45 protein-coding genes and 2 pseudogenes are annotated in these 56,745 nt (G+C 49.8%); 17 read left to right on the plus strand and 30 right to left on the minus strand.

The features are described 5' to 3' along the window. Positions 1-253: 253 nt before the first annotated feature. The 4 genes from H3001_RS09190 to potA are packed head-to-tail and all read right to left on the minus strand — an operon-like array spanning position 254 to position 4,569. On the minus strand, positions 254-1,573 hold the full coding sequence (locus H3001_RS09190; protein WP_178243667.1) for an ABC transporter substrate-binding protein: 1,320 nt from the start codon (positions 1,571-1,573) through the stop codon (positions 254-256). An 8-nt stretch (positions 1,574-1,581) separates the two neighbouring features. After that, complete coding sequence (locus H3001_RS09195; RefSeq protein WP_178243627.1) at positions 1,582-2,373, minus strand: ABC transporter permease; 792 nt, start codon at positions 2,371-2,373, stop codon at positions 1,582-1,584. Further along, positions 2,367-3,167: an ABC transporter permease gene (locus H3001_RS09200; protein WP_178243628.1), complete on the minus strand. Its 801-nt coding sequence runs from the start codon at positions 3,165-3,167 to the stop codon at positions 2,367-2,369. Before H3001_RS09200 ends, H3001_RS09195 begins: the two co-directional genes overlap by 7 nt. Positions 3,168-3,180: 13 nt before the next feature. Next, complete coding sequence (gene potA, locus H3001_RS09205) at positions 3,181-4,569, minus strand: polyamine ABC transporter ATP-binding protein (protein WP_178243629.1); 1,389 nt, start codon at positions 4,567-4,569, stop codon at positions 3,181-3,183. Positions 4,570-4,805: 236 nt separating this feature from the next. On the opposite strand from potA, the gene H3001_RS09210 reads away from it, so the two are divergent. Further along, entirely contained in the window at positions 4,806-5,795 is a 990-nt protein-coding gene (locus H3001_RS09210) for a metallophosphoesterase family protein (protein WP_181214752.1), read from the plus strand. Positions 5,796-5,930: 135 nt separating this feature from the next. Here the strand turns inward: H3001_RS09210 and meaB are convergent, their stop codons facing one another. The 3 genes from meaB to H3001_RS09225 all read right to left on the minus strand — a co-directional run bounded on the left by meaB (position 5,931) and on the right by H3001_RS09225 (position 14,280). Next, positions 5,931-7,025 (minus strand): methylmalonyl Co-A mutase-associated GTPase MeaB, encoded by a 1,095-nt coding sequence (meaB, locus tag H3001_RS09215; RefSeq protein ID WP_181214753.1) that lies wholly within the window; start codon positions 7,023-7,025, stop codon positions 5,931-5,933. 87 nt (positions 7,026-7,112) lie between these two features. After that, a complete protein-coding gene (locus tag H3001_RS09220) occupies positions 7,113-8,204 on the minus strand; it encodes a DUF1573 domain-containing protein (protein ID WP_178243632.1) in 1,092 nt (363 codons plus the stop codon). A gap of 433 nt (positions 8,205-8,637) precedes the next feature. Then, positions 8,638-14,280 carry an alpha-2-macroglobulin family protein gene (locus H3001_RS09225; RefSeq protein ID WP_181214754.1) on the minus strand — a complete coding sequence of 1,881 codons (5,643 nt, stop codon included), beginning with the start codon at positions 14,278-14,280 and terminating at the stop codon, positions 8,638-8,640. 213 nt (positions 14,281-14,493) lie between these two features. Between H3001_RS09225 and H3001_RS09230 the strand changes: the two genes are divergently transcribed. The 3 genes from H3001_RS09230 (at position 14,494) to H3001_RS09240 (ending at position 18,083) form a co-directional block, all read left to right on the plus strand. Next, complete coding sequence (locus tag H3001_RS09230) at positions 14,494-14,937, plus strand: PH domain-containing protein (protein ID WP_181214755.1); 444 nt, start codon at positions 14,494-14,496, stop codon at positions 14,935-14,937. Positions 14,938-15,468: 531 nt separating this feature from the next. Next, entirely contained in the window at positions 15,469-17,637 is a 2,169-nt protein-coding gene (locus H3001_RS09235) for a TonB-dependent receptor (RefSeq protein ID WP_181214756.1), read from the plus strand. Further along, positions 17,634-18,083, plus strand: a complete 450-nt coding sequence (locus H3001_RS09240; RefSeq protein WP_178243636.1) for a DUF4625 domain-containing protein — start codon at positions 17,634-17,636, stop codon at positions 18,081-18,083. The genes H3001_RS09235 and H3001_RS09240 overlap by 4 nt, the downstream gene beginning before the upstream one ends. 230 nt (positions 18,084-18,313) lie before the next feature. Here the strand turns inward: H3001_RS09240 and H3001_RS09245 are convergent, their stop codons facing one another. Together H3001_RS09245 and H3001_RS09250 are read right to left on the minus strand one after the other, a co-directional pair. Further along, positions 18,314-18,688, minus strand: coding sequence for a PH domain-containing protein (locus H3001_RS09245; protein ID WP_181214757.1), 375 nt, complete (start codon positions 18,686-18,688; stop codon positions 18,314-18,316). Positions 18,689-18,707: 19 nt separating this feature from the next. Further along, complete coding sequence (locus H3001_RS09250; protein WP_178243638.1) at positions 18,708-19,751, minus strand: DUF2027 domain-containing protein; 1,044 nt, start codon at positions 19,749-19,751, stop codon at positions 18,708-18,710. A 221-nt stretch (positions 19,752-19,972) separates the two neighbouring features. On the opposite strand from H3001_RS09250, the gene H3001_RS09255 reads away from it, so the two are divergent. Then, on the plus strand, positions 19,973-21,190 hold the full coding sequence (locus H3001_RS09255; RefSeq protein ID WP_178243639.1) for an S-adenosylmethionine:tRNA ribosyltransferase-isomerase: 1,218 nt from the start codon (positions 19,973-19,975) through the stop codon (positions 21,188-21,190). Positions 21,191-21,707: 517 nt separating this feature from the next. On the opposite strand, the gene H3001_RS09260 is transcribed toward H3001_RS09255, so the two are convergent. Next, on the minus strand, positions 21,708-22,052 hold the full coding sequence (locus tag H3001_RS09260; protein WP_178243640.1) for a DUF6565 domain-containing protein: 345 nt from the start codon (positions 22,050-22,052) through the stop codon (positions 21,708-21,710). A gap of 99 nt (positions 22,053-22,151) precedes the next feature. Beyond that, positions 22,152-23,057, minus strand: coding sequence for a glycosyltransferase family protein (locus tag H3001_RS09265; RefSeq protein WP_181214758.1), 906 nt, complete (start codon positions 23,055-23,057; stop codon positions 22,152-22,154). 141 nt (positions 23,058-23,198) lie between these two features. Between H3001_RS09265 and H3001_RS09270 the strand changes: the two genes are divergently transcribed. The 4 genes from H3001_RS09270 (at position 23,199) to H3001_RS09285 (ending at position 33,715) form a co-directional block, all read left to right on the plus strand. Continuing rightward, positions 23,199-27,800 carry a translocation/assembly module TamB domain-containing protein gene (locus H3001_RS09270; RefSeq protein WP_181214759.1) on the plus strand — a complete coding sequence of 1,534 codons (4,602 nt, stop codon included), beginning with the start codon at positions 23,199-23,201 and terminating at the stop codon, positions 27,798-27,800. Next, positions 27,787-30,090 (plus strand): translocation and assembly module lipoprotein TamL, encoded by a 2,304-nt coding sequence (tamL, locus tag H3001_RS09275; RefSeq protein ID WP_181214760.1) that lies wholly within the window; start codon positions 27,787-27,789, stop codon positions 30,088-30,090. The genes H3001_RS09270 and tamL overlap by 14 nt, the downstream gene beginning before the upstream one ends. An 80-nt stretch (positions 30,091-30,170) precedes the next feature. Beyond that, complete coding sequence (gene uvrA / locus H3001_RS09280) at positions 30,171-32,942, plus strand: excinuclease ABC subunit UvrA (RefSeq protein WP_181214761.1); 2,772 nt, start codon at positions 30,171-30,173, stop codon at positions 32,940-32,942. Between the two features lie 287 nt (positions 32,943-33,229). Then, positions 33,230-33,715 carry a GNAT family N-acetyltransferase gene (locus H3001_RS09285; protein ID WP_181214762.1) on the plus strand — a complete coding sequence of 162 codons (486 nt, stop codon included), beginning with the start codon at positions 33,230-33,232 and terminating at the stop codon, positions 33,713-33,715. A 10-nt stretch (positions 33,716-33,725) separates the two neighbouring features. Here H3001_RS09285 and H3001_RS09290 read toward each other — a convergent pair whose 3' ends face one another. Together H3001_RS09290 and H3001_RS09295 are read right to left on the minus strand one after the other, a co-directional pair. Continuing rightward, positions 33,726-34,766: a hypothetical protein gene (locus tag H3001_RS09290; RefSeq protein ID WP_178243646.1), complete on the minus strand. Its 1,041-nt coding sequence runs from the start codon at positions 34,764-34,766 to the stop codon at positions 33,726-33,728. A 112-nt stretch (positions 34,767-34,878) separates the two neighbouring features. After that, positions 34,879-35,718, minus strand: a complete 840-nt coding sequence (locus H3001_RS09295) for a CvfB family protein (RefSeq protein ID WP_178243647.1) — start codon at positions 35,716-35,718, stop codon at positions 34,879-34,881. Positions 35,719-35,855: 137 nt separating this feature from the next. Here H3001_RS09295 and H3001_RS09300 point away from each other — a divergent pair, with 137 nt between their 5' ends. Next, a complete protein-coding gene (locus tag H3001_RS09300) occupies positions 35,856-36,716 on the plus strand; it encodes an endonuclease/exonuclease/phosphatase family protein (protein ID WP_178243648.1) in 861 nt (286 codons plus the stop codon). Between the two features lie 161 nt (positions 36,717-36,877). Here the strand turns inward: H3001_RS09300 and H3001_RS09305 are convergent, their stop codons facing one another. The 3 genes from H3001_RS09305 to H3001_RS09315 are packed head-to-tail and all read right to left on the minus strand — an operon-like array spanning position 36,878 to position 40,430. Beyond that, positions 36,878-37,543 carry an ABC transporter ATP-binding protein gene (locus H3001_RS09305; protein ID WP_178243649.1) on the minus strand — a complete coding sequence of 222 codons (666 nt, stop codon included), beginning with the start codon at positions 37,541-37,543 and terminating at the stop codon, positions 36,878-36,880. Between the two features lie 8 nt (positions 37,544-37,551). Further along, positions 37,552-38,268 carry a tRNA threonylcarbamoyladenosine dehydratase gene (locus tag H3001_RS09310; RefSeq protein ID WP_394367803.1) on the minus strand — a complete coding sequence of 239 codons (717 nt, stop codon included), beginning with the start codon at positions 38,266-38,268 and terminating at the stop codon, positions 37,552-37,554. A 17-nt stretch (positions 38,269-38,285) separates the two neighbouring features. Then, positions 38,286-40,430 carry a cation:proton antiporter gene (locus H3001_RS09315; RefSeq protein ID WP_178243651.1) on the minus strand — a complete coding sequence of 715 codons (2,145 nt, stop codon included), beginning with the start codon at positions 40,428-40,430 and terminating at the stop codon, positions 38,286-38,288. 204 nt (positions 40,431-40,634) lie between these two features. On the opposite strand from H3001_RS09315, the gene H3001_RS09320 reads away from it, so the two are divergent. Further along, entirely contained in the window at positions 40,635-41,645 is a 1,011-nt protein-coding gene (locus H3001_RS09320) for an aspartate-semialdehyde dehydrogenase (protein WP_178243652.1), read from the plus strand. A 178-nt stretch (positions 41,646-41,823) separates the two neighbouring features. On the opposite strand, the gene H3001_RS09325 is transcribed toward H3001_RS09320, so the two are convergent. The 8 genes from H3001_RS09325 to xseA form a co-directional block, all read right to left on the minus strand. Beyond that, entirely contained in the window at positions 41,824-42,045 is a 222-nt protein-coding gene (locus H3001_RS09325) for a winged helix-turn-helix domain-containing protein (protein WP_178243653.1), read from the minus strand. A 4-nt stretch (positions 42,046-42,049) separates the two neighbouring features. Then, entirely contained in the window at positions 42,050-42,277 is a 228-nt protein-coding gene (locus H3001_RS09330; protein WP_178243654.1) for a winged helix-turn-helix domain-containing protein, read from the minus strand. A gap of 426 nt (positions 42,278-42,703) precedes the next feature. After that, entirely contained in the window at positions 42,704-43,804 is a 1,101-nt protein-coding gene (locus H3001_RS09335; RefSeq protein WP_178243655.1) for an Mrp/NBP35 family ATP-binding protein, read from the minus strand. Between the two features lie 120 nt (positions 43,805-43,924). After that, a complete protein-coding gene (trmB, locus tag H3001_RS09340) occupies positions 43,925-44,683 on the minus strand; it encodes a tRNA (guanosine(46)-N7)-methyltransferase TrmB (RefSeq protein ID WP_178243656.1) in 759 nt (252 codons plus the stop codon). 134 nt (positions 44,684-44,817) lie between these two features. Continuing rightward, positions 44,818-45,447 (minus strand): DUF975 family protein, encoded by a 630-nt coding sequence (locus H3001_RS09345; RefSeq protein WP_178243657.1) that lies wholly within the window; start codon positions 45,445-45,447, stop codon positions 44,818-44,820. A gap of 84 nt (positions 45,448-45,531) precedes the next feature. After that, entirely contained in the window at positions 45,532-46,551 is a 1,020-nt protein-coding gene (locus tag H3001_RS09350; protein ID WP_178243658.1) for a branched-chain amino acid aminotransferase, read from the minus strand. 84 nt (positions 46,552-46,635) lie between these two features. Continuing rightward, the gene (gene xseB, locus H3001_RS09355; RefSeq protein WP_178243659.1) at positions 46,636-46,851 is read right to left on the minus strand and encodes an exodeoxyribonuclease VII small subunit; all 216 of its coding nucleotides are present in this window, start codon (positions 46,849-46,851) and stop codon (positions 46,636-46,638) included. A gap of 16 nt (positions 46,852-46,867) precedes the next feature. Then, positions 46,868-48,166, minus strand: a complete 1,299-nt coding sequence (gene xseA / locus H3001_RS09360) for an exodeoxyribonuclease VII large subunit (protein WP_181214763.1) — start codon at positions 48,164-48,166, stop codon at positions 46,868-46,870. 109 nt (positions 48,167-48,275) lie between these two features. Here xseA and H3001_RS09365 point away from each other — a divergent pair, with 109 nt between their 5' ends. The 5 genes from H3001_RS09365 to H3001_RS09385 all read left to right on the plus strand — a co-directional run bounded on the left by H3001_RS09365 (position 48,276) and on the right by H3001_RS09385 (position 52,655). Further along, complete coding sequence (locus H3001_RS09365; RefSeq protein WP_181214764.1) at positions 48,276-49,640, plus strand: MATE family efflux transporter; 1,365 nt, start codon at positions 48,276-48,278, stop codon at positions 49,638-49,640. A 337-nt stretch (positions 49,641-49,977) separates the two neighbouring features. Next, positions 49,978-50,553 carry a Crp/Fnr family transcriptional regulator gene (locus H3001_RS09370; protein WP_018712245.1) on the plus strand — a complete coding sequence of 192 codons (576 nt, stop codon included), beginning with the start codon at positions 49,978-49,980 and terminating at the stop codon, positions 50,551-50,553. Positions 50,554-50,613: 60 nt separating this feature from the next. Further along, positions 50,614-51,243 (plus strand): NUDIX hydrolase N-terminal domain-containing protein, encoded by a 630-nt coding sequence (locus tag H3001_RS09375; protein ID WP_018712246.1) that lies wholly within the window; start codon positions 50,614-50,616, stop codon positions 51,241-51,243. Positions 51,244-51,260: 17 nt separating this feature from the next. Beyond that, positions 51,261-51,857 carry a sugar O-acetyltransferase gene (locus H3001_RS09380; protein WP_018712247.1) on the plus strand — a complete coding sequence of 199 codons (597 nt, stop codon included), beginning with the start codon at positions 51,261-51,263 and terminating at the stop codon, positions 51,855-51,857. An 18-nt stretch (positions 51,858-51,875) separates the two neighbouring features. After that, a complete protein-coding gene (locus tag H3001_RS09385) occupies positions 51,876-52,655 on the plus strand; it encodes a Cof-type HAD-IIB family hydrolase (RefSeq protein WP_178243665.1) in 780 nt (259 codons plus the stop codon). 87 nt (positions 52,656-52,742) lie between these two features. Here the strand turns inward: H3001_RS09385 and mobV are convergent, their stop codons facing one another. Both mobV and H3001_RS19625 read right to left on the minus strand, forming a co-directional pair. Next, on the minus strand, positions 52,743-54,113 hold the full coding sequence (mobV, locus tag H3001_RS09390; protein WP_118431279.1) for a MobV family relaxase: 1,371 nt from the start codon (positions 54,111-54,113) through the stop codon (positions 52,743-52,745). Between the two features lie 154 nt (positions 54,114-54,267). Beyond that, positions 54,268-54,402: a hypothetical protein gene (locus H3001_RS19625; RefSeq protein ID WP_262890850.1), complete on the minus strand. Its 135-nt coding sequence runs from the start codon at positions 54,400-54,402 to the stop codon at positions 54,268-54,270. 317 nt (positions 54,403-54,719) lie between these two features. Between H3001_RS19625 and H3001_RS09395 the strand changes: the two are divergent. Beyond that, a pseudogene (locus H3001_RS09395) lies at positions 54,720-54,938 on the plus strand (conjugal transfer protein TraG); the annotation flags it as partial. 92 nt (positions 54,939-55,030) lie between these two features. Here the strand turns inward: H3001_RS09395 and H3001_RS09400 are convergent. From H3001_RS09400 to H3001_RS19440, 4 genes and pseudogenes are all read right to left on the minus strand, one after another. Further along, positions 55,031-55,672 carry an NYN domain-containing protein gene (locus H3001_RS09400; protein WP_181214765.1) on the minus strand — a complete coding sequence of 214 codons (642 nt, stop codon included), beginning with the start codon at positions 55,670-55,672 and terminating at the stop codon, positions 55,031-55,033. A 183-nt stretch (positions 55,673-55,855) separates the two neighbouring features. Further along, positions 55,856-55,981, minus strand: a pseudogene (locus H3001_RS09405) (RteC domain-containing protein); the annotation flags it as partial. Positions 55,982-56,005: 24 nt separating this feature from the next. Beyond that, positions 56,006-56,377 (minus strand): hypothetical protein, encoded by a 372-nt coding sequence (locus H3001_RS09410; protein ID WP_181214766.1) that lies wholly within the window; start codon positions 56,375-56,377, stop codon positions 56,006-56,008. A 201-nt stretch (positions 56,378-56,578) separates the two neighbouring features. Beyond that, positions 56,579-56,745 (minus strand): HNH endonuclease (locus tag H3001_RS19440; RefSeq protein ID WP_246368540.1); only part of this gene is annotated, 167 nt, incomplete at its 5' end.

Consider the following 56,745-nt stretch of genomic DNA (forward strand, 5'->3'; position numbering starts at 1 on the left):
ACAGTTTGAAAGGATAAAATCTTCAAAACTAAGCTTATAAACTTCTCTCTTTAGAAAAATTCGAATGAATCCAATCTGAGATGAAACAATAGAGGCCATCTCAAGTTTATTTTGAGACAGCCTCTTTATTTTATTCCTGATCTACTTCTGAGAATCCCTCTTTATTGTCTCTGCTGTTATCTCTATTATCAAGGCATTCCCATTCCTTTCTCAGGTTATCTTTCAAATTCTTCTTTTTTCTGAATGAGTCAGACTATTTTCTGCGACTGCGGCGACGGCGCTGCATCCTGCGGCTTCTGTGACGTGCCTTCAGGCGAACCCGGATCTGCCATACAGCCAGTGCCGCCACTACGACAAGAATGAGTACTACGATTCCCGTATTCAGATTGTCCCCCTTCACGCGCGACCAGATTTCCAGCACCTTCACTGTCTGGTCACCAAAGTCACGGATCATCTCACAACGCGAGATGACAGACCGGTCCGGGTATTGCGTATTCCGCAGTTTTACATGAGTCGCTTCCGGGCCGAAGAAGTAACTGGCATCAATGTATTCCTCCAGGGTAGAATCCTCACAGGCTTCCAGAATCTCCGGAGCCCCGATGGAGCTCACATAACCGTTCTCTTCCATGTTCCGCAACGCAATGTTCGGACGACAGAGGAAGTTGATGAAATAACTCGCTGCCTTCCGGTTCTTGGCATACTTCGGAATCACCCAGCCATCATACCACACGTTACTACCCTCGCGAGGTATCGTATAATCCAAATCGACACCTACCGCCTTGGCTTCCTCAATGGCCCACTGCGCATCCCCGCTCCAGGTCATGTTGATCCATGCCTTCTCCTTGGTCATCATCTCCTTTCCGAAGTCGGCTTCCCATCCGGCCACGTTCGGTTTCAGCAGTTTCAGATACTTCTCTACCGTATCCATGGCCTCCGGAGAATAGTCATTCATCAGGTCCGCTACCGTCACCTTTCCTTCTGCCAGACGATGACGGTTGGCATACAGCAGCGCCGTACCGTACGAATCGCGGTAAGCATCCTTCATCAGGATCTTTCCGGCAAACCGTTTGTCCCACAGCACTCCCCAGGTATCCATATCCTCACGGGAAACATACTTCGTATTATACAGCAATCCGGCCGTACCCCACATGTAACATACCGCATAACGGCTTGCCGGATTCTCCGGAGTGCCCAACTTATCAATCTGTTTCCTGATAAACGGAGCCACCAGTTTCATGTAATTCGGCGAATGTGCAAAGACCGTATCAATCGGCAGCAGCAGGTCCTTGCGCAACATACGCTCGATGATATATTCCGAAGGACAGACCACATCAAAATCCTCATGCCCCTTCTCGATTTTCGTCAGCATGATTTCGTTGATATCGAATGTCTGATACACAATACGGATATCCTCTCCCGTCTGCTCCTTATAATATTGCTGGAAGTCCTCCAGAACCCCCTCACCGATATAATCGGCCCAGTTATATACCTTCAATATCGCTTGTCTGTCCTCGCTGGTATTGTAACATCCGCTACATACCGCTACAGCCAGACAGACAAACACCCAGTTCATCCATCGTTTCATACCTGCTTCTCCTTTCCTGCCCTACGGTTGATAATAATCAGCATGACCAGAATCACTACAAAAATCAAGGCCGACAACGGACGCAGCTCCGGTGTCAGTCCCCCCTTCCGGGCATCTGCATAAATATAAGTAGAAAGCGTTTCCAGTCCCTGGTTGCCGATGGTAAACACCGTCACCGCAAAATCATCGATAGAGATAGTCAGTGCCAACAGGAACCCGCTGATCATACCCGGACGGATTTCCGGCATAATCACCTTCCACAATGCCTGCATCGGAGTCGCTCCCAGATCCAGTGCCGCCTCATACAGATTCGGATTCATCTGTTTCAGACGAGGCAGCACACTCAGTACCACATACGGCGTACAGAAGGTAATATGCGCCAGCACCACCGTAGTAAAGCCCTGCGTAATGCCCAGTGAGACAAACAGCAGGAACAGCGAGATACCCGTAATGATATCCCCGTTCAGAATAGGAATGGTATTGATGAAACCCATTGCCTTCCGGCTTCTGGCCCTCAGGTTGAAAATACCGATGGCTGCCACACTACCCAGCAAGGTAGACACCGTAGCCGCAATCAGCGCAATGGCAATCGTATTGACAAAGGCATTCATCAAGGAATGATGTGCCCCCGTATTCATCAGCGACTCATACAACTTCAGCGAGAAGCCGGTCCAGTTGCCCAGTACCTTCGCCTCCGTAAACGAATAAATCACAATGATCGCGATAGGTGCATACAGCAGAATCAGCAGCACCCACAGATACACCTGTTCCAGTACCTTCTTTACCATACGCCACCTCCTCTCTCAGTCTCACTGCTATCGTCGGTATTAAACAAGGAAGTCACCGCAATCAGGAAAAGCATGATCAGCGAAAGCGCCGCTCCATAGTTCCACAGACTGTTGTTGATGTTCTCCTGTATCGTCGTACCGAAAAGTTTGATATTGTTCATCGTCAGCAACTCAGCGATGGCAAAGGTAGAGATGGTCGGCATGAATACCATCATGACCCCGCTCACCACTCCCGGCATGGAAAGCGGGAACACCACCTTCCAGAATACCTGGAACGAGTTGGCCCCCAAATCCTGTGCCGCCTCCACATAACTGTGGTCCATCTTCTGCAGCGTATTGTAAATGGGGTAAATCATAAAAGGAATGAAGTTATAGATCATTCCGAAAATCAAGGCCCCCTCTCCCAGCGGAAGACGGAAAAAGTCGAACAGCGCCACAGTAGCCAGCGTGCGGACCAGGATATTCACCCACATCGGCAGGATAAACAGCATGACCAGCGTACGGGCATACCCCAGTTTTTTGCAGTTGCTCAGAATCCACGCCGCCGGATACCCCAGCAGGATACATCCCAACGTCGTCAGTATCGCGATACCGATGGAATAGACGAAGGTATTCATCGCTTCCGGATGAGCAAAGAACTTTCCGAAATTCGCCAAAGTCAGGTGTCCCGCATCATCCGTAAAGGCATATACCACAATCAGCAGCAGCGGAACAATCACAAAAATGACCGAAAAAATCAAATAAGGCAATGTCCAGCTCTTTCTGGATGCAAAAAAAGTCTTCAATTTTATCATGTCACAATCTCAGTTAACCGATAATCCGGATGGCATGAGGAGGAATCGAAATTCCCACATGGTCCCCATCGTCCCAGACATCATTGGTATCCACAAATACATTTTCATCCCAATCCGAGAACACCGTCAGGTGATAATGATCTCCCTTGTACAGGATAAACTTCACCTCACCGGTCAGCATGCCGTCTTCCGCATTGTCCAGCAAGACCACCTGATCGAAGTCCACTTCCGCCTTCACATGCTCCCAGTCCTTCGACGCATCGCTTCGGTCTACCGGAGCACATTCAAACTCACAGCCCAGGAATTCCACGTGCGTATCATCAATCATCCTTGCCTCAAACGTATTGCAGGTACGCTCTTTCTTCATGATGTGGATATCGAAAGGCTTGATCAGCAGTCCGACCTCCGAGCCCACCTCAAACGCATGATAGTCCTGCACGATAATCTCGTAATTGCCTACCGTCACCACCATCTCATAGTGCACTCCCTTGAAGATACACGACTGCACCTTTCCGCACAGCTGCGCAGCCTCCGAAACCGGGAAGATATACAGATCCTCCGGACGGATGACCACATCCACCGGCACATTCTCACCGAAGCCTTTATCCACACACTCGAAGTCCCTGCCGCAGAAGTTCACCAGACCGTCCTTCACCATCACCCCGTTCAGGATGTTGCTCTCACCGATAAAGTCGGCCACAAACGCATTGATCGGTTCATTGTAAATATCCGTCGGTCCCCCGATCTGCTGAATCCGTCCCTCGCTCATCACCACAATCGTATCACTCAGCGTAAGCGCCTCTTCCTGGTCGTGCGTCACATAGACAAAGGTAATGCCCAACCGTCTGTGCATCTCCTTCAGTTCCATCTGCATGTCCTTACGCATCTTGAGGTCGAGGGCCGCAAGCGGTTCATCCAGCAGCAATACCTCCGGCTCGTTCACAATGGCCCGGGCAATGGCCACACGCTGCTGCTGTCCACCCGAAAGCGAATTGACATCCCTGTATTCATAGTCCGTCATTCCCACCATCTTAAGCGCCGCCTTCACCTTCTTCTCGATATCCGTCTTCGACATCTTCTTCAGCTTCAGTCCGAAGGCAATGTTGTCATACACATTCAGGTGCGGGAAAAGCGCATATTTCTGAAACACCGTATTCACCGGACGAAGATGCGGAGGCGTCTGCGTGATTTCCTTGCCTCCGATACAGATCATACCTTCCGAAGCCGTCTGAAAACCGGCAATCAGACGAAGCAACGTCGTCTTTCCGCAACCGGAAGGTCCCAAAATGGTCACAAATTCCCCCTTCCGGACAGAAAGGTTCACATTGTCGAGTGCCACCTTCTCCCCGAAGAACTTTGACACATTCTTTATTTCAATAATTGGCTGGTTGTCTTTTTGCATATACCTGTTTCTAAATTCGGCTGCAAAGGTACATAAATATATAATTATCGTGTCATAAACGTCCTATTTTCTTTATATTCACCTCGATTTAGCTGAAAGCCGAAGTATAAATATACAATTCAGGGGGCCTTCCCCGCCCCGTCTGCCGAATCTCCATGTATTTTACCTCCGGATATTAAATTTTATATTACTTTTACCAGGCAAACTAATTACTCAAACACATAAACCACTTCATTATGAAAACATGGGTTACATTACTGCTCCTGCTTGCAGGAAGCTGCCTGCATTCGCTGGCACAGACACTGAAATACTCCCCGGAGGGCAAGTTCAAGATTGTGCAGCTCACAGACATTCATTACATTTACCAGGATCCCCGCTCGGAGATTTCCCTGCAGAACATCGATGAAGTCATCCGGACCGAGCAGCCTCAGCTGATTGTGCTTACGGGAGATGTCATTTACGGAAAACCGGCCGAAGAGAGTCTGAGAACCGTACTGGACAAGCTCAGTGAGTACCGGATTCCCTTTGCGGTTACTTTCGGCAACCACGACGACGAACAGGGACTCACCCGAAAAGAACTGCTGCAGATTCTCCGGCAGTATCCGATGAACCTGACCGCTTCGGATGAAACCCTTCCCGGAGTCACCAACTACGTCCTGCCGGTAGCACACAGCGGAAACGCTCAGCCGGCGACGGTACTCTACTGCTTCGATTCGCATTCTTACTCTCAGATCGAAGGCATAGGAGGATACGACTACATCAAGTCGGAACAGATTCAATGGTACAAGACCACCAGCCGGAAATTTACTCAGGAAAACCAGGGCAGTCCGCTTCCCTCACTGGCCTTCTTCCACATTCCGCTTCCGGAATACCACACCGCCATACAGGACGAGTCTACCCCCGTCATCGGTACGCGGAAGGAACCTGCCTGTGCCCCGGTGCTCAACTCCGGACTGTTTACGGCCATGAAGGAGATGAATGACATCACAGGGGTATTCGTGGGTCACGACCATGACAACGACTATGCTGCCTACTGGCAACGCATCTTACTGGCATACGGACGGTATTCGGGAGGTGATACGGTGTACAACAACCTGCCATGCGGAGCCCGGGTCATCGAACTCACCGAAAACCAGCCGGCGTTCAGGACCTGGATACACCAGTACGACGGTTCGATACAGCATGCCATCACCGTTCCTGACTTTTTCCTGAAAAAGAAAAGATAATCCATACACCGCAGCGGCCGCCGCTCAATGACCGTCTGAGCGTGTGGCACTGACGGAATGATCCATGAAAAAAGTCCATTTCCTTCCGGCTATCCCGGAGAAAATGGACTTTTTCCTTTATCTGATTCACCCTCATTACCGGTGACTCATATACATATCCAACAACTTGCGTGCAGCGGCAAAAGACGTCGTATGTCCCTGCAGCACCTCCTTTTCCTGTTCCTCAAGCATTCCTGCAATCAGCGGATTCTGATAGAAGTTGTCCCGGAGATGCTCGTTGATGGTCTCATACATCCAATACTTGGCCTGTTCGTTCCGACGGTACTCAAAATACCCGTTGGCTTTCACAAAGTCGATATACTGATACACCATGTCCCAGATTTCCTTGATACCGATGCCATAGAAGCCCGAATAAGTCAGCACCTGCGGTGTCCATCCCGATTCGGGAGCCGGGAAGAGATGCAAGGCATTCCGGAAATGAGCCGCTGCCAGCTTGGCCTTCTCAATATTGTTTCCATCGGCCTTGTTGATGATGATTCCGTCTGCCATCTCCATAATGCCCCGCTTGATACCCTGCAGTTCATCGCCGGTACCGGCCAGCTGAATCAGCAAGAAGAAATCGACCATTGAATGCACCGCTGTCTCACTCTGTCCCACGCCTACCGTTTCCACGAAAATCTTGTCGAATCCGGCCGCCTCACACAGAATGATGGTCTCACGGGTCTTGCGGGCCACCCCACCCAGAGAACCGGCCGACGGGCTGGGACGGATAAACGATGCCGGATGCACCGATAGTTTTTCCATGCGGGTCTTGTCACCCAGGATACTTCCTTTCGACCGTTCGCTGCTGGGATCGATGGCCAATACCGCCAACTTGCCTCCCCGTTCGAGCACATGCAGGCCGAACACATCGATTGAAGTACTCTTTCCCGCACCCGGAACCCCACTGATACCGATACGTATCGAGTTTCCGGAATAAGGCAGACATTTCTCAATCACCTCCTGTGCCAGCGCCTGATGTTCGGGCTTGACACTTTCTACCAGTGTCACCGCCTGACTCAGAATGGTCACATCGCCTTTTACGATTCCTTCCACATATTCGCCGGCCGAAAACACCCTCCTTTTCGGACGTTTCCGGCTACTGAGGTAAGGGTTCACAGTCACTGGCTGATCCACACCTTTGTTCACGGTCAGCCCTTTATATTCTTCGCTATTTTCAGGGTGTTCCATACAATATTATTTAAGAGTTAATCAAAGTCATCTATCAGTATCCGGGAACTGCCCGGTCCGCTTCCGCCACCGGCAGTCCCTTGCAGCTTATTTCTTTTCCGCAGGAGCCATTACCTTTGCCTTCACCCGCACGGTTACCGACGGATGTTCCGGATCGTTGGTAATCATCAGGATACGTGGCGTACTCTTTCCACGCGACAGGTTCTGCGCCATGACCGTAACCTTCATCTTCGTAGACTCACCCGGTTTCAATACCGTTTTTTTCAGGTTGACCGCCAGTGCCGTACTGAAGACCTGCATGTCCTGAATCTCCAGGTCGGTCTTTCCCGTATTCGTAATCACCACCGTCTGCGACTTCTTCTGCTTTTCCTTCAAAGGAGGAAATTCCAGTACCTGAGCCGACAATGACAACTGAGGCGGATTGTTCTTCTGCTGTTCCGTCCGGTTCGAAAAGTCGGGAAGCAAAGCCACAGAAAGAGGAATTTCATTGTCGCTGCCCACCTTATCTCCCGGGTAACGGGACAGATAGACCGAGGTACGGGTAATACCCAGTTTGGGCAGTTCGTCCGTATTCAAGGTCAGGATAATCTCTCCATGCTTGCCCTTTCCCAGTGTCTCGGGAACCGCCTTGGCGGTCAGATAAGGCGGCAGGTGCATCAGTACCGGCGTATATGCCTTATTCGACGTATTTGCCACCCGCAGCACAAACTCCGGACGCGTACCCTTGTTTACCCGGTCGAACTCAATCTCCTCCTGGTCCAGACGGATGGCACCGAAGCCATACGGATGCGTGAACGTATAGTTTCTCGAGTCTGCCGTCACCTCTCCGTTGAATTCCAGGTAAATCGGCATCGATGACGCATTGCAGTAAATACCTACTTCCTTATAAAAATGTCCGATAGCCTCGGCGTCAAAGACAGCCGTCACTACCCCCTTGCCGCCTGCCGGCACCGGAGCCTTTGTCCAGTCGACCTCAGTACATCCGCACGAAGAAGAGACCCTTGAAATCACCAGCGGCTTGTCGCCCGTATTCGTAAACTCATACTTTACGGTCACCGGGTTCCGCCACAATACATATCCCAACTCCTTCACTTTCGTGTCAAAAGTAATCTGAGGCTGTGCCTGAGCCATGAAGGTACAAGCCATCAATATACTGAATATAAAAATAATACGTTTCATCAATTCGTTTTCGGTTGTTGTTTATAGCAAACAAAGATAAAGAGAAAATCAAAGACGAACAAAAGTTGGTTTTAGTTTTTCAGTTTTTTGTGACTTCGCCTCTCCGCCCCCCGGAAGGCATTCCCCCTCCCTCTCCTCTGCCCCCTTCCAGTCCCCCTATATTCCGCCCCGTCCCTGCCCGGACACCCCCTGCACCTTTTTCCGCTGCCACGGCCGGCCCCTGCCGTTCCGTCACTCCCTTGCCGGTGCAATCGGCTTTCCCTGCTTACCGGAGAGGAAACGCATCATTATGCATAAAGCGAAAGACCGCGAGGAAATCAGGAAAAGACGGCGAGGAATACAGAAAAACCCCGCGGCCTTTTTGAAAAAAACCGCGGGGTTTTCCACCCAACACCTTTATGCGTGACACCACGCACAAGCAAGAATGACAAAATCAACGGACAGTCATCGTTCCCCCTTCGGTATGCGATTCAAATTCGGGAGCATATGCCGACTGCACCGAGGCCGTTCCCATCCGGTAAGTTCCGGCACGGTCCACGCTCACCTCATACTCAATCGTATAAGTGCCCTTCGGGAGATAATCGATGAAGAAGCAGGAAGCCGCATCCCGGTTTACCTGATAATAGCCGATGCCCTTTCCCCAGCGATATCCCGACAACTGCTGCAGCGGTTCCATACAAGCCGGACGCTCGTCGCGTACCTGTACGAAATCCATGTTCCGGTCGGTCTGCAGGGTAAGCCGCACCGTCAGCCGGTCGCCGACCTTCCATTCCTCCGTTTCCTCCACCGGTTTGCCCGCTTTCAGGAATGTCCGGCGGATGGTCAGTCCCTTGCCTGCTGCCGGACGGATCCAGTCCATATCCTCCTGATATTGCAGATACAAGGCCGCCCAGGCCGTCTGACTGCCCCGGTGTGTCAGGGTAACGGTCTCAGGAATCTCCTTCTTGCCGCTCCAGCTCTCCTTCGCATAGCCCAGCGCATCCTCCGGCGTACGGATCACCTTTCCGTCGGCCACCGCTTCCAGGGAACCGCTTTCCTCCAGCGGATTACTTCCGAAGCAGAGGAAGGCATATACCGCATCGGCCGTAGCAATCGGAGTGTCCCAGACCTGCGTCTGCTTCTGCTTGAGCAACCACAGTTTCATGTCATCGAGCAGTTGCTCGTCCGGAGCCAACCGGCAGATAGCCTCCATGGCCGCCACCTGCGTAGGAATCCGGTAACTGTTCCAGGATGAAGGCGCCTTCGGAGAATCGAAGTAACTGCCCATCTCCGGAGTGCGTACCAGATACTCCTTGATAGAACGTACCAGCACATCTGCCTCCTTCCGTTCGCCTGCCCGAGCCAGGATCTGTGCAATCAAGGCCTTTTCATATAAGGTATAACGTGCCGAACGCTGCTTCAGGAACTCCGTCAGGTAACGGTTGACTGCCGCATCGGCCTGTCCGCGAGCCAGGTCGTCCACGGCACAGATGTACAGATAACGCACCGTCTGGTCGCCCAGGCTTACCTGCTTCCGGTCGTACTTCTTCTCGTTCCGCTTCAGGTCGTCATACTGCTTCTGAACCTCCGCCTTCAGGTAACCCAGTGCCTTGCAGTACATCGGTTCCACCTCCGGAGCCAAATCCAGCTGCATCGTCCGCAGACGCGCCAGCAGTTCCACCACCTGTGTCGTCATATAACGGCTGCCCGACATTCCCTGGTACCATCCCCAGGAGCCGTCGGCCAACTGCAGTGCAGCCAGTTTACCGACCAGCGTCCGCTCCTGCTGCGCCATCCGGTTCAGGTCGAACAGACTCTTCAGCCGACGCTTCTGTTCCTGCTCTCCGGCAGCCTCTGCCAGCCACGGAGTCTCCCGCAACAACAGGTTCTTCACCTCCTGATTCTGCTCCAGCCGGCTCCACCACAGTTCCGGACTGTCCGGCTGTGCGTTCCACATCTCTACTACCTTCCGGATGCGCGGATTCCGCTCACAGATACCTGCAGCTACCCGCTGTGCGTAATAAGCCGCAGCCCAGGAGAAGGCATCCTCTTCCAACGGATTACCCAATACCGGCAAGGCCTGTACCACATACCACTGCGGATTGGCCGTCAGTTCCAGGGTCAGGCGGTGTCCCGAAGCCGTCCGACTTCCACCGTCGGCCCAGACACCGGTCTGTATCACCGTATCCCCTTCTTCACGCAACTGCAGCGGCCGTGTCTCCGTTACCCACTGACGGGCAGACAGGACCGGAAGATAATGCTGTTCCCCGTCACTGAAGGCTCCGGCCTCTGCCGTCATCCGGCAAACCAGCACCTCGTATTCCTCCGGAATCCGGCAACGGAACGATACCGTACCGGTCTGCGATTCACCCACCGTGAACGGTTGTGCTGCCTCATAAACCGGCTTTTCTGTCACCGGGTCGTAGAGACAGATGCGTGCCTGTCCGGCTACCTCCTCCATCGACAGGTTGACGAGCGAAGCCACCAGCACAGTCTCATCTCCCTTCCGCACGAAGCGAGGCAGGTTCGGCTGAACCATAAAAGGTTTGGAAGCCACCGACTTGTCTTTACACAGACCGTAATCGAGGACCTTCGTATGAGCCAGTCCCAGGAAACGCCATTCCGTCAGTGCATCGGGCACCTGGAACTTCAGGCTCACCCTGCCCAGCGAATCGGTATGCAGGTTCGGATAGAAGAAAGCCGTCTCCGCAAAATTCTCGCGCAACGGGAAAGCCGGAGCAGCCTCTCCGGTACCGGCATCGGCCACCACCTCATTCTCCATCAGTACGGCATCCTTCATCTCTACGGCTCCTGACGCAGCCTTGTACATCCGGTTCATTCCCGGCTGATAGTTCACCTCTACCGCAGGTGCCGACTCTTCCCGACTGTACAGCACCTGTTCTCCATAATACCAGTTCGGACGCAGGTCGACCAGCCGGCTGTACTTGCCGTTCAGCAAATCCATACCGTTGGTAACAAGGATGTATGGGAACTCGGCCGAAAGCCACATCCGCTGATACTCGTACGAACTTCCCGTATACACATAAGGTACCCGACGGGGGAAATACAGATTGAAATACCAGTCGTGCTGCTTCAGGCGGTCGAGAGAAGCATCGTACAAGGTAGCCATCACATTGGCCCTTACCGGCTTACCGCTCCGGTCGGATACCCGCAATACCCATTCCTCCAGACTGCCCGGAGTCAGTCGGTCGCGGAATACCTCCCACTTCACCTCCAGTCCCTTGTCCGGCTCGGGACGGGTTATTGAATGCTGCGAGACATACAACTCGTTTTTCCGGAAAAAGGCCAGGCTCACCGTAATGCCGTCTCCATACTCCTTCCGGTAAGGGAAGGACAGACACTTCATCTCCCCGTTCAGCCAAATCCGCTGAGAGTCAATGCGCCGGTCGCCGCTGTACACATCCATGAGCAAATACACCTCACGCTCGGAAGTGCCGACAAAAATCCTTGCCGGTCGGGAAGCCTCGAAGGTATTGCCATCCGGATAGAACCAGGCCACCGTATCCACCGGCAACTGCCGGTCGTTCTCGGAGAACAGACAGAAAGACTTGGACTCACTCACCTTCCGGCCCTGTTCGTCGACCGCCTCCACCTCTAGCAGATACTTTCCGGAAGACAGTTGCCTCATCCATCCGGGAGTAAAGGAAGTTCCCGAAACCGACTTACCTTCCTGCACCGTCCGGACTTTCTTTCCCTGACGGTCCAACGCATATACCCGGTAAACTACCTCTACCGAAACCGGCTGGCGGTTCAGGTTCAGGGCCTGGAACTCCAGCGTAGTCCCTTTTTCACGCAGAACAACTGCCCCGGACCTTCCACGCTCCTCCAGTCCGTGGATTTCCAGTCCCAGCGACTGCTTGCCCAAAGGCAGACTGTATTCTCCCTGACGCGTTTCTCCCGAGCCGCTGGTCACCGTAGCCTCCGCACGATAGACCTGATAGCCGAAGAGTCCCCTTTCCTGCTCCGCCCGACCGGAAGGAGTCAGACAGAAAGGCAGAGTAAATGCCCCGTCCGCGTCCGTTGTCAGTTCGCCGGACGCAATCTCCTCCTCCGAAGAAGCCGGTCCCCTGAACCAAGTCATGTCCGAACGGGTAATCCGGTACCTGACGGTTGCCATGCGCACCGGTGCACCGGCAAATGTCCGTGCCGTAGCCTGAAGTACGACCGAATCGCCGGCGGCATAGGCCTTCTCATAAGGCTTGAACACCACCTCGAAAGTCGGACGCTTGTATTCCTCCACCTGAATCATGCGGGAGGCGTTCATGCACGAAAGATAATAATGCCCCGGCATCAGGTCTTCGGGTAAGACCAGCCCGGCCGACCATACCCCGTACTCATCGGTTGCCACCTCACATTCCCGGAGGGTCTTGCCGTCAGCATAGAGGCGCAACTGCTGCCTTACTCCAGGCAATACCTTGACCTCATCGCCCGACTGTCCGTAACAAATGCCCGATACAAAGACCGTCTGTCCCGGACGGTACAAGGCACGGTCGGTAAACAGGCTCACCGTCTCCTTTCTGAGTTCAGTCTCTCCGGCAGACACCCATCCGCCCGAATTCCGCAGCGGAGAAAGATACATAAAATCGTTTCCTGCCGTACGGACATTGCCATACAGCGTCCGGTTGTCCGGGAAACGGACCACCACACTGCCGGAAGCATCGGTCTTCCAGGCCTGATAAGGCCGATAATTTTCCTTATCTCCCCGCACATAGGTTGCAATCTCCACTCCCGCCAGCGGCTTTCCGCTCATCCGGTCGACGGCTATCAGTTCCCGCTCCGTATAGGAAACCGGCAGGGTCAGCAACTGATAGGGAGATACAAAGAGCGGAGTATAGGAAATTCCCTCCTCCGTACCGTCGGGCACCAGTTTCAGCAGATAGATTCCGGCCTCGGGCAAAGTATAATGCAACACCGTATCGGCTGTCTGATAATCGGGAGTCGCGGCCAGGGCAAAATGCGTACTGCTCACCTTCTTCCCCGCCGTACGGAGTAATTTCTCATATTCCCCGCGTTTCCACAGGCGGGCATCCTCCGCCGGACTCAGGTTCAGCCGGTATGCCTCGAAACGAAAGCCCTTCAGGTTGGCATAACGGACCTTCACATCGGCTGCATATCCCGGATAGACGCACGGAATCTCGGTCCGCAACTGAGGCGCAGATATGGCCTTTTTCAAACTCCGGAGCGCCTGCGCAGCCTCTCCATCGGGATACTTCCGCAATCCCTCTTCCACCACCTGCATCGCCCGCAGCAATTCCGTGTGCTGCTGATAGTAATAAGCCAGTTTCACATAGACATCGGCACAGACCGGAACCCCGGCAAATGTGTCGGTCAGCTGCCACAGGCGGTTCATCAGTTCCTCCTGCGGAAGCCGGTACTGCTTCCACACCGAAGCCCGCTCATAACGGAACTGAAGCATAGCCAGTTCGGTAAGCAGCAAAGCCTGACGGTCGTTCCGCTCCGTATAAAAACCGGCCAGGTTACGGTACAGTTTCATACACTTGTCCGCCACCTCCTGCCTGCTGAAGAAGTCTCTCCGCGAAGAGAGGGCACGGATGGCCTGCCGTACCAGCAGGTCGTAAAAATTATCTCCAAAATAGGTAACACTCCATTCGCCGCTTTCCGTCATCGGCCGGAAGGTCCCGGCTGAAGTATTCCCCAGGACCTCCACCGGCTGCAACGAACGGTCGAAATACGCCACCACCTCTCCGAAGTCCTTTTCCGCATCGGCCGCATACACCGTACCCAGCAGGCTGTTCAGCACCGCCTGCCCCACTGTATCCGTCTCCCGGGCAGCCCATTCCTTCAGTTTCTTACGCTCCACCGGAATACTGTCGGGGGTCAGTTCCCCCTGTATATATCCCCGCATACAGAATGCCTTCATCATTTCCGGCAGATTCCCCTCTGCCTCCGCTTTCCGGCAAATCTCTCCCAGCACCTTCAGCTGCGACTGCGGCAAATCCTCTTTCTGTAAGGTTTCCACTTTTTCCCAAAGCTGACTGTAACTCTGTGCGGCAACCGGACTCACTGCCAGTCCCCAGCCCAGCATCAGACACATCCATCGATATCGTCTTCGCATAGTCACCTCCTTTTTTAATGCATTACTTTTTCAAAATTCTTCACTCACTGAAACCGCCCGGCCACTGCACAGGCATACGCCCGGCACCAAGCTATATTAAAGTAATGCATTTTCTGTCAAAAGACGGGCACACAAACGATTAAAATAAGTAAAAACCATTTATTTTCTACCTAATAAGTGTATATTTGTATAAATTCAACAAACTTGAATACCATGAAAAAATCCCCACAGCAATTCCGTTTGATGAGCCGGTGGAAATACAGTCTTTATTTCTTCCTGCTCGCCAGTTTACTGTATGCAGTGTTTGCCCTCATTTTCTTTACCGCATACGATTTCCGGAATCCGGAAATTCTCATTTTCACCTACGGCAGTGCCTCCCTGCTGATTATTTTCCACCACAGCCGTACCTACTACACCTTCAGTCAGGGTTACCTGCATGTGCGTACTCCCAATTCCATGTTCTATACCCTGTCGGCAGCGGAAATCAAGGACATCCGGGTATTTGCATCGCCCCGCTTTCACTTCAACGGACTGTATACCCTGAAAATCACCACCCGCAATCACAAACACCGTTATCTGTATCCCGAGAATCAGGAAGAACTGGTTGCATTGCTTCTGGAAAGCAATCCGGAGATTGCCCTCGAACGCACCAGATAACGATACCAAGGTGAGGCATACCGTAAGCCTCCCTTTTGTCATTGAATATTTTACTTAATTTTATAAATATCAGAATAAAAAATCCAAATACCTTCATTCAGGTATTGTCACATTTAGAAGGGAAATGCTATCTTTGTACTTATTACAATCATAAAAACCGGAGATATGCAGCTACCAAAAACAAGAATAATATCGTATTTTTTACTGATGGTTTTTGCTTCCTTCTTTATCATGAAAGGACTGCACTTCCATCAAGATGGCTGTAATTATGCATCTCATGAAAAGTCTTCGGTTGTAAACTCCTCTTCCAAATGTCCGATATGTGATTTCATACTCTCTGCAACCGTTGAACCAACTGTTGCTTGTTTGAATTTCACTCTACAGACAAAGAATATTCAGTATTTCATTCTGCCGGAGCAGATTTTCTTCACCTATATCTGCTCCTTTTACCTGCGAGGCCCTCCCCATATGTCTTGATTGTATACACTTACTTATCAAGATATTAAAATCATTTTCTTACTAAACTTATTTATGTATATCAAGCAAATGTTTGGTATGCTTGGAATATGTCATGTCTTTTCACTGACGGCACAGACAAAGAATGATTCTATTAACAGTATCATTCTAGAGGAAGTGGTAGTGCAAGAGACAAGGAGACGCATGTATGAAAAGAAGACTAGCCTGCCGGTCGTGAAACTAACCCCCAAAGACCTGGAAGGCTTCTCTCCCACCAATTTTGTGCATACACTGACCAAAATTCCAGGCATACAATCTATGGATATTGGGGCTGGTTTCTCAAAACCGGTCATCAGAGGTATGGCTTTCAACCGCATTGCCGTGTCCGAAAATGGAATAAAACAGGAAGGACAACAATGGGGAGCAGACCACGGTCTGGAAATCGATGCCTTCAATGTAGAAGAAGTTAATGTAATCAAAGGGCCTTCCTCGCTCGCCTATGGAAGTGATGCGATTGGAGGGGCAATTGAAATATTGCCTGCTGTCCCCCCCGCAAAAGATTGCTTCCTGGGAGAATTCACAGGAACCGGAAGAACCGTGAACAACATGATGGGAGGGTCAGTTATGCTGGGGCTGAAAAGACACCGGAACTTTATGAAGTTCAGGTATTCAGAAAAGCAATATGGAGACTACAAAATACCTGCCGATACGATAGTTTACTTAACCCAGAAGATGCCTGTATATGGCGGTAAACTGAAAAATACAGCAGGCGTGGAACGTAATGCATCCATTTTTTATGATTACCGGTATAATCGGTATAAAATGAATGCCTCTGCCAGTAGTGTCTATCAAAAAATGGGGTTCTTCCCGGGTGCTCACGGCATCCCTGATATAAACCGTATCAAAGACGATGAAAACAGTAGAAACATTGATTTCCCTTACAGTAAAGTGAATCATGTAAAATTATCTACCCACCAGCAGTTCGACTGGCATCCGTTTCAATTCGGTCTTGACCTGGGATATCAGTATAACCTGCGCGAAGAATGGAGTTATTTTCATACGCACTATGACAACCAGGCTCCTCCCTTGACAGATCCGGATAAAGAACTGGAATTCCGGTTGTCCACTTTTAGCGGAACAGCTAAACTCAGGTGGCTGCCATCCACCATTATTAATTGTACGCTCGGATATGATTTCCAGATCCAGCGGAACACTATCGGAGGATATTCGTTCTTACTGCCCAGGTATGACCGCTTCACCTCCGCCTGTTTCTTTCTGGGTTCCTACAGTCCTTCCAATACGCTTCATATCACTGGAGGTATCCGGTACGATTGGGGGTATATGAACGTACAGGCTTTTGAAGACAAATATCTGGCAGACTACCTGAACGAACAAGGTTACCCTGACACGGAAATCGAAGCCTATCGATGGAGAAGCAACCGGGTGGAAAGACGGTTCAATGACTTCTCTTTTTCTTTGGGGATGGTATGGTTTCCAGATGGAGGACGACAACATCTTTTAAAAATGAATATCGGCAGAAGCTTCCGTTTGCCTTCGGCCAATGAACTGTCTTCCAACGGAGTTCATCACGGTACCTTCAGACATGAACAAGGAGATGCCAGTCTGGCATCAGAAAGTGGCTGGCAGGCAGACATATCCTATTCATACCGTCCTCACGGAAATGTGGAGTTACACCTCTCTCCTTTTGTTAGTCTGTATGATAATTACATCTTCTTGACCCCCACAGGAGAATGGTCTGTCTTGCCTCATGCGGGGCAGATATACAGATACCATAATGCAAGGGCTGTTTTCTGTGGAGGAGAAATGGATGTGAAAGTGTATCTGCCCGGCAACCTCTCCTATCAGTTGAAAGGCCAGTATGTGTACACTTATAATCTGGATGAGCATACAGCGCTTAGCTTTTCTCCACAGCCAATTGTGAACAACGTAATAGCATGGCATTACAAAAAATTCCGTGTTCATGCGGAAGTGGAAAATATATTGCCCCAGCATTGGATAGCACGAAATGAGGTTCCCACACCAGGAAGTACCCTTTTGCATACCGGAGTCCGGTTTTTTATCCCTTTTCGACAAACAAAAATACAATGTCTGGCCAGTATACGCAATATACTGAACACAAGGTATTACAACCATCTCAGCTATTACAGAAGAATTGAAATACCTGAAGCCGGAAGAAATATAGAAATAACAATCAGAATACCTTTTAAAAAGAATTTTATATGAAAACAAGAATCTATACCATAGTAGCTTTATCTGGAATGTTGTTTGTAACCGCTTGTTCAAAAGAAAATCTCAAATCAGATGTGACCAAACCTGTCATTGAACTGATTTCACCACAAGAAGATGAAACTCTTCAGATAGGCAATGCACATGGAGTTCATTTTGAGATGAAACTTTCCGATGACCATGCGCTTAAAAGTTATAAATTAAATATTCATAGCAATTTTGACGGCCATGAGCATCATACACATAGCCGAACAATTCAGACCGTTGATTTTAAATTTGATAAAGTGTATGATGTCAGTGGACTTAAAAACACCACCGTACATCATCATGACATTGTAATTCCGGAAAATGCCACTCCTGGAAATTATCATTTAATGGTTTTCTGCACAGATGAAGCAGGAAACGAAGCAATCGTCGCCCGAGATATCATATTGATCAAGTAAAATGACTTCACTTTGAAAAAAAGCACAGAGAGGGTGTCAAAACTCATTTTTTGAAAATATGAACTTATAATTTGAAATTTGAGTATCCTAAAAGACTAAAGAAAGGGCCGTATCATTACTCAATACAGAGTTTGATACGACCCTTTTAAATATTATAGTTACAATCTATAACTTTGGGGAGTAGTCATTTTAGTTTTGACACCCTCTCATCCTGTTTCTGCATGAACGGCTCAGAGCACATATTTGGCCAGCGTACGCTGAATTCCCTTGATGTCTGCATTCCGGCCGAAACTCTGTTCAATGGGTTCACTGCATCCGCGTACCCATATCTTCATCTCGGCATCCTCGTCGAAGGTACCCGAAGTCTCCACCGAAAAATGTTCCACCGAACGGTAAGGAATGGAATGATAGTCACGCTTTCTTCCGGTCACTCCCTGCGTGTCCTGAATGATCAGACGCTTGTTGGTAAACACCCATTTGTCGTGGATGACCACAAAAGCGCGTTCTATGTACTCACCCTCGCAGAGCAGGGCCTGATACTCCTCTTTCAAGGCTTCGGGACTGGTTTCCGAAGCGTTTCCCAAAATGGCATTCAAAATTCCCATAACCCAGTATATTGATTGTTTAATGAATGGTCACCATGGTGGCTCCAAATCCGTATTCGCGGAAAGAAGCATCCTGGCTGGAATAATTCTTATACTTGCGTTTCAGTTCTTCCAGAATGGCACGGCGCAGTACCCCGTCGCCCTTTCCGTGAATGAATACGATTTTCTGTCCCTTCCGGTTCTTGTATTCTTCCAGGGTCTTGCGGAATACATCCAGCTGATAATTCAGCATCTCGGCATTTCCCATACCGGTAGTATCGTCCAGGAGTTCATGGATGTGAAGGTCGACCTCCACAATCTCACTGACCGCCTTCTGCTGTTTCTTCTGCAATTTGCCGGGTACCTGTGGAGCCGGTTTCTGCAAGAGAGCCTCCTTGATTTCATCGGCCGATACAAACACCTGACGAGCAGCCTCATCATCGCGTACGATGTCGTAAATCAGTGCCGGTTCCTCAAAGAAGTCGGACGACTGGAAGGTATGCAGCTTGTAGAATTTCACCGTATCGATCCGCAGCTCGATGCTCACCGCCTTTTTCAACAGGAACGAACGGTCGTCCTTGTAAGCCATCAGTTGCACGGCCACACGCTCCATCCCGTTCAACGCATGTTTCTCGAACTCCTCCAGGTGCATCTTCATGTTCGGTTTCACCGTTCCCCGGCTGCGGAGGGTCCAGCTGTTGCCTTCGGCCGAAAGATAGAGGTAATCTACAAAATAATTGCTGTCGTTTACCAGATACGCATCGAAGGCCGTCGACGAAATGGCCTTCACATCCTGTGGCACATAGGCCAGAAATACGTTCAGGATATCATTTCCACGGATTTCCGGAGCCCGGTAGGTCACCGGCTTTTCCTCTTCCTGCTCTTCCTCTTCCACCACCGGTTTGGCGGCTGACTTGAGCGGAATGTTGTAATCGTCTGTCTGGATCACCACACACTCCTTGATCAGCATCGGAATTTCAAAACCGTCTTCCCCTTCGACCAGGGCAATGTCTTTTCCCTGAAAACCGCGTACTACGCCTCCTCCGACTTCGCTCAGGAAGCGAACTTTATCTCCTATTTTCATATTGTCTGCTGTTTATATTTGTCTACAAAAGTAACAATTTTCTTTTCCAATCTCCACACACCCCAAGAATATAAAATAAAATCGCTATCTTTGGACGCTATTTTTAAACAGAAAATACCCCGCGACAGGAAAGGAATGCAGGCTGCGAAGGCTTGTGCCCGTTTCCGGCTTATTTGCCAATAAGATAAACTTACCGGAGTATATATTGATATCAAACTTGTATGGAAGAAACAAAACATATCCGAATAAGCGACTACAATTATCCGCTGCCTGATGAGCGGATTGCCAAATTTCCACTGCCTGTGCGCGACCAGTCGAAGCTGCTGGTATACCGGAAGGGAGAAATCAGTGAGAGCAAATTCATCTCACTGCCCGAATACCTGGAAGCAGGCACGCTGATGGTGTTCAACAATACGAAAGTGATTCAGGCCCGTCTGCATTTCCGCAAGGAAACCGGAGCACTGATTGAAATCTTCTGTCTGGAACCCATCCAGCCGAACGATTATGCCTTGAACTTCCAGCAGACCCGTCATGCGGCCTGGCTGTGCATGATAGGCAACCTGAAGAAGTGGAAGGAAGGTGCCTTGCACAAGGAAATGACAGTCAAGGGACGTACCCTCACCCTGAAGGCAACCCGTGGAGAATGCCGGGGAACCAGTCACTGGGTGGATTTTACCTGGGACAACGAGGAGGTTACGTTTGCCGATATCCTGGAAGTGTTCGGAGAACTGCCGATTCCGCCGTACCTGAACCGGGAGACACAGGAGAGCGACAAGGAAACCTATCAGACGGTATATTCAAAAATCAAAGGTTCCGTAGCTGCTCCTACTGCAGGACTGCATTTCACCGAAAGGGTACTGGAGGCTTTGAGAAACAAGGGAGTAGAACTGGAGGAGGTGACCCTGCACGTAGGTGCCGGTACGTTCAAGCCCGTAAAGAGCGAAGAGATACAGGGACATGACATGCATACGGAATACATCTCGGTCAACCGCTCGACCATCGACAAGCTGATTGCTCACGGAGGAAAGGCTACGGCGGTGGGAACCACTTCCGTACGTACACTGGAAAGCCTGTATCACATCGGAGTGACGCTTCGGCAGCATCCGGAGGCTACACAAGAGGAACTGCACGTCAACCAGTGGCAGCCGTATGAAACGGAACTGAAACTGACTCCGGTGGAGGCATTGACGGAGATAGCCCGCTACATGGACCGGAACGGACTGGATGCCCTGCACACCAGCACGCAGATCATTATCGCTCCGGGATATGAATATCAGATTGTACAGCAGATGATTACCAATTTCCACCAGCCACAGAGCACGCTGCTGCTGCTGGTTTCGGCCTTTACTAAAGGCAACTGGAAGCCCATTTATCAGTATGCCCTGGAGCATGACTTCCGCTTCCTGAGCTATGGAGATTCGTCGTTGCTGATTCCTTAAAAGAGGTCGATAATACGCCTATATTTCAATATCCGTGCCGTTTGCTTGACTCATATCAAGAAAACGGCACGGATATTTATTTTCATGTCCTAAAATATTTTTTATCAAAAAAACAAGCGTACCTTTGTGTTGTAAAACATAATAAGAGAGAATAATTACAGCGAAAATTATTACAATAGGTAAAATACAACACGCTTATCTCCGTGAGGAGAGGTAACTAAACAACTAAAGAAAGGATAACATTATGAAACAGGTAAAAAATTTTTTCAGGACAATTAAAAAGAACTTGCAGTGGAGTGCATTGGCAATGAACCAGTACACCCGATAAGGACAAGTACTTTAGTATTAATCGCAAGAGAGTAATTGAGCATTACTCTCTTTTTGTTTTTTATAGCCGCTCCGTTCTGAAAGTCAGAAGCATTTTTGTCGTACCAGAGGCTTTCTCTGCGGTGAGTTTTTCCCTGTCTTATCCCGGCAGTGACACCGTCCTGACTGCAGCCTGCATCCGCACACTCGCTTAATCCTCATCTTCTATCGCTTCTTTCAGCTGACGGCCCGATTCCTTAAGGCTCTTGCCCAGTTTCTCCACCTCGGCCTTTGCCTTCATGGCTGCATAGGTAGCCTGATACTTCGCCACCTTCAGGCGCTCTTCCACCGACAGCTCCTCCAGCCAGTCCTCGGCATGGCGGGTAAGTCTGGAAAACTCCTTGTCGGCCTTTTCCCAGTCATTCAGGGTATAGTCATCGCATTCATCCTCGATTTTTTCGACAAATTCCTTGAACTCATCAAGATGCTCATGCTTGTTCTGACAAGAAAATAAACACGCTGCCAGCAGCAATCCCCAGATAAAATTCTTTTTCATATGCATTTCATATTTTCGGTTAACAGTTTTCCCAAAACTTAAAAAGCACGGAAATTCCGTGCTTTTTAATATCTATCTCAGTGTATGAACACGCGATGATCAGAACAACTTGGCAGGATATTCACCAGCGTCTACCAATGCCTGCAACTTGTCTACTACGCTCTGACGGTCGGCTGCATAAGTCACACCAAACCACTTAGAAGTAGTATCCAGTACCTTTACAGTAGCTGTACCTTCGTTCACCAGTTTGTTTACCATCAACGGAATGAAATATTCTGCCTTCAGGTTGCCGCTGTTGGCTTTCAGGAATTCTACGAAATAATCTTCTGAATACTTGAAGTAATCCGGAGTGAATCCCCACATGTTCATAGAAACAGGTGTATTGTCTTCTACGCCTACCCATTCTCCGTTTTCATCCTTGTAAGAAACCACGCCATCGATACGTTTGATTTCAGTACGCTCTACTACGGTAGTCAGGTGGTTCTTTTCATCGGCAGCACAGATACCGCGGGCAACTGTACCACTTTCCGACAAGGTGTTACCGATACGGAAACCTACCATGCAGTAGTCGTTCTTGCTGTTTTCAGGAAGTTCAGACAGGTATTTTCCCAAAACCGCAAAACTGTCACGACCGTAGAAGTCGTCGGCGTTGATTACCGCAAAAGGTTCCTTGATGACATCCTTACCCATCAGTACGGCATGATTGGTACCCCAAGGTTTTACACGTCCTTCCGGACAAGTAAATCCTTCCGGCAGGTTGTCGATGTCCTGGAACACCACTTCTACTGGAATATGATTTTCGTATTTGCTGACAATTTTTTCACGGAAATCAGCTTCAAAGTCACGACGGATCACAAATACCAGTTTACCAAATCCACCTCTGAGGGCATCAAAGATTGAATAGTCCATGATTGTTTCTCCGCTAGGACCCAGTCCATCAAGCTGTTTCAGACCTCCGTAACGGCTTCCCATTCCGGCAGCCAATACAAATAATGTTGGTTTCATACTTAGTTTCTTTAATATTGGTTATTGATTGCCACAAAGTTAAAAAATAAATGTGACACAAAAGGAATTGTTCTTAAACAAAATATCGGTATATTCAGTTATTTTATATATATTCGCAATCATATAAATGTCAATTCGCACATGAAAAAATATATCCGGTGGACAGGCATTGCTATCTCTGTCCCATTCATTCTGTTCATCATACTCTGTATTCTCATCTATATTCCGCCGATTCAGAATTTCATGGTGAGAACGGCCACCCAATATGCCTCCGAAGCTACAGGCATGGATATCTCAATCGGAAGAATCTCCCTGTCATTCCCGCTCGACCTGGTGGTTCACCAGACCGAAGTAAAGGATAAGGAGCTGACGGTCTTGAAGGCCGAAAAACTGACGGTGCAAGTACAGATGTGGCCTCTGTTGAAAAAGCAGATCGAACTGGACGGACTGGAACTGGAAAAGGCTTCAGTGAACACAGCCGGACTGATAGAAGGAATGACGCTGAAAGGGAATCTCGGACGACTTTTCGTCACCTCGCACGGTGTGGCCCTGAGTCCGGAAACGGCAATTGTCAACCAGCTGCAACTGGAGGACACGCATCTTTTCATGAGCCTGGCGGATACGACAGCGGCAGATACGGCAGCCTCCGCTCCAATCTACTGGAAAATACAACTGGAGGATATTCGTTTCCGGAACGTTTCTTTCCGGATGCAGATGCCGCTCGATACCCTCGACATGGACATAGCCTTGCAGGAAGCCTCTCTGAAGAACGGAACCGTCGACTTGCACGAGTCGGCTTATGGCGCACAGAGCTTCCAGTTAAAGGGAAGCCGGATTGCCTTCCACAGCAATCAGAACGAGGCTCCGGCCAGCGGACTGGACCCGGCGCACCTGGAAATCACTAACCTGAACCTGTCGCTCGACTCCGTGCGCTATGCTCCACAGGACATACATGCTCAAATCCGAAACTTCGTCCTGAAAGAGCGTTCCGGACTGGAAATTCTGTCTACACAGGGACGGCTGGTATCCGACAGCCACTCGTTGCACGTACCCGGTCTGACCATCAAGACTGCCGATTCGCACATGGAACTGAAGGCTTCCATGGACTGGGATGCTGCCGAAAAAGGAAAAGAGGGCAGTATCTATGCGCGTTTTCTGGCGGATATCGGGAAAAACGACCTGAAAAAGGTACTTGGAGAAAGCGGAGACAGTCTGATGGCCGATTATCCCAACCAGCCGATACAGATTCGTGCCGGAGTGGACGGAAGTCTGAACCGGGTGAAACTCTCTTCGCTGTCGCTGTCCATTCCTGAAACCTTCAGTTTCCAGGCCAGCGGAAGCGTGGATTATCCGATAGACAGTATCCGGCGCAACGGTAACATCGACCTTGCGCTGCAAACGCAAAATATGGACTTCCTGAATAAGACTCTCTCGGGGGTACACATTCCACAGGGATTGCAGCTCGACGGAAAGGTTTCGGTCATGGGCTCGCAACTGGGTACTGAAATGCACCTGCTGACAGAAAACAAGGAAGGAAAGGTGAATCTGAACGCAACCTATCAGTTGCAGAACGATGCGTATGACGTACAGATGCACATCGATTCGCTGAATGTAAGCGATTTTATCGCACAGGATTCGCTCTATTGCCTGTCTGCCTCCATGTCGGCACAGGGACAGGGCTTCGATTTCTTCTCTCCGCAGACACTGGCTGCCGTGAAGGGAGGCATCGAACACCTGCAATATGGAAAATATCACCTGTCGGGCATTGACTTTGAGGCGGATTATAAGGAAAATACGGCCCACACCACCTTGCTTATCGACAACGAGCTGATGAATGCCCAAGCGACTTTCCTGGGCAAGATTACCTCTCAGAAAATCCAGGGAAGCCTGCAGACAGACATCAATCAGGTGGATTTGCAGGCCCTGAAGATGACAGAGAACTGGGTAAGTCCGTCGCTCCGGCTGGAATCGAAATTCCAGACAGACCTGAACAGCCGGCACCGGCTGGAAGCCAGTATCAAAGATATCCGCATAAAGACGGTACAGGCACAGTATACTCCTAAGGATATCCATGCCGGAGTCAACCTGAGCCCCGACTCCATACGGAGTTTTGTCAATGCAGGTGACCTGGTGTTCTGGCTGAGGTCACAGAATTCCCTGGATAAACTGACCGGCCATGTCGAGCGGCTGATTGCAGAGGTGTCTTCGCAATGGGAGAAGAAGCAGATTCAGCAAAAAGTAATCCGGGAAATCCTTCCGTCGGCACAACTGGGAATGTATGCCGGAACGAACAATCCGTTGTACAACTTCCTGTCGGCAAACCATATCAAGTACGACAAGTTGTCCGTAACCTTCCGGACTTCTCCCCAGGAGGGTATCAACGGAAAGGCCGACCTGTACGGCTTCCGCACGGACAGCCTGAAACTGGATACCATCTACTTCCATACACAGTCGGATACGGCCGACATCAGATTCTACAGTGGAGTAAAGGCACTGCCCAACAAGTGGCAGGAAGGCTTTGAAGTGGCACTGACCAGCCGGTTCGGGGTATCGGAAGGCGACATGAACATCGTTTACCTGAATGAAAAGAAGGAGCAGGGAGTGAATCTGGGCATCAAGGCTTTGCTGCAGAAAGAAGGAGTCAGCCTGCACATCTTGCCATATAATCCGACGCTGGTCTACCGGACTTTCCAGGCCAATCCGGATAATTACATTTACCTGAGCGACCGGGGAAGGATACATGCCAACCTGAATCTCTTCGATTCGCACCGTTCGGGACTGTCATTGTATTCGACTCCCGACTCACTGGCACAACAGGACCTGACACTGGCGTTGAACCAGATCAATATTGCCGAATTCCGGCGCATCATTCCGTATATGCCGGATATAGCGGGCTTCATCAATGCCGAAATGCATTACATACAGACGGAAGAGGACATGCAGGTATCGGCGGAAATGAGTGTCAACCAGCTGGCTTACAACAAGCAGGCAATGGGTGACTGGGGCATGAGTATGGTCTATCTTCCGCAGACTGACGGAACGCACCGCATCGACGGCTTCATGACACTCAACGAACAGGAGATTGTGACCTTGAACGGTTCGTACCGGGGGGCTCAGTCGGCACAGGAAAAGGATTTCCTGAAGGCCAACATGGAACTGCTGCACCTGCCGCTGAATCTGGCGAATGCATTCATCCCCGACCGTATGGCCTTGCTTTCGGGCGACCTGGACGGTAAACTGTCGATTTCTGGAGCTACCGACAGTCCGGTCATCAACGGAAAACTGAATCTCGACAGTGTGGGAGTCAATGTGCCGCAGGCTTCACTGCAACTGAGGATGGAGGACCAGCCGCTGGTAATCGACAACAGTAAGCTGAAATTCAACCGTTTCAAGATTTTCACCAAAGGACAGACGCCGTTTGTCATCAACGGTGACGTAGACCTGAATACCCTGGGTATCAACCTGCAGATGAATGCACGCAACTTCGAGCTGCTGAATGCCAAGCGTACCAAGGAGGGACTGGTATACGGAAAGCTGTATATTGATTTCAACTCAACCATCAAGGGTAATCCGGACGACCTGAAAATGAGGGGAAATGCCAATATCCTGGGAAGCAGTAACTTTACGTATGTACTGAAAGATTCTCCGCTGACCATTGAGGACCGTCTGAATGAAACGGTCACCTTTGTCAACTTCAGTGATACCCTGGCAGCTCCTCCAAGCAATCTGGCTACCCTCTCACTGGGAGGAATCGATATGCTGATGACGCTGCACATCGACGAGGCGGTACAGGCAAGGGTGGACCTGAACGAAGACGGCAGCAACTACATGTTGCTCGAAGGAGGAGGCGACCTTTCGTTCCAGTACCAGCCCGACGGAAACATGGTACTGAACGGCCGGTATTCGCTGATGAGCGGAGAAATGAAATACCAGTTGCCGGTGATTCCGCTCAAGACCTTCCACATCCAGGAAGGCAGCTACATCGAGTGGGCCGGGAACCTCATGAATCCGAAGCTGAACATCAAGGCTACGGAGAAAATGAGGGCTGCCGTTACGGCCGAGGGAGGCAACTCGCGGAATGTGAACTTCGATGTGGGAGTGAGCATCACCAACCGACTGGAGAACCTGGCATTTACCTTTACGCTGGAGGCTCCGGAAGATGGAACCATGCAGAATGAACTGGCCAGCAAATCGGCGGAAGAGCGCAACAAACTGGCTGTGACCATGCTGGTAACGGGACTGTATCTGGCGGACGGCAATTCGCTGGGCAAATCCAGTTCTTCCAACGTACTGAACAACTTCCTGCAGGGACAGATCAACAAGATGGCGGGAAAGGCTCTCAATACGATTGATATCAACCTGGGCGTTGAGACCAACGAGCAGAGCGAGACCGGTACTTCCAGCACCGACTACAGTTTCCAGTTTGCGAAACGTTTCTGGAACAACCGTTTCCAGGTGGTTATCGGAGGAAGAATATCAACCGGAAACAACGTACAGCAGGACGAGTCGTTCATCGACAATGTCTCACTGGAATACCGTCTGGATAAAAGCGGTACGCGCTATGTCCGGATCTTCCACGACAAGAATTACGAAAGCGTACTCGACGGCGAGGTCATCGAAACCGGAGCCGGTGTGGTACTGAGAAAAAAAGTCAGCAAACTGGGAGAATTGTTCATTTTCAGGACCCGGAAAAAAGAATCTCAAAGAAATCAGGAAAAAGAGGAAAAAGATGAAGATAAATAAACTACATATCATTGGAATCGTATGCTTCCTGCTGGGAGCGGCCTCCTGCTCTACGACCAGGAATTTGCCGGAGGACGAACTGCTGTACCGGGGAATCAAAAAGATTGACGTGCTGTCGCAGGATGAGAGCGGCAACGGTGAACAGGCGCTGGAAGAAATCACGGCAGCCGTCACACAGACTACCAAGTACGGTTTCATCCTTCCCTACCGTCTCTGGGCGTACAACAGCTTCGAGAAATACGAAAAGGGGGTAGGTAAATGGATTTTCAAGAAAATTGCAGCCGACCCGGTATACCTTTCCACGGTCAATCCGGGCACCCGAACCAAGGTAGCCAGCAACCTGCTGCACGACTACGGATATTTTGACGGAAAGGTCACCTACCAGGTAGATACCCTGAAGAACCCGAAGGAAATCAAAGTGTCGTATCAGATAGATATGGGAAAACCTTATTACATCGATACGCTGACCTACGAAAAGTTCAGTCCCTTTGCCGACAGCCTCATCCGCCGTTCGGACAGTCAGCGCCTTATTCACAGCGGTGACCATTTCAACGTACTCCGCCTGAACGAAGAACGCCAGCGCATCATTGACCTGCTGCGCGACAACGGCTATTATTATGCCCGTACCGATTTCCTTACGATTCTGGCAGATACAATCATGCGACCGGGATACGTAAGTCTGAAAATCGTTCCGAAGAGCAACATTCCGCAGGAAGCCCTCCGCACCTATCGCCTGGGACATACCTCGGTATACCTCACCGGATACAACGGCGAGCGCCCGACCGACTCTCTGAAACTGAGGGATTTCACCATTTACTATGCCGGAAAGAAACCGGGAATCAAATACGGTGTATTGCGCAAGCGGTTCATCTACCGGAGTGGCGAAAAGTATTCACAGCTCCGGCAGAATTATACCCAGGAAGCCCTGGCACGTCTGGGAGTCTTCAAATTCAGTGAATTTCAGTATACCCCGAGAAGCAACGGCGGAGATACCCTTGACATACGTGTCAATGCCATGTTCGATTTGCCGTACAACAGCGAACTGGAGTTGAACGTAAAGACCAAAAGTACGAAGCAGACCGGTCCGGGAGCCTTCTTCAGTCTGTCGCGCAGGAACTTCCGCAGAATGGGTGCCTCGCTGAACCTGGAGCTCAGGGGCTCTTACGAATGGCAGACCAGTTCGACGGTCGACGGTGAGAGTTCTGTCATGAACTCCTACGAACTGGGAACCTCCCTGTCACTGGAGTTTCCCCGTCTGGTACTGCCGTGGATCAGGGACCGCATCGATCCGTTCCGCTTCCCGTCGCAGACCAACTTCAAGATTTATGCCGAGCAGGTCAACCGTGCCCGCTACTTCAAGATGCTCTCGTTCGGAGGAACCGTTTCCTACAGTTTCCAGCCGTCGAGAAGCATGAAGCATACCGTTACGCCACTGCACCTGGCTTTCAACCACCTGCAGAGACGTACCGCTGCCTTCGACTCCATTGCAGAGGCCAATCCGATGCTGTTCCACAGTTTGAGCGACCAGTTCATTCCTTCGGTGACTTACACGTTCACCTACGACAACTCGTGGATGAAGAAACGCATCCGTACCTGGTGGGAGAATTCCATCACCTCGGCCGGTAACGTGACTTCCCTTATCTATATGGCATGCGGAAAAGGCTTCAATACCCGTGACAAGGAGTTCCTGGGAACGCCTTTCGCCCAATTCCTCAAATTCACCTCCGAGATACGTCCGCTGTACCAGATCAGTGAGAAGCAACAGCTCGCCGGACGATTCATGGCCGGAGTAGTCTGGGCTTACGGAAACAAGACCATCGCCCCCTACAACGAACAATTTTACGTGGGTGGTGCCAACAGTATCCGTGCCTTTACCATCCGCTCCATCGGTCCGGGACGCTTCCATCCTTCGGAGAATTCCAGCTACTCGTACGTAGACGAAACCGGAGACATCAAACTGGAAGCCAACCTGGAATACCGTTTCCGGATGATGTCGAACCTTTTCGGGGGTAATCTGAACGGAGCCGTCTTCCTGGATGCCGGAAACGTATGGCTGATGCGCAAGGATGAAGCCCGTCCGGGAGCCGAATTTACCTTCAGCAAGTTCTTCGACAACTGGGCGGTAGGTACAGGTATCGGTATCCGTTACGACCTCTCGTTCCTGATACTGCGTCTGGACTGGGGAATTGCCCTGCACGTGCCTTACGAAACCGGCAAGCGAGGCTATTACAACATTCCGAACTTTAAAGACGGAATGGGCATCCATTTCGCCATCGGATATCCATTTTAACAGAAGCAAACGGATTTTGCAGGCAGAAATATGCTCAGTTTTGGCTATCTTTGCCTTTCCAATAACAAACGAACTATTCTATGTCAGAAAACAATTATATTTCCATAAAGGGAGCGAAAGTCAACAACCTGAAGAACATCGATGTCGACATTCCCCGCAACAAACTGGTAGTCATTACCGGTCTCTCCGGTTCGGGGAAATCCTCGCTCGCCTTCGATACCCTGTATGCCGAAGGGCAGCGCAGGTATGTAGAAAGCCTTTCTTCGTATGCCCGTCAGTTTCTGGGACGGATGAGCAAACCCGAGTGCGACTTTATCAAGGGGATTCCTCCTGCCATTGCCATCGAGCAGAAGGTCATCAGCCGCAACCCCCGTTCTACGGTAGGTACCTCTACCGAAATCTATGAGTACCTGCGGCTGCTGTTCGCACGCATCGGAAAGACCTACTCCCCCATCAGCGGTACGCTGGTCAAGAAAGACAGTCCCGAAGACATCGTCAACTGCATGCTGTCGTATCCTGCGGGTACACGATACACTGTCCTTGCCCCTCTTCTTCCCCGCGACGGAAGGACCTGTGCCGAACAGATTGAAATGGACATGAAGCAAGGCTTCACCCGACTGGAGGTCAACGGAGAGATGGTACGCATCGAAGACTATCAGGAACAGGCAGACGACCAGATTTACCTGCTGATAGACCGTATGAGCTGCGACAATGCCAAAGACAGCATCAGCCGACTCACCGACTCGGCAGAAACCGCCATGTACGAAGGCGACGGTGCCTGCCTGCTGCGGTTCTATCTGCCTGACGGCACCACCAAGCTCCACAGTTTCAGTACCAAGTTCGAAGCCGACGGAATGACCTTCAGCGAACCGACCGACCAGATGTTTTCCTTCAATTCACCTGTGGGAGCCTGCCCGGTCTGCGAAGGCTTTGGAAAGGTAATCGGAATCGACGAGCACCTGGTCATCCCGAACCGTGCCCTGAGTGTGTACGACGGTGCCGTGATGTGCTGGCGGGGAGAGAAGATGGGAGAATGGCTGAACGAATTCCTTCAGGAAGCACCGGCACACGACTTCCCGATCTTTGCTCCGTACTACGAGCTCACCCAGGCACAGAAAGATTACCTGTGGCACGGCCCGCGCAACAAGGCCTGCATCGATTCCTTCTTCAAAATGCTGGAAGAAAACCAGTACAAAATCCAGTACCGTGTCATGCTGGCCCGCTACCGTGGAAAAACCGTGTGTCACGAATGCAAGGGCAGCCGCCTCAAGAAAGAAGCCCTCTATGTCAAAGTCGGCGGACGCCACATCTCCGAACTGGTGGAAATGCCCGTACAGCAGCTCCGCGAGTTCTTCCGCACCCTGCAGCTGGATGCGCACGATGCAGCCGTGGCGAAGCGCCTGCTCAACGAAATCAATAACCGGCTGGCCTTCCTCGACGACGTCGGACTGGGTTATCTGACCCTGAACCGCCCAAGCAACTCACTCTCGGGAGGTGAAAGTCAGCGAATCAACCTGGCCACCTCACTCGGCAGCAGTCTGGTAGGCTCACTATACATACTGGACGAACCCAGTATCGGTCTTCACAGCCGCGACACCGACCGCCTGGTCAAGGTACTGCGCCAGCTGCAGCAATTAGGAAATACCGTAGTAGTGGTAGAGCACGATGAAGAAATCATCCGCGCAGCCGACTACATCATCGATATCGGTCCGGATGCCGGACGACTGGGAGGAGAAATCGTCTACCAGGGCGACATGAAAGACCTGCAGAAAGGCAGCCGCAGCCATACCGTCAGGTACCTGCTGGGCGAAGAAACCATCGATCCGCCGCTGACCCACCGCTCCTGGAACAATTACATTGAAATCAAGGGAGCCCGCGAAAACAACCTGAAGGGAATCGACGTACGCTTCCCGCTGAACGTCATGACCGTAGTCACCGGCGTCAGCGGTTCGGGAAAGAGTACCCTGGTACGCGACATCTTCTACAAGGCCGTCAAGCGCGAATACAGCGAAAGCAGCGACCGTCCCGGAGAATTTGTCTCACTCGGAGGCGACCTCTCGGCAGTGAGCGACATTGAGTTTGTCGACCAGAACCCCATCGGAAAATCCTCCCGAAGCAATCCGGTGACCTACCTCAAGGCCTACGACGAAATCCGGAAACTCTTTGCCGACCAGCCGCTGGCCAAGCAGATGGGATACGGCGCAGGTCACTTCTCTTTCAACACCGAAGGAGGACGCTGCGAGGAATGCAAGGGAGAAGGAACGGTTACGGTAGAAATGCAGTTCATGGCCGACCTCGTCCTGGAGTGTGAATCGTGCCACGGAAAGCGTTTCAAGAACGATACGCTGGAAGTACAGTTCCAGGGGAAGAACATCTACGACATCCTGGAGATGACGGTCAACCAGGCCATCGAGTTCTTCAGCGAATACGGACAGAAAAAGATTGTCAAGAAACTACAGCCCCTGCAGGAAGTGGGACTGGGGTACATCAAGCTGGGACAGTCGTCCTCTACCCTTTCGGGAGGAGAAAACCAGCGTGTCAAACTGGCCTATTTCCTGAGTTGCGAGAAGAACCAGCCTACCATCTTCGTATTCGACGAACCGACTACCGGTCTGCATTTCCACGACATCAAGAAGCTGCTCTATGCCTTCGATGCCCTGATTGCACGCGGACATACCGTAGTCATCATCGAGCACAACCTGGATGTCATCAAATGCGCCGACTACCTCATCGACCTGGGTCCGGAAGGCGGAGACAAAGGCGGCAACCTCGTTGCCTGCGGTACCCCCGAGGAAGTTGCCCGCTGTGCCGCTTCCTATACCGGACAGTATCTGGCCGAAAAGTTAAGATGAAAACACCACCGGAGTCATCCGGACAGACTTTTATGAATTTTCCGACTTCCGTAGGCCGGTTCTCCGGCCCACATACGGAAGTCGCATGACCCGCGCCGGGAGGTTGTCCGACCTTCCGGCGCGGGTTTTAACTATCTTCTCTTTCCTTCACCCTCTCCCACTTCGTCTTTTTAAAAAAGAAAAAGGAAAAACAACGGTTTCCCCTTGAAACCCCGCTTTCCCTTTTCGACACACTATGAAATATTTTACTACCTTTGTTTCCGTTATACATCAAACTACTTATCCGAATGATACGAACCGTTACTCTTTTCGACAGCGATGCACTGACCGCCATCTACAACCATTACGTGCAGGAAAGCACCGCTACCTTCGACCTCCTTCCTGTCCCCTCTTCCGAGATTGACCGCCTCATTTTTGAGGTTGCTACCCGCTTTCCTTTCCTAGTCTACGACACCGGAGAAGACATTGCCGGATACTGCTACGCACATCCCTGGAAGAGTAAGGCTGCCTACAGCCAGACCTGGGAAATTACCATCTACCTCGATCCGGAACATACCGGAAAAGGCATCGGCAAAGCACTGATGAAGCAACTCATCGAAGACTGCCGGAAAAACGGCTGCAAGGTCCTGATAGCCGACATCACTGCCGAGAACGAAGGGAGCCGGCGGTTCCACGAACGCCTCGGATTTACCCAGGTCTCCCATTTCCGGCAGGTGGGCCGAAAATTCGGACGCTGGCTCGATGTAATCGACTACCAGTTGAACCTGGGATAACCGCTGCCGCTCAGAGCGGACGGACCGAACGGTCGACGATACGGGCGGAAGAAACTCCCTCCCGTTTTCCCTTATCCGAAGAACGGCGACTGCTGCTGTTTCCCGGTCGTGAGGGACGAGCCTCCGGACGGGAAGGACGTACAGCAGGCCGTGACGGACGCGTTTCGGGGCGTGAAGGCCTTACTGCCGGTTTCGAAGGACGAGTCTCCGGACGAGAAGGACGGAGGACCGGAGAAGAAGGACGGAACTCCGGATGCGAAGGACGCACTTCCGGACGTGCCGGTTTCGAAGGACGGGTCTCCGGGCGGGAAGGACGTATTCCCGGATGCGACGGACGAGTCTCCGGCCGTGACGGACGGACAGCCGGACGAGGAGGCTGTGCTGCCGGATAAGACGGTACTCCCGACGGACGGGAAGGACGCACTCCCGGATGCGAAGGACGGGCAGGCGAAACCGGACGATGCGACGGACCCGGCACCACAAAATCGTGACGGCGGAACTCCGGCCGGCAACGGAAATTGCCGTGATATACTACATGATGATACTTCTTGCCGTAGAAACGGTGATAATAGCTGGCTCCTCCGCAATGACGGCGGCTGTGCCCGCCACAATAAGAATAATAATGCACCGGACGCCCGAAATAGAAATGAGCATGGTCCGGATACACCTTATATACCCTCAGGTAACAGACATTATTTACCGCATATACCGGGCGGAAAAAATGCTCCAGTGCCAGGAAACGGGCATACGCCATCTCCGAAAGAATCCAGCGCAGGTCGTCGTTCCGCTCATCCAGGAAGCGGTAATAGGCAGTCAGCGCCGCTGCCTCACTGCGGGCCATCCCCGTCAGGTAAGGATCGACACTGTTCAGAAAGTCAAAATTGATCTCAAACAGATCATCGTATTGCGACTGGTTCAGGCTCAGTTCAAAAGCCATCCGGTCGGTCAGAAAACGTGCATTCAGGCGGATGTCACCCAGTCCGGACGCCGACACCGGCAGTACCCCTATCAGACAAACGATCATACATAAAATGACATACTTCTTTTTCATAATCCTGTGACTTTATTGTGATGATACAAAAATAGGAGGATAAAAATCCTCCTGCAACAGAATCTCCCCATTGTCCGGTAGGGAGATTCCTATTTCTGATAGGGTTCTCTGCCTATTCGGCCAGGCGGATACCCTCGTCACCCAACACAATCAGGCGCTTCTTGTACAGGTCGCCTACCGCTTTCTTGAAGGTTTTCTTGCTGACTCCGAAGGTATCGTAAATCACTCCGGCATCCGTTTTGTCGTTCAGGGCAATCGCTCCTCCCTGCTCCCGGATATACTGCAGCAGGACTTCCGAGAAATCTTCCACCCGTTCCGCACCCCGCTTCTGCAGTTCCAGGTCGATCTTTCCGTCCTCGCGAACCCGCTTCACATACGCCTTCGTCCGCATTCCCACCTCTACCTGCGTAAAGATTTCGTTGCGGTACAGCAATCCGCTGAAACGGTTGTCCACAATCACCTTGTATCCCAGGTCGGTCTGCTGCCATACCAGCACCTCCACCTCATCGCCCCTCTTATAGGCCGGACGCTCCTTCGACAGGTAACGCTCCACCTTGGCCGAAGCCACGATGCGGTAACTCTCGTCGTCCAGATGCACGTGCACCACGTATCTTCCTCCCTTGTGCATCTTCGCCTTCTGTTCGCGGAAAGGCACAAAAAGATCCTTCATCAGTCCCCAGTCGAGGAAAGCCCCGTACTCATTCACCCAGGCCACCTCCAGACAGGCAAACTCACCCACCTGCGCCAGCGGCTGCAAGGTAGTAGCCACCAGACGTTCCTCCATATCCAGGTAGACAAATACATTCAGCACATCCCCCGGCTTGCAGCCTTCGGGTACATAACGCTTCGGAAGCAGGATTTCACCGTCTTCGTCTCCATTCAGATACATGCCGAAGTCGACTTCCTTCACGACTTCCATTCTATTGTATTTTCCCAGTTCTATATGACTCATATTTATTATCTTTGCAGTAAAGGTAAGAAGTTTTTTTTATACACCTGCCACCTCCCGGTAAGTAATTATCCGGAGACAGGTGTTTTTATAAGAAAACCCAACAAAAACCGGAAATAACTTTAAACAACTCAATCAATATGAAAAAACAGTTTTTACCTCTGGTTGCCGGACTGGCAGCCCTGGCAGCAGTATCCTGCACTTCTACTCCCCAGCCTACGGAACTTACCTGGGGTACCTTCAACATCCGTTACGACAATCCGGGAGACAGCCTGAACAGCTGGACCTACCGTAAAGATAGCGTGGCCAGCTTCATCCGTACGCAAGACATGGACATCGTGGGCATGCAGGAAGTCCTCCACGGTCAGCTGGAAGACCTGAAAGAACGGTTGCCGGAATATGCGGAAATCGGTGTGGGCCGTGAAGACGGCAAGACACAGGGAGAATATGCCCCCTTATTCTACAAGAAAGACCGCTTTGAGGTGCTCGACAGCAATACCTTCTGGCTGTCACAGTATCCCGACAGTGTAGGATTCATCGGCTGGGACGGTGCCTGCACGCGCATTGCCACCTGGGCCAAACTGAAAGACAAACAGAGCGGAAAGATTTTCATGGCCGTCAACACCCACTTCGACCACGTAGGTACGGAAGCCAGAAGAAAAGGTGCCCTGCTGATTATCGACAAGATCAAGGAGATTGTGGGCGACCAGCCTGCCGTGCTGACCGGCGACTTCAACGTCAACGACCGTTCGGAGGCTTACCAGACCATTACGACCAACGAATTCGTGCTGAAGGATGCCCACAAGGAAGCCGCACAAACGACCGGTGCCAGCTATACCTTCCACGATTTCGGCCGCATCGTTCCCGACTCCTGCGAGAAAATCGACTTTATCTTTGTCACTCCGCAGATAAAGGTCAAGAGCAGTTACATTCCGCAGGAAACTCCTGGCGGTCCCTTCCTGTCGGATCATAATCCGGAGGTGGTACAGATTGCTTTCTGATCCGGACAGACGGATTCCTGCACACAACGAGCCCCCGTTTTCCTTCCCTGCAGAGGGAGGCGAACGGGGGCTCGCTGCTTTTCCTGACCACGGGGCAATGAGTGGCTCCACCGCTTCAGGCAACTTTCTGTTCCGATATCCGGACCTTCCGGTAACCGGCGTTATTCTTTCTCTTCTTCCTTGATATATCCGTCGAGCATGTGAATCGTGCGGTCGGTCTGTGCCGCCAGAGACTCGTCGTGCGTCACAATCACAAACGTCTGTCCCAGCTTGTCGCGCAGGTCGAAGAACAACCGGTGCAGTTCCTCCTTGTTGTGCGTATCCAGACTGCCCGAAGGCTCATCGGCCAGGATGACCGAAGGATGGTTGATCAACGCCCGGGCCACAGCCACCCGCTGCTTCTCCCCTCCCGACAGTTCTGCCGGCTTATGAGAAGCCCTGTCGGCCAGTCCCAGAAATTCAAGCATCTCCTTTGCATGACGGGTAGCCTCACCCGAAGACACTCCCTGAATCAAGGCAGGAATCATCACATTCTCCAAGGCCGTAAACTCGGGCAGCAACTGGTGAAACTGAAACACAAAACCGATTTCCTTGTTGCGGAAACGGGCCAGTTCACGCTCGCTCAACCGGCCGACCTCCGTATCGTGAATACAGATACGGCCTCCGTCGGCCTTGTCCAGCGTTCCCATAATCTGCAGCAGCGTAGTCTTACCGGCTCCACTGGGCCCCACGATGCTGACTACCTCTCCCTGACGGATGGTCAGGTCTATTCCCTTCAAGACCTGCAACGAGCCGAAGCTCTTGGTGATACCTTCTAACTGAATCATACTCCCACTTAAAGTTTACGAATCACATATTCTGCCAGATAACATCCGAACACCGCCGGCATGTAGCTGACGGTACCGGCAGTCGACTTCTTGTTCTGTTCATTCTCCACCAGAATCACAGCCTCCGGATCGGCCTGTTCGGTACTGAACACCACCGACAAGCGGCGCTTCATTCCCATTTTCTGCAGGCGCTTGCGCACGGCCTTGCTCAGCCCGCAATGATAAGTCTCCCACAGGTCGGCGAAACGGACCTGCGTAATGTCGCGCTTCGCACCCGCCCCCATGCTGCTTACAATTTTCAGTCCGCGCTGCAGGGCATGGTAAATAAGGTAACACTTCGGAGCCACCGTATCAATAGCATCCACGATAAAATCGAAGTGCGCACTGTCGAGAAGTTCCGGTATGGCCTCATCCTTCAGGTAAACCGGCAATACCGTAAGTTTCAAATCCGGATTGATGTCACGGAAACGCGCTGCCAGCACCTCTGCCTTCGGCTTTCCCAGTACGGAATGCGTAGCCGGCAACTGACGGTTGATATTGGTTGGCTGCACCGTATCGGCATCCACCAGGGTCATCTGCCCCACTCCCGCACGGCAAATCATTTCGGCCGCATACGCTCCAACACCTCCTACACCCACTACCAGCACATGCGCCTTGCGCAACCGCTCCATTTTCTCTTTGCCCAGCAATATCTCTGTACGCTGCTGCCATTCCAAATTCTGCATATCTGTCTTATTTTCAATCATGAATTTTTCTTAAACCACTTATAAAACCAGTTGCCCACCTTGTCGTAATACTGTGTCTCGGCCCATCCTCTCGGGTCGGAGAAGGAAAGACTCTCGTTCGGATCACCCTTCTGACCGGGGTAAAGCAACATGATGCTGTTGTTGTTGAAATACTTGGAAATCTGCATCGGCAGGCGTTCAAAAGAAGAATCGTAGGAAATTGAACCGCGCCGTGAACTGACAATCACCAGCAAATGGTCGTAATTCACCTGGCCGGTCAGAATCAGCAGATCGTCCCAGTTTTCAAGTTCCGAATAAACCGCACGGGTATCCTTATGCTTCTTCGAAATGTATCCTCTGATATATCCCAGGGTCTGCGGATGGGCATAGAAGTGCACCCGGCATCCCAGCTGGCTGCTCATGCGGCACATGTGCGTAATCCATTTGACAAAGCCATGTTCAAACTCCGCCTTGGGAGGTACCGCCACGATGATGCGGCGCAGTGTATTGACCGGAATCAGGAAGCGGGCAATCATCACCTGCAGATACGTATTTTTCAGCAAATTCTCGGTCAGATTTCCATAGAACGAATCGACAATGCTCATCTTATAGTGCAGACCGATGATAATGTTCGTAGCCTCATATTCCTTGGCAGTATGCAGGATACCCGTCGTAATGTTCAGGTCGAAACGGGTAAGCGTCTTCAGTTTCACGTCCGTAGCCGCCGTAATCTGTGCCGCCCGTTCCAGGTTGCGCTTGCCCCTCATCTCCTGTTTCACCGAATCCCCGTTGTCGTTGATCACACTCAAGGCCACCAGGTCGTCCGACATCTTCTCGTCGCGCACCACCAGCGCCAGTGCCATCAGGTTCTCCAGCGTATCGGGGTTGGCCACCGGAATCAGGAAGCGCTCCTTCTCCTGCGGCTTGTCGCCGTCGACCTGTGTATCATCCATGGCCATCCGCTTGGCCGCATGTTCCGTAATGAAAGAACTGACCACGCAGGTCACCAGAATCAGCAGGATGGTACCGTTCAACACATCCTCGTTCAGCAAACGCTCCCCATTGGGCAGGATGATGTTATAACCGACCAGTACGGCAGCCAGCGTCGCCGCCGCCTGTGCATTGCTCAGTCCGAACATCAGTTCCCGTTCGAGCGCCCGCATCTTATAGATTTTCTGTGTCAGCCACGAAGCAATCCATTTTCCGAGCAGGGCCACCACAATCATGACCGTCGCCACCTTCAGCGAGTCGATGTGTCCGAACAGCACATTGACATTAATGAGCATACCCACACCGATCAGGAAATATGGAATGAAGAGAGCATTTCCCACAAACTCCAGATGACTCATCAGCGGAGACACATGAGGAATCAGGCGGTTCAGTACCAGACCTGCCAGGAAGGCACCCAGGATACCTTCCATCCCCACAAATTCCATCAGTCCGGCCCCCAGAAAGACCATGGCCATGACAAAGATATACTGTACCACATTGTCACTGTAGCGACGGAAAAACCACCGTCCGATGCGGGGGAACAACCACATGATCAGCGAACTCAGTACGATGACCTTCAGTACCAGCCAGATCCAGAACATCTCTGAAGTCTCTCCCTTGTACATACCGCCCACTACCGCAAGCACCAGCAAGGTCAGCGTATCGGTCACCGCCGTTCCCCCCACCGCAATGCTGACCGCCCGCTGGCGGTTGATACCGTAACGGATGACAATGGGATAGGCAATCAGGGTATGAGAAGCGTACATACTGGCCAGCAGCACCGAACTGATGAGCCCGTAGCCCAGCAGGTGAAGGTTGGTCCAGATACCGATACCCAGCGGAAAGATAAAGGCCAGCAAGCCCAGCACCGTCGCCTTTCCGCGTATGCTCTTGAAATCCTCCATGTTCATTTCCAGTCCTGCCAGGAACATGATGTAATACAGCCCCACCTTGCCGAACAGTTCAAAACTGCTGTCGCGGGCCAGAATATTGAATCCATGTTCCCCCACAATGACTCCGGCCAGAATCATACCGATGATGTGCGGAATGCGCAGGCGCTCCAGGACAATCGGAGCAAACAGTATGATTACCAATACCAAAAAGAAAATCCAAGTAGGGTCCGTGATCGGAAGATGTACGTCAAAATTTATCCAGTCAAGCATTTCTTTCATAAGAAAAGGGTCGTTATTTTTCATTTTATCAACAAATATACAAAAAAACTTCCTATTTTCATCATGCTTAATTCAGAATGTTTTATTTTTGCAATCAGAAAGCGCGGTCTTGAGAACGAAAACATAAATCGTCCTGTATCAGAGAGACATGCCTTCTGCGCAAAGTGGAATAATTAATTATTAACATAAAAATAAAACGCAAAGATGAAAGTAGCAATTGTTGGTGCAAGCGGAGCCGTAGGACAGGAGTTCCTGCGTGTGCTTGATGAAAGAAATTTCCCGTTGGATGAACTGGTGTTGTTTGGCTCTTCACGCAGTGCCGGACGAAAATACACCTTCCGAGGAAAGGAAATCGAAGTAAAACTGCTTCAGCACAACGATGACTTCAAGGGGGTTGATATCGCCTTTACTTCTGCCGGTGCAGGTACATCCAAGGAGTTTGCCGAAACCATTACCAAGTATGGCGCCGTAATGATCGACAACTCAAGCGCATTCCGTATGGACAACGATATTCCTCTGGTAGTGCCTGAAGTGAATGCAGAAGATGCACTGAACCGCCCGCGCGGAATCATTGCCAACCCTAACTGTACCACTATTCAGATGGTTGTGGCACTGAAGGCCATTGAAAACCTGACTCACATCAAACGGGTACACGTTTCTACCTACCAGGCAGCCAGTGGTGCCGGAGCAGCCGCTATGGACGAGCTGTACGAACAGTACCGCCAGGTATTGGCCAACGAACCGGTAACCGTAGAGAAGTTTGCTTATCAGCTGGCATTCAACCTGATTCCTCAGATTGACGTGTTTACCGAAAACGGATATACCAAGGAAGAGATGAAGATGTACAACGAAACCCGCAAGATCATGCATTCAGACGTACAGGTGAGTGCCACTTGTGTCCGCGTACCGGCTCTCCGTTCTCACTCTGAAAGTATCTGGATTGAAACCGAACGTCCGGTATCAGTAGAAGAAGCCCGCAAGGCATTTGCCGAAGGCGAAGGACTGGTACTGATGGACAACCCGGAAAAGAAAGAATATCCGATGCCGTTGTTCCTTGCCGGAAAAGACCCTGTATACGTAGGACGTATCCGTAAAGACCTGGCCAATGAAAACGGTCTTACTTTCTGGATTGTAGGCGACCAGATCAAGAAGGGTGCTGCACTGAACGCCGTACAGATTGCAGAATACCTGCTTAAAGTGAAGAACATCGGTTAATCCCGGTTTCCATTCATAAACACATCCCCCATTGAGTACTTCAGTCCGACTGAAGGTACACAATGGGGGATGTCTGTTTTTATCTGTTTCCTGCCGATGGGAAAACCAGATTGAAGGCACCGGCGGTTTTTCTTCCGGAAGCTTCCACTATCCCGTCCGGTGCGGATAAGGTGGCTGATTAAAAATACACGTTGGACGTAATGAACAAAAAGTCCTTGCCCTGCTCCTGATCGGACTCAAAGAAAATCTTGTCTTCTCTGGCCAGCCAGCCTATGGCTGCGTTCAAGTCCCTGTCGGACAACCCCGAAGCTGCCTTCAAATCCTCATAATTCCAACGTTTTCCGTCACTCAGCAAATTATACACTATTCCTGCATTGCTGCCAATTACGTATTTATCCATAAGCCTAACCAATAATGTAATTAAGTTCTATATATAGTATGTCTCTTTTCTGGGAATGAGTTTCCTCGATGGACAGTTTTCCTTCACACGCCAGCCAGCCGATGGCCGCATTGATTTCCCTGTCGGGCAAACCGATTTTTTCTTTGATTTCGTCATAGGTCCATTTCCGGTGTTCACCGCTTAGCAGTTTCCAGATGTGATTTGCATGTTCACCAATACTCTGTACATTCATAGCCTATCGTTTTTAATTGTGATTAGTAACCTGTCCTTTTATCCTTTCATTCGCTTGCTTTCCCCAGGCACCACAGACAGTGGCCGGAACGTCGGGATATCTTTCCCCTCTTCTTTATCCGATTACCCGAAGCGACTTCTGACATGAAACACAGCAGGCAGCCCCAGGTACAGATAATTCTCTCCCCTTATCGTTATGACAAATATACATTTTTAGATGCAGAAATCAAATATATTATTTGAAAAAATTTCAATTTAATTTCAAAATGAAAAATTTTTACCTCAAATATTTCATTTTAGTAACAGAAACTACCCACCTGCATCCGTTTGTCTCAACAAAAAAATGCGGTCAGGCTCCGGAGCTAATCCCCGAATCCCGACCGCATCGTACACAGCCCACCGTTTCCTTCCGGAAACTGTCTGCCGCTTATTTATGCGTCTTTACAATCTGTGTAGGAGCCATTTCCGCATTACGCTTTTCCGTCTGTGCAACGACATTGCGTGCCAGTTCGATGAATGCCTGTCCGGTCACAGAGTTTTCGTCCAAAGCCACCGGAGTACCCTTATCGCCGTTCTCACAGATGCTCTGCACAATAGGAATCTGTCCCAGCAACGGCACGTTCAGTTCTTCCGCCAGTTTCTTGGTACCTTCCTTTCCGAAAATATAATACTTGTTTTCAGGAAGTTCGGCCGGCGTAAACCAGGCCATGTTTTCCACCAGTCCGAGGATAGGCACATTCACCTTATCGTTCATATACATATTGATACCCTTGCGCGCATCGGCCAGTGCCACCTGCTGAGGAGTACTTACGATTACCGCTCCCGTAATGGCCAGTGTCTGCAGCAAAGTCAGGTGAATGTCACTCGTGCCCGGAGGAGTATCCAGAATGAAATAGTCCAGCTCGCCCCACTTGGCATCTCCCACCAGCTGTTTCAGGGCATTGCTGGCCATACCTCCACGCCACAGCGTAGCCTGGTCAGGATCTACAAAAAATCCGATTGACAGCAGTTCGATGCCGTACTTCTCAATCGGCACAATCAGGTCACGTCCCTCAACGGTCTCGGCATACGGACGGGCATCCTCTACCTGGAACATCTTCGGTACGGAAGGTCCGAAAATATCGGCATCCAACAATCCCACCTTATAGCCCAGTTTGGAAAGGGCAACCGCCAGATTGGCAGCCACAGTCGACTTGCCCACTCCTCCCTTACCGGAAGAGACAGCAATTACGTTCTTCACCTGTGGAAGCATCTTTCCCGGTTCAGGACGAGCCGCCTGCTTGCTTTCTGTAGCAATGGTGACTTCCACCTCTTTTGAGACATAGGTATGAATGGCAGTTTCCGCCGCCTTCAAAACCGATTTCATGAACGGATCGGTCGGTTTTTCGAAGATAATGGAAAAACTGACCTTCATGCCGTCGATGCGGAGGTTGTCCGCAACCATTTCGGCCTCCACGATATTTTTTCCGTTTCCCGGATAACGCACTGTAGCAAGTGCATCAAGAATCAATTTCGGATAAAGTGTCATAGTGCTATTTCTTAACGTCCGACAAAATCGGACAATCTTATTTTTTCTCCATTAAAAGGAATTCTCAATTCCTGTCGCAGCCTTCCGGCCCTCTTCCCCGTTTCCGCTTACCGGAAACGCTTATTTGCTGGTCTTCAGTCCGCTGCGTTTGCTCCGGTTATAGCTCCGGTAATCATCCAGTTCAATTTCCACATCCGGTTCGTGCAACTCCCCTTCCTGTGGCAGGCGGAACTTGATGTACTTGATGTTCAGTCCGCGGTCCAGCCATTGCTGTTCGTAATACGTACGGATGCTCAGAATATCATCGTCCATGCCCGAATGATACAGGTCGTCCGTCAGGAACTCTACCGGGAGATGATTCTCCTCAATCATATACCGGGTATAAGTGAACATAAAATTACTGTCGGTCTTCAGGTGTATCAGTCCGTCAGGAACCAAGAACCGCCGGTAACGCTCCATAAAATAAGTAGACGTCAACCGCTTGGTAGCCTTCTTCATCTGCGGATCAGAGAAGGTCAGCCAGATCTCGCTGATTTCTCCCGGAGCAAAGAAACGGTCGATAATCTCAATATTGGTACGCAGGAAAGCCGCATTCTTCAATCCCTCGTTCAGAGCCTCAGTGGCCCCGGTCCACATGCGCGCCCCCTTTATGTCTACACCGATAAAATTCTTGTCGGCATAACGGCGGGCCAGCCCAACGGTATACTCCCCCCGTCCGCATCCCAGTTCCAGCACAATCGGATTCTCGTTCTTAAAGAAATCCTTGTTCCATTTCCCCTTCATTTCGAAAGGTACATTATCCACCACCGAATACGGATATTCGAAAACGTGCGGATACTCCGCCATATCTGCAAACTTAGCCAGTTTTCCTTTTCCCATGTTTCTGTTTTTGTTCTTGATTCAGGTTACAAAGGTACGTCTTTTAGACGGAATGAACAAATAAAACAAAATCTCCTGAAGGCAATCATTCATCTGCCTTCAGGAGATTTCCTTATACCCGGAAGCGGGCCCAATCAGCAGGCCGAAGCCGGAGCGGGCTCATCCCAGTTGCGTCCGTCTTTCAGTTCCGCCTTCAGGTCTTCGTAGAAAGCCGCTCTTGCCGAAATCATATACGGTTCCAGGAAGAACAGTCCGATACCCAATGTCAAAATACAAAGGAGTGCCCAGCCGATAAAGCTCAAATCAAGCAAGAAGAGTTTCATCTTATGACCGCTCATCATCCGCATACTTTTCTCAATGGCTGCATTGTATTTCAATTCCGGCTCATCTTTCAGCAGATAAGGAGTCATTGCATAAGAATATCCTTTGATAATACCCGGAATCACGAACAACAAGGTCCACAACATCGTATAGATGGTAACCAGGATACCGGTACCCCAGATACGTCCAAAGTCCTTGAATCCGTCGAACAGACAACCAATCTCAATATCTTTCCGTTCACGAAGCAAATCATAGAAAATAATGTTATACCCGTATGCCAGCGGCCAGCTGATCAACAAAGAGACCAACGCACCGAGCCATGGAATAGATGAAAGACATCCTGCAATAATCAGGTACACAAAAGTTAGAATGGCGGCCATGCCCCATCTACCGTCCAACGCCGCAATCGCCTCGTTTTTCAATTCTGAATTCAGTTTCAACATAGATTAAGAATTTAAGATTAAAATAAAAAATATAAGAAAAACGGGATGCAGGTCATCTGCCCTGCTTCCCGCATTTTATCGTTATTACTCCACAATCATTACCCATCCATGTGTATCCGGCTCGTCACCGTACTGGATGCCGCGCAACTTATTGTAAAGTTTTTCTGAAATCGGGCCCGGTTTGCCATCCTTGGCAATCACATACGACTTGTCGTTTTCCAGGTCATCGATGCGGCCGATCGGACTGATTACGGCTGCCGTACCGCATGCACCGGCTTCTTCGAAGGTTTCCAGTTCCTCTTCCGGCACCGGACGACGTTCTACCTTCATTCCCATATCCTCTGCCAGCTGCATCAGACTGCGGTTGGTAATGGACGGAAGAATTGACGATGAAAGCGGAGTGATGTAAGTATTATTCTTAATACCGAAGAAATTGGCAGCACCGCATTCGTCGATGTATTTCTTTTCCTTGGCATCCAGGTAGAACTCACTGGCATATCCGGCATCGTGAGCCATCTTGTTGGCACGCAGGCTGGCAGCATAGTTTCCACCCACCTTGTAAGTACCTGTACCCAATGGGGCCGCACGGTCGAACTGACGGATAATCACATACGGATTGGTTGCGAAACCACCCTTGAAGTAAGGACCAACCGGAGTGACAAATATCACAAACAAGTATTCATTTGCCGGACGTACTCCTACCTGAGCCCCTGTACCGATCAGCAAAGGACGTATATAAAGGGATGCACCGCTTTCATAAGGAGGAATGAAACGTTCGTTGGCCTTTACCACCTTACGCACTGCCTCGCAGAACATTTCGGTCGGCAACTCCGGCATCAGGATTCCCCGGCAGGTACTCTGCAGACGTTCCGCATTGGCTTCCGGACGGAACACACGGATTTTGCCGTCTTTACCGCGATACGCTTTCAAGCCTTCGAAAGCCTCCTGGCCATAGTGAAGACAAGTAGCCGCCATATGAATATTCAAGGTTTCTTCTGAACAAAGTTCCAGTTCTCCCCATTTTCCGTCGCGATAGTAACAACGTACATTATAATCTGTCTTAAGATATCCAAAAGACAAATTAGCCCAATCAATCTCTTTCATTTTAATATCTGATTAATAATATTTTTCTATTTCGTCTACACCAAACAAAAGTAAGACTTATATTTGCAACCACCAAGCAGTATTTCAGTTTTTTTCACAACCCTCGTCCGATTCCAGCATCTTTTTAATCTCCACATCTGCTTTATACAGTTTTTCCCGACAATACTTGATGAGCTTCTGCGCTTCCTTCAACTGGTTGCCCAGTTCGTCGATATCCAGTTCATTGCTTTCAATGCGGGCTACAATATTTTCCAGACGCTTCATTGCCTCTGAATAGGTTTCCTTTTTTGCTACAGCCATATCCTTATCAATTGTATTATAACACTTTACTTTTAAATTCTCCTTTATATACCTTCGTCACAAGTTCGTCTCCCGGAACCAGTTCCTGCGGGTCGGTCACCGCCTTTCCGTTCTTTAGCGTAATGCTGTATCCTTTGGCCAGCAAAACGTCTGGAGAAGAAGCCTTGACACGCTCTTCCAGCAAAGCCAGCCGATGCGACTCGCGCAACAGGCGGTTCTGAAGCACCGTAGCCATACGCGGTTCGACCTGCAAGCGGAATTCCTCGCGAATACGGCGGTTTTCCCAGGCTGACGCCATCCTTCCCGCCAGTTTCTCCTGCCGGAAATGCTCCTGCTGCAAACGCATCTGCACACGCGCGGGAATCCGTGTCACCCAGGTATCGAGCATTTTTTTCTGACGCTCCAGCACCAAGGGCAACTGCTGATAGAAAAAGCGGATGCAGTCATCCAGTCTTTCGGCTGTTTCACGCATGTGCGAAATCAGAAACTCAGCGGCTGCCGTAGGAGTTTTCACACGGGTATGAGCCACCAGGTCGATGACCGTATCGTCGCGTTCATGGCCGATACCGGTAATCAGCGGCAACGGGAACTGGGCACAATGGGCTGCCAGTTCGTACGTATCAAAGCCTGACAAGTCGGAAGTGGCACCTCCACCACGTATGATGACCACCGCATCCCAGCAATCAGCCTCCTGATAAATCCGTTCCAGTGCCTGAATGACCGACTCCTCTACCCGGTCTCCCTGCATGACAGCCGGAAACAGTTTCGGATAGAAGACAAAACCGAAAGGATTGTTCATCAGCTGATTGCAGAAATCCCCGTATCCGGCAGCAGTAGCCGAAGAAATGACTGCGATACGCTGCACCAGTTCCGGCAACTGCAGTTCCTTGTTCAGCGACAGCACTCCCTCCTTCTCCAGCCGGTCCAGTATGTCCTTCCTGCGGCGTGCCATATCGCCCAGTGTATACGTAGGGTCAATATCTATCACCGTCAGCGAATATCCGTAGAGTTCATGAAAATCTACGGTCACCTTGACCAGCACCTTGATTCCGGAAGCAAAAGGCTGGCCGGTCTCACGCTCAAAATACGCTTTCAACTGCACGAATACCTGACTCCATATGATTCCCCGGGCCTTGGCTACCAACGAGTTCCCTTTCGGATCTTTCTGGATAAACTCCAGGTAGCAATGTCCGGAATAATTAGCCCTTACATCACTGAGTTCCGCCTGTATCCAGTATGCATCCGGCAGGCAGGCACGAATGCCTCTCCTCACCAGGGTATTCAGTTCGGCCAACGTCATCGAGTGTTCTTCCATAACCATTTTTTCTTTTAAATCATCCACGCAAAGATACGGAAAGTTTTTCCGAAACACAGAGATTTTCCGTACCTTTGCACACAGTAATTTCAATCGTAAAAAGAGTTTTATGTCACAACAAGGAAAAGCTACAGAATTAGGAACAGAGACAATCGGCAAACTATTGAGACAATATGCGATACCTGCAATCATCGCCATGACAGCCTCCTCGCTTTACAACATGGTAGACAGTATTTTTATCGGTCACGGTGTCGGTCCGATGGCCATCTCCGGTCTGGCCATTACCTTCCCGCTGATGAACCTCGCAGCGGCTTTCGGCTCACTGGTAGGCGTAGGTGCCTCTACCCTGATTTCGGTCAAACTGGGACAGAAAGATTATGCTACCGCCCAGCAGATTCTGGGAAATGTGGTGACATTGAACCTGATTATCGGAATCGGATTTACCATCGTGACCCTGCTGTTTCTGAATCCGATTCTCTATTTCTTCGGCGCCAGTGAGGCTACGTTGCCGTATGCACGCGACTACATGGTAACCATCCTGTTGGGTAACGTAGTCACCCACATGTTCCTGGGACTGAATGCCGTGCTCCGCTCCGCCGGACATCCGCAGCAAGCCATGATGGCCACCATCTTTACCGTCATCATCAATACCATCCTCGACCCGCTGTTCATTTACGGATTCAACATGGGTATACGGGGAGCTGCCGTAGCCACCATTCTGGCACAGGTTATTTCACTCTGCTGGCTCATCAAGCTGCTGAACAAGAAAAACGAAATCATTCATTTCCATAAAGGAATATACCGTCTGCGGAGAATATTGGTGGAAAACATCATCGGAATCGGACTGGCCCCGTTCTTCATGAACCTGGCTTCGTGCATGATTGTCATCCTCATCAACAAGGGACTCAAGGAGTACGACGGTGACCTTGCCATCGGAGCATTCGGTATCGTCAACCGCATCGTGTTCCTGTTCGTGATGATTGTCATGGGACTGAACCAGGGAATGCAGCCTATCGCCGGTTATAATTTCGGAGCACGGCAGTATCATCGGGTAAACCAGGTACTCAAGCTGACCGTCATCATCGCTACCCTGGTTACAACCAGCGGTTTCATTGCCGGCGAGCTCTTCCCCCACCTGGTGGTATCGGCCTTTACCAGCGACGAGACACTGATCAATATGGCTGCCCGCGGATTGCGTATCGTGGTAATGACTTACCCGATTATCGGCTTCCAGATGGTTACTTCCAACTTCTTCCAGAGTATCGGTATGGCCAAAAAGGCAATCATCCTTTCGCTGAGCCGTCAGGTACTGATTCTGATTCCTTGCCTGATTTTCCTCCCTATGTGCTGGGGAGTAGACGGTGTATGGTTCAGCATGCCTATCTCAGACTTTCTGGCCAGCCTGATTGCCGGAGTGATGCTGTACAACCAGTTCCAGCATTTCAAGCACAAAGCTACCCGTCAAACGGTCTGAAACCGTGCATATATGCGAAAATCAAAAAGGGTTTATTCCCTTTTTACTCGTTTTTTCCAGCTATTTTCCGTAAATCTGTATTAGGAATATATCTCTTTGAAATCAAGAGAGTTAGGAGAATTACCTCGTTTTGGGGTAATGAGTTGGCAACCGTCCTAATTGCCGTGGTCTGCATCGCTTTGCTTATTTGGGTAACTCTTTATGACCGCAAAAATATAAAACTAAATTGAGAAAACATTCCACTTGCATATAATTTATTAAAAAGGAATAAGTATCAAGAGGATATTTTGTCTTTATTGCCACTCTTATTTTATACCTTTGCAAAAAGAATATTTTTATGGAAAGCATTATCAGAAAGATAAGAACGTATTATCCGGTTTCGGATGAAGCATTAGAGGCATTGGTATGCCTTTTTAAGCGATGCGTATTTCCGGCAAAAACAATTATTATCCATGCCGGGAAACTGGATAGAAAGGTTTATTTCATTGAAAAAGGCATTACACGCTCTTATGTTTTGCACGGTGGAACACAAATAACGACATGGTTCTCTAAGGAAGGTGATGCCGCCTGTGGCTCATGGGATTTATACCGCCACAAAGCTGGCTTTGAATATGTGGAAACTTTAGAAGAAACTACAGCTTATTCCATATCAGTAGAACAATTGGATAAGTTGTATCGGTCGTACATGGACCTTGCAAACTGGATGCGGGTGTTGCAGCAAGAAAACTTCCTTCGCCTACAAGATATTCACATCCAGCGTTTGAACTGGTCTGCCCAAGAACGTTATGAATATTTGACCAAAGAATGTCCCGAACTCTTTCAAAGAGTGAAGTTGGGATATATAGCTTCGTTTCTGGGCATTACACAACAATCATTGAGCCGTATCAGAGCTAATAGGCGTTTTTTAACGTAGGGTAAACGAGAAATGATTTCTTGTTCCTATTTTTGCCTAATTAAATGACATGCAAAGATTATGGATAAACAAAAGCAGGAACATCAATGGCTGGAATGGGCAAAAGAGCTTCAGTTCATTGCGCAAGCGGGATTGACTTATACAAAAGACCCATTTGACAAGGAACGTTTTGAGCGTGTCCGGGAAATCGCAGCCGAGATAATGAGTTTACAGGGCAGGCTGCCTTTGGAACAAGTGAAAGATTTGTTTTGCAATGAAACAGGATTTCAGACCCCAAAACTCGATACCCGTGCGGCGATTTTCAAGGATAATAAGATTCTGTTGGTAAAGGAAAAAAATGGCACTTGGTCTATGCCGGGCGGATGGGTAGATGTCATGCAGACCATCCGGTCAAATACCGTCAAGGAAGTACGGGAGGAAGCTGGGTTGGATGTAGAAGCCATTCGCATCATCGCCTTGCAAGACCGGAACAAACGCAACCAACCTCCATACGCTTACAACGTGTGCAAGGTATTTGTACTCTGCAAGGTGTTGGGTGGGAACTTTGAACCGAATATGGAAACCGTGGAGAGCGGTTATTTCGGGATAGATGAACTACCGGTATTGGCTGAAGAAAAGAATAACAAGGAGCAAATAGCAATGTGCTTTTCAGCTTACCGGGATGAAAATTGGCAGGTAGAATTTGATTAAACGAAAGGGCTGATAAAATGAAAACGGAATACGAGAAATGTTTGGCGGGCGAACCTTTTATTGGAAGTAAAGACCCGAAAATAATGGAAATGATTTTGCGCACAAGGCGGCTGTTGGCACAATTCAATGCTGCGGATTACGCCGACACGGAGCGTAAGCAAGCTCTGTTGCGTGAGATGTTCGGGCGCATGGGAAAAGGAGTGCATGTGGATATTGATTTCCATTGTGAATACGGGAAACATATTTTCATAGGCGACAAAGTGATTATCAACATGAATTGTACTTTCGTGGACAACAACCGCATTGATATTGGCAGCAATGTGTTGATTGCTCCCAATGTGCAGATATATACAGCCACCCATTCCACGAAAGTAAACGAACGCATGGTGCAGGATTGGTCTGAAGGCGAAGAAATATGCCGCACATACGCTCTGCCCGTCAGAGTAGAGGACGGTGTATGGATTGGCGGAGGTTCCGTCCTGTTGCCGGGAGTCACTATCGGCAGGAACAGTGTCATCGGAGCAGGCAGTGTAGTGACCCGTTCTATTCCTGAAAATTGTGTTGCGGTAGGAAACCCTTGCCGAGTGATAAAGCATTTGCAAGAGATGGTATAGAATAAGGGGAAGAAGAGTATGGCAAAAGCTATATTTTTAGATATTGACGGGACTTTATTGAGTTTTGAAACGCACAGCGTTCCTTGTTCTACAATCAAAGTATTAAAAGAAGCCGGTAGCTTAGGTTATAAAATTATAATAGCTACTGGACGTGCTTCAAAGAATATTCAAGAAATAGCAGAAGTCCCTTACGATGCTGTCATCGCCCTGAATGGGTCAGAATGTGTATTAAGAGACGGAACAATTGTTTCACAAAAGCAAATTTCCAGTGCAGACTTCTTAAAAGCATTGGCTCTTTCCGAGAAGTTTCATTTTCCAATGGCTTTGGAATTGAATGAAGGAGTTTTCGTGAACCGCTTGAATTCGACCGTAATAGATGCGGCAAAAATAGTAGAACATCCTGTTCCTAGTATCGTTGATTTAAAAGGATATTTTGAAAAGCATACATGTTGCCAGTTCTGCTTTTATCTGGATGCAGATACCGAAAAAGTTGTTATGTCCCAATTACCCAATCTTTCCGCTTCAAGGTGGCATCCTTATTTTGCTGACATAAATGTTAAAGGGGTGAATAAAGCAACAGGCATGGAAGATTTTGCCGCATATTTCGACTTGGATTTGTCCCAATCTTTAGCGTTTGGGGATGGAGGGAATGATATTCCTATGCTTCGTAGGGCCGGAATAGGTATTGCCATGGGAAACGCTTCAATGGCAGTAAAATCTGTTGCAAAGTATGTTACCGGAGCAGTGGATGATAATGGAATAGAAAAGGCTTTGAGGAATTTAAATATTTTAAGATAAAGATTCTATATGAATGATTAACGGGAGGGCAGCAAGCGGTTTTGGTCTGCCCAAAACACAAACTTGCTATCCTCCCGTTGGCATTGTTTATAATCCCATGCCCTTGCCTTTCCTGAGCGGCTCAACCGTCCTTTTAACGGATGAAAACAGCCTGCCAAACTGCTCTTTGAACCATTCGCCAATCAGTTGCCCGTTGATGGAAAGTGCAAGTTTAGACTTGTCTTTCGGGTCTTTCACCACTTGGAAACCAGCCCTTTCGGTCGTGAACTTCCGCTTGTGTTCCTCCGAATAGAGTTCGCCTTCATAGAACAACGGCTTGCCGCTGATAAGCGTGGCGGTCTGCCGTTCGTTGAAGCCGACTTTAAGGCAGAACTTCTCCATGTACACCAATTCTTGGAATAGCGGAAACCATTTCTTGGCTTTTTGGATGATGGATTTCAGGAATGACACTTCTTCTTGGTGTGCCGTTTCTTTATCTGCCATCTCCCTGCGGTGCTTGACTTGCAATTCCATAAGTTGGCGGTTATGTTCCTCTTGCTGCCGCTGCATCTGCTGTTGCAACAACTTGATGCTCTCATCACGGGCGGCGACCTCGCCTTGCAGGGTGCGGTTGTTGGCTTCCAGCTCTTTCAATTTACCACCGCCCAAAAGAGAACCGACCTTTGCCACGAATGCGGCTTTCGCTTCCGTCTTGGCAGCTTCCAGTTTCTCCGACTTGACTTCCTGCCTTACCTCGTCAAGCTGTTGCTCTGCCTGTTGCTGCTCTGTCTGTAACTGTTGCACATTGGCTTCAAGTTCACCCGTCTGTCGTTTCAAATCACGGTAGTATTGGGCGGTTGTCGTATGCCGTGCTTCCGAGCCACGCACACCACGTTGCAAGCCATATTTCTCCATTGCTTTTGCATAACTATCGTGATATGTTACCAGCTTCTCACGTGTCAATACATCGTCAGCACACAGACGCACGGTATTGGCTTTCTTGCGGTACGAGCGTTTACCATCCGTCTGCTTTTTCTTGGCTTTCCTTCGCTCTCCTGTTACTATTGGTACGACCGTGGCATGAATATGCGGTGTGTGCTCATCCATGTGCAGGACTGCCGAAACTGTATTTTCCTTGCCGAAGGTATAGTGCAGCCATTGCAGGTTGTCATCACACCATTCGTCAAGTCTGCCCTCGTCCTGTATTTTCATCATATCCTCGTGCGTACCCGAAAGCACGATTCTAATTGCCCGCACTTGGTCGGGGGTTATCTTACGTTTGATGCCTGCCGTACGGATACGGTGGCTTATCGCTTCGGTACGGTCGGACACTCCATCAGGGAACTCCACCAGTTCACGGTTGAGATGTGTACGTGTAGGGTCTGCGTTCTTGGGTATGGTCTTACGTTCTATGTGGTCGGATGCGCCCGTGTCAGCCGAGCCTTTCGCTTTGTTGATTTGAATGCTTATATATCCCATGCTTGTTTTTCGTTTTCAAGTTTGACAATTTGGTTTGTTGGTTTCCGTCCGCTGCGGTCATGCCGCATGGCAAACGGGGGTGTCCAGAAGGGTGTAACCCCGTTGGCTCATTGGGGCATTTTTAGCTGTGCTTGCACTGCGTAAAGAAAATGCCCTAATGAGCTATGGCTTTTCTGTTTCCAAAAGCCTGTGAGAGTACCTTCTTCATATAGCCTCCGTCAATGCGGGACTGGTTCACAATCTTGTAGAGAGTTGTACTTACGCGAATGAATTCTTCTTTTTTTTCCATATTCTTGATACAGGTTTTAGTGCTGCCTACATTCTGTCGGCAACGGGTTAAACATGGTTGCAAAGCTACGGAAGTGTCGGTAAAATCTTGATACGCAAATCTATGCAGAACGGCGCAAAATAGGTCATGCCAAAAGAAAATGTAGTATAAACGGGTGGCTCTTTCAGATAAAAGGAGATAAAAAAGCCCGAAGTCGTGGAATATGCACGTCTTCGGGGACTGGTTGTTGCAGAAAATTACAGATTGACTGACGCACTGATTTACGGATTTAATGACTTCATGTCGTCACTACGTCAGATTAAACCGTTAATCATCCAATTGTGGTCGATGCCGAGAAAGTGAAGCGTGAGGAACAGGCTTACCGGTCTATACCCGTCATCACGGACTTTACAGATGCCGGCGGCAACGACCGCATGAAGGAGATGAACTAGGATAACTACAACCGTATCCGTGCCGAGGTCCGGCAGATTGTCGCTGACGAGTTGCAGCGCATACAGTCCGACCCCGAACTGCAATACCTCTTGCAGAACAAATAGAAATATCATAGACGAAAAGAAAAATCCGTAATACGACTGGATATTCCAGACTGTATTACGGATTTTCCTTTTTTATAACGCGTATTTCTGATTCAGATTGACTGAAAAGCCTTCCATTTCTTAGGTATCTGTAAATCAAAGTTTGCCTTTCCAAGATGTACCACATCAGGTAAAAGACATTGCCTGAAACGAGTTTCATATTGTTTCATATGGATAGGCTTACCCATACCCATAGTAGCAAGATTACTGGAGTACTGGTAAGGAGGGAAATATACAAAAACCTTTTGACAAGCTTCTGTTGCAAGTTCGATAGCAGGTATCATGTCACTATCAGCTGATACTACAATGGATATATCACAATTCTTCTGATAGGCATCTGCTACAATCTGTGTAGCTATTCGTACATCAGTTTCCTTTTCCTCATGGGTATGAATAACATTTCCGCATTTGAAACAGGTTATAGATTTTTTCAGATACTTACCCAATATCAACTTGAATTTTGGATTTTCTCTATTGGCTTGAAAAAAGGCATTCTGGCGAAGACTTTGGTTTATATCATCAGGCTTTGCCGAAAAATACTTGACGGCAACAAGCTCCTGATTCGGGCGCATGAACATCTCGAACAACTTGACTATATCAAGCCAATAATATTTCTTCCATTTAGCATTGCTCTTCAGTCCGAAATAGAAATTGAATCCATCAATATAGACTATAACGCGTTGTTTTTGCTCCATATTCCAATTGTATATATAAAAAATAAGCCACCTTTTTAGGGGTGGCGAGCCTTAGTATTTTCCACCTAAGGGCGATATTGTATTGCAAAAGTACAATTTATATTTGATAATACAAATATAGTAGAAATTTTTTTTATTTTTTTCGTAATAAATCAAGGCGGACTTATCGCTTATTTTCTTGCTTCACCGCCTCTTCCGTTCCGCCTCCTCGTCCCGCATCATCCTGCGGTTCAGCCGTTCCGCCGCCCTGTCAAAGAAATACGTCCGGCTCTCGTTCTTCCGCCGCTTGATGTCCGCATAGGTATTGTAGTGGCTGAACATAAAAAGTTCACCCTAACATTCATACGGCATTCTGTTATTCATTGACACTAGCAGGACTTGTTTTTCTTTTCGTCGGCACAATCTTTCCAGCAGTGCATTGCGAACCGTTGCGGCACCTGACGTGTCAATGCGAAAAGCGAGTGCCACCATCATCGGCAAGGCATACATGTCCGCGTAATAGCCGTTGAGCAGCTTGATACGTTTTTCAGCTTCAAGAGGATTAAAATTTCCACACTTGTACACGGCACGAATGGCGGCACGGAGCGTCGGGGCGATTGCCCCGAACAGCTCCACCAGCTCCATTTCATTCATCCATATATTACCTGTATCGGATGGTATGGTAATTCTACCATAGCTGTCCGTTGTGATTATTTCCCGTTTCATATCCCAGCTATTTTCACGTTTCCGAATGATTTGCTCAGTTTGTCGCCCAGCATCGTGAGGTCATTATCCAATTTCTGCACGGTTATCTGTAGGCTCGGCAAACAACGCCTTTCCGCTTTACAGCGGTAGGTTTTCGCTTACCTGCCCCCGAACCGTACTTACACGTCTCCATGTATACGGCTCTCCATCTGTAACATCATCTTACTTGACACATCTCTGGATTTTTGCGTTACACTCCGCACATACAACCAAAGTCTTTCTGTGCATGTAGAGCATTTTGCGTTCCCAGTCATTTTTACCTTTTAACTCTTTGAGTGTGCGGACATGGTGCATTACCACTTCTCCGTGCTTGCCACATAGTTCGCACG

The sequence above is a fragment of the Phocaeicola faecicola genome (assembly GCF_013618865.1).
Lineage (GTDB): Bacteria > Bacteroidota > Bacteroidia > Bacteroidales > Bacteroidaceae > Phocaeicola > Phocaeicola faecicola.

Excerpts from the sequence above, each read along its gene's own strand:
- H3001_RS09190 (WP_178243667.1), bottom strand. The coding sequence starts at position 1,573 with ATGAACTGGGTGTTTGTCTGTCTGGCTGTAGCGGTATGTAGCGGATGT.
- H3001_RS09195 (WP_178243627.1), bottom strand. The coding sequence starts at position 2,373 with ATGGTAAAGAAGGTACTGGAACAGGTGTATCTGTGGGTGCTGCTGATT.
- H3001_RS09200 (WP_178243628.1), bottom strand. The coding sequence starts at position 3,167 with ATGATAAAATTGAAGACTTTTTTTGCATCCAGAAAGAGCTGGACATTG.
- potA (WP_178243629.1), bottom strand. The coding sequence starts at position 4,569 with ATGCAAAAAGACAACCAGCCAATTATTGAAATAAAGAATGTGTCAAAG.
- H3001_RS09210 (WP_181214752.1), top strand. The coding sequence starts at position 4,806 with ATGAAAACATGGGTTACATTACTGCTCCTGCTTGCAGGAAGCTGCCTG.
- meaB (WP_181214753.1), bottom strand. The coding sequence starts at position 7,025 with ATGGAACACCCTGAAAATAGCGAAGAATATAAAGGGCTGACCGTGAAC.
- H3001_RS09220 (WP_178243632.1), bottom strand. The coding sequence starts at position 8,204 with ATGAAACGTATTATTTTTATATTCAGTATATTGATGGCTTGTACCTTC.
- H3001_RS09225 (WP_181214754.1), bottom strand. The coding sequence starts at position 14,280 with ATGCGAAGACGATATCGATGGATGTGTCTGATGCTGGGCTGGGGACTG.
- H3001_RS09230 (WP_181214755.1), top strand. The coding sequence starts at position 14,494 with ATGAAAAAATCCCCACAGCAATTCCGTTTGATGAGCCGGTGGAAATAC.
- H3001_RS09235 (WP_181214756.1), top strand. The coding sequence starts at position 15,469 with ATGTATATCAAGCAAATGTTTGGTATGCTTGGAATATGTCATGTCTTT.
- H3001_RS09240 (WP_178243636.1), top strand. The coding sequence starts at position 17,634 with ATGAAAACAAGAATCTATACCATAGTAGCTTTATCTGGAATGTTGTTT.
- H3001_RS09245 (WP_181214757.1), bottom strand. The coding sequence starts at position 18,688 with ATGGGAATTTTGAATGCCATTTTGGGAAACGCTTCGGAAACCAGTCCC.
- H3001_RS09250 (WP_178243638.1), bottom strand. The coding sequence starts at position 19,751 with ATGAAAATAGGAGATAAAGTTCGCTTCCTGAGCGAAGTCGGAGGAGGC.
- H3001_RS09255 (WP_178243639.1), top strand. The coding sequence starts at position 19,973 with ATGGAAGAAACAAAACATATCCGAATAAGCGACTACAATTATCCGCTG.
- H3001_RS09260 (WP_178243640.1), bottom strand. The coding sequence starts at position 22,052 with ATGAAAAAGAATTTTATCTGGGGATTGCTGCTGGCAGCGTGTTTATTT.
- H3001_RS09265 (WP_181214758.1), bottom strand. The coding sequence starts at position 23,057 with ATGAAACCAACATTATTTGTATTGGCTGCCGGAATGGGAAGCCGTTAC.
- H3001_RS09270 (WP_181214759.1), top strand. The coding sequence starts at position 23,199 with ATGAAAAAATATATCCGGTGGACAGGCATTGCTATCTCTGTCCCATTC.
- tamL (WP_181214760.1), top strand. The coding sequence starts at position 27,787 with ATGAAGATAAATAAACTACATATCATTGGAATCGTATGCTTCCTGCTG.
- uvrA (WP_181214761.1), top strand. The coding sequence starts at position 30,171 with ATGTCAGAAAACAATTATATTTCCATAAAGGGAGCGAAAGTCAACAAC.
- H3001_RS09285 (WP_181214762.1), top strand. The coding sequence starts at position 33,230 with ATGATACGAACCGTTACTCTTTTCGACAGCGATGCACTGACCGCCATC.
- H3001_RS09290 (WP_178243646.1), bottom strand. The coding sequence starts at position 34,766 with ATGAAAAAGAAGTATGTCATTTTATGTATGATCGTTTGTCTGATAGGG.
- H3001_RS09295 (WP_178243647.1), bottom strand. The coding sequence starts at position 35,718 with ATGAGTCATATAGAACTGGGAAAATACAATAGAATGGAAGTCGTGAAG.
- H3001_RS09300 (WP_178243648.1), top strand. The coding sequence starts at position 35,856 with ATGAAAAAACAGTTTTTACCTCTGGTTGCCGGACTGGCAGCCCTGGCA.
- H3001_RS09305 (WP_178243649.1), bottom strand. The coding sequence starts at position 37,543 with ATGATTCAGTTAGAAGGTATCACCAAGAGCTTCGGCTCGTTGCAGGTC.
- H3001_RS09310 (WP_394367803.1), bottom strand. The coding sequence starts at position 38,268 with ATGCAGAATTTGGAATGGCAGCAGCGTACAGAGATATTGCTGGGCAAA.
- H3001_RS09315 (WP_178243651.1), bottom strand. The coding sequence starts at position 40,430 with ATGAAAGAAATGCTTGACTGGATAAATTTTGACGTACATCTTCCGATC.
- H3001_RS09320 (WP_178243652.1), top strand. The coding sequence starts at position 40,635 with ATGAAAGTAGCAATTGTTGGTGCAAGCGGAGCCGTAGGACAGGAGTTC.
- H3001_RS09325 (WP_178243653.1), bottom strand. The coding sequence starts at position 42,045 with ATGGATAAATACGTAATTGGCAGCAATGCAGGAATAGTGTATAATTTG.
- H3001_RS09330 (WP_178243654.1), bottom strand. The coding sequence starts at position 42,277 with ATGAATGTACAGAGTATTGGTGAACATGCAAATCACATCTGGAAACTG.
- H3001_RS09335 (WP_178243655.1), bottom strand. The coding sequence starts at position 43,804 with ATGACACTTTATCCGAAATTGATTCTTGATGCACTTGCTACAGTGCGT.
- trmB (WP_178243656.1), bottom strand. The coding sequence starts at position 44,683 with ATGGGAAAAGGAAAACTGGCTAAGTTTGCAGATATGGCGGAGTATCCG.
- H3001_RS09345 (WP_178243657.1), bottom strand. The coding sequence starts at position 45,447 with ATGTTGAAACTGAATTCAGAATTGAAAAACGAGGCGATTGCGGCGTTG.
- H3001_RS09350 (WP_178243658.1), bottom strand. The coding sequence starts at position 46,551 with ATGAAAGAGATTGATTGGGCTAATTTGTCTTTTGGATATCTTAAGACA.
- xseB (WP_178243659.1), bottom strand. The coding sequence starts at position 46,851 with ATGGCTGTAGCAAAAAAGGAAACCTATTCAGAGGCAATGAAGCGTCTG.
- xseA (WP_181214763.1), bottom strand. The coding sequence starts at position 48,166 with ATGGAAGAACACTCGATGACGTTGGCCGAACTGAATACCCTGGTGAGG.
- H3001_RS09365 (WP_181214764.1), top strand. The coding sequence starts at position 48,276 with ATGTCACAACAAGGAAAAGCTACAGAATTAGGAACAGAGACAATCGGC.
- H3001_RS09370 (WP_018712245.1), top strand. The coding sequence starts at position 49,978 with ATGGAAAGCATTATCAGAAAGATAAGAACGTATTATCCGGTTTCGGAT.
- H3001_RS09375 (WP_018712246.1), top strand. The coding sequence starts at position 50,614 with ATGGATAAACAAAAGCAGGAACATCAATGGCTGGAATGGGCAAAAGAG.
- H3001_RS09380 (WP_018712247.1), top strand. The coding sequence starts at position 51,261 with ATGAAAACGGAATACGAGAAATGTTTGGCGGGCGAACCTTTTATTGGA.
- H3001_RS09385 (WP_178243665.1), top strand. The coding sequence starts at position 51,876 with ATGGCAAAAGCTATATTTTTAGATATTGACGGGACTTTATTGAGTTTT.
- mobV (WP_118431279.1), bottom strand. The coding sequence starts at position 54,113 with ATGGGATATATAAGCATTCAAATCAACAAAGCGAAAGGCTCGGCTGAC.
- H3001_RS19625 (WP_262890850.1), bottom strand. The coding sequence starts at position 54,402 with ATGGAAAAAAAAGAAGAATTCATTCGCGTAAGTACAACTCTCTACAAG.
- H3001_RS09400 (WP_181214765.1), bottom strand. The coding sequence starts at position 55,672 with ATGGAGCAAAAACAACGCGTTATAGTCTATATTGATGGATTCAATTTC.
- H3001_RS09410 (WP_181214766.1), bottom strand. The coding sequence starts at position 56,377 with ATGAAACGGGAAATAATCACAACGGACAGCTATGGTAGAATTACCATA.